Origin of the sequence: Planobispora longispora (assembly GCF_016863135.1) — a bacterium.
Taxonomy (GTDB): Bacteria; Actinomycetota; Actinomycetes; order Streptosporangiales; family Streptosporangiaceae; genus Planobispora; species Planobispora longispora.
Map to the genome: position 1 here is coordinate 1 of NZ_BOOH01000075.1, position 44,531 is coordinate 44,531.

Below are 44,531 nucleotides of genomic sequence, written 5' to 3' on the forward strand. Positions count from 1 at the left end.
CCGGGGTGCGCGCCGTACCGGCGCCAACCGCGCCGTACCGCCACGCGCCGTAGGCGCACCCCGCGCTGTCACCACGAGTCGACGAACAGGCCCTCGGGCCGGAGGGGCGGCACGGGTGAGGCGCGCAGGGCGCGGCCCAGCCACTCCCGCGTCTCCGCGGGGTCGATCACCGCGTCGATCTCCAGGTGCGCCGCCACGTTGACGGCCCGGCCCTGCTCGTAGGCGAGGGCGACCATGTCCTGGAACAGTTTCTCCCGCTCTCCGGGGTCGGCGACGGCCTCCAGCTCGCGCCGCATCGACAGCCGGACGGCGCCCTCCAGCCCCATCCCGCCGAACTCGCCGGTGGGCCAGGCCACGTTCAGCGCCGGGGAGTGGAAGGCGCCGCCCGTCATGGCCTGGGCGCCCAGGCCGTACCCCTTGCGCAGCGTCACGCTGAACAGCGGGACGGTCAGCTTCGCCGCCCGCAGGAACAGCCGGCAGACGTGCCGGACGGCCGCCTCCCGCTCGGAGGCGGGCCCGACCATGAATCCGGGCGTGTCGACCAGGGAGAGCACCGGCAGCCGGTGCGCCTCGCACAGGTTGAGGAAGCGGGCCGCCTTGTCGGCGTTCGCCGCGGTGATCGCCCCGCCGAGGACGGCGGGGTCGTTGGCCAGCACGCCGAACGGCCGGCCCTCGAAACGCGCCAGGGCGGTGATCATGCCGGGGGCGAAGGCCGCCCGCAGTTCGAGCACCGAGCCGGTGTCGGCGAGCGTGTCCAGCACCCGGCGGACGTCGTACACGCGCTGGCGGTCCTCGGGCAGCAGGAACCGCAGCTCGCGCTGGTCGGCGCAGGACCAGCCGGCGAGGTCGCCCTGGAAGTAGGCCAGGTACCGCCGGGCCGTCGCCGCGGCCTCCTCCTCGTCCTCCACCACGATGTCGCAGACGCCGTTGGGCGCCTGCACGCTCACCGGGCCGATCTCCTCGGGGGTGTGGACGCCCAGGCCGCCTCCCTCGATCATGGCGGGGCCGCCCATCCCGATCGTGCTGTCGCGGGTGGCGATGATGACGTCGCAGCAGCCCAGCAGCGCCGCGTTCCCGGCGAAGCAGCGGCCGTTGACGACGCCGACGAGCGGCACGCGACCGCTCAGCTCCGCGAAGCGCACGAACGAGGTGGTGTCCAGGGCCGAGACCCAGGGGGCGTCGGTGTCGCCGGGCCGTCCCCCGCCTCCCTCGGCGAACAGCACCAGCGGCCACCTCCACCGCCCGGCCAGCTCGACGAGGCGGTCCAGCTTGCGGTGGTTGTTGTAGCCCTGCGTGCCCGCGAGGACGGTGTAGTCGTAGGCGGCCACGGCGCAGGCCGCGCCGGGGCCGAACAGGTCGGCGTTGACCGTGCCGACCCCGGTGATCAGGCCGTCCGCCGGGGTCCGCCGGAGCAGCTCCTCCTCGCCCCGGCGGCGGCGCTGGGCCGCGACGGCGAAGGCGCCGTACTCGTTGAGGCTGTCCGGGTCCAGCAGGGCGGCCACGTTCTCACGGGCGGTGCGGTGGCCGAGGGCGTGACGCCGGGCCACCGGCTCCGGCCGCGCGGGGTCGCGCGTCAGCTCCCACCGCTCCCGCACCTCGCGCAGGGCGGGGCGGACGTGGTCCAGGTCCTGCGGCGCCGGGGCGGCCGTGTCCCGCGCGTCCTCCTGCCCGCCGTACGGCTCCAGGAACAGCACGGGACGGCCGTCGGCGACCGTGTCGCCGATCCGGACGGCGAGCCCGTGGACCCGCCCGCCCACCGGCGCCTCAACTGGGAAGCGCATCTTCATGGCCTCCAGGACGGCCAGCGTCTGACCGGCGCGTACGGCGGCGCCCGGCCCGGCCTCGACGGCGATCACGGTTCCGGACGTGGGCGCGGCGACCGCCACGGTCCCCGGCGGCACGGCGGCCTCGGACGCGTCCGGGACGCCGGACGGACCGTCCGCTCCCCCGGCGGTGTTCTCCGCGGGGTCCGGGAGGAAACGTCCCCTCGGCAGCGCCTCCGCGGCGGCGAGCAGCTCCGGCAGGCGCGTCTCCAGCCAGGCCGTCGTCACCTGCGCGTCGCGGAGTGCGGGCTGATCGAGTACGGCGCGCAGCAGCCCGATGTTGGTCGCCACCCCCTCGATCCGGAACTCGCTCAGCGCCCGCGCCGCCCGGCGCAGCAGCGCCGGGAGGTCGGAGCCGGAGCGGGAGACGACCAGCTTGGCCAGCAGGGTGTCGAAGCCCAGCCCGGGAGAGAACCCGGCGCGGGCGAAGGCGTCCACCCGCAGGCCGGGGCCGCCGGGCGGCTCGAAGGCGCGCAGCGTGCCGCCCGACACGCTCACCCGCCCGTCGGGCGACAGGCTCTCCATGGTGACGCGCAGCTGTACGGCGGAGGCCGCCGGGGGCGGGAGGGAGGGGTCGAGATGCCCTTCCAGTCCCAGGTCGCGCAGGCGGGCGCCCGCCGCGATCCGGAGCTGGGCGGCCACGAGATCGACCCCGGTCAGTTCCTCGGTGACGGTGTGCTCGACCTGGAGGCGCGGGTTGACCTCGATGAAGAAGAACGCGCCGTCGGGCCCGACGAGGAACTCGACGGTGCCCAGCCCCTCGTACCGGACCTCGCCGGCCAGCCGGAGGGCCGCCTCGATCAGCCGCGCCCGCAGGGCGGGATCCAGCGCCGGGGCGGGCGCGAACTCCATGAGCTTCTGGTGGCGGCGCTGGACGCTGCAGTCGCGCTCCCACAGGTGGGCCACCCGGTGGCCGTCGCCGACGATCTGGACCTCGACGTGGCGCGCGTCCTCGACGAACGCCTCCACGTACAGGCCGCCGGCGCCGGACGCCGCCAGGGCCTCGGCTCCGGCCTCGGCGTGGGCCGCCGCCAGGGCGGCCCTGTCCCGGACGACCCGGATGCCGCGCCCGCCCCCGCCGGCCAGCGCCTTGAGCACCACGGCGCGGCCGTCCAGCGCGTCCATGAACGCCCCGGCCAGCTCCGGCGTGGCGGCCTCCGGGGTGCCCGGGACGACGGGCACCCCCGCCCGGCCGGCCAGGGCGCGGGCGGCGGCCTTGTCGCCGAACGCCTCCAGCGTCGCCGCCGCGGGCCCGACGAAGACGATGCCCGCCTCACCGCAGCGCCGGGCGAACTCGGCGCTCTCGCTCAGGAAGCCGTACCCCGGGTGCAGGTGCGTCGCCCCGGCCTCGACGGCCACGCCCAGGATCTTCTCCATGTCCAGGTACGCCGCGGCGCCCCGGCCGGGCAGCGGCCGCGTCTCGTCGGCGTGGAGCACGTGCGGCGATCGCGCGTCGTCCTCGGAGTGGACCGCGACCGAGTGCCAGCCCAGGTCCGCGGCGGCCCGCGCGACGCGCACCGCCACCTCTCCCCGGTTGGCGATGAACAGCGTCGGGCTGCCGTGCATCGGGCTCCTCACTGCGCGGGCGTCGCCGTACGCCATGGGACAGCGGACCTGCCGGTCGACCGGACATACCGATCGGTCGGTATGTCCGCCGAACATACCACCGTCCCCCGCGCCCCCGGCAGCCGCCGCCGGGGCGGCCCCGGACGGGAGACCCGCACGCCAAGATGGCCGCGGAGATCCTGGACCCGTTCCCGCCCTCCCGGTTGGATGGGTCTTCTACGGCCGAACCCGACGGGCCGTCCGCGGACGGCGAACGGGAGGAGACCATGGCGACCCCCATCCCCGGCCCCGCGCCGGCCACGCTCGCCGGGCTCGACCTGACCCCGCGCGAGCAGGTCCGGCCGAGCCCGGTCACCTGGCGGGACCAGATCCTGTACTTCCTGCTGCCCGATCGCTTCAGCGACGGCGGTGAGGCGGGACGCCCCCGGTTCGACCGGGCCCGCCCGGAGGAGTTCCGGGTCTCCGACCACCGGGCGTGGGAGGAGGCGGGCACGCGCTTCCAGGGCGGGACGCTGAAGGGGATCACCGGCAGGCTCGGCTACCTGCGCGGGCTCGGCGTCACCACGCTGTGGATCGGGCCGGTCTGGCGGCAGCGGCCGGACCTGCAGACCTACCACGGCTACGGCATCCAGGACTTCCTGGACGTCGATCCGCGCTTCGGCACCCGCCAGGACCTGCGGGACCTGGTCGACGCGGCGCACGGCCTCGGGATGTACGTCCTGCTGGACGTGATCTACAACCACACCGGGGACAACTGGTTCTACGACCGCGACGGCGAGGCCGTCAGCGATCTCCCCTACCGGTTCCGGCCGCCCCACCCCGTCCACGGCTGGCGCTCGGCGACGGGCAGGAGCGTACGGGAGATCGGGTCGCGGGACGACGGCGTCTGGCCGGTCGAGTTCCAGCGCGCCGACTGGTACACCCGCGCCGGGCGGATCGGCCGCTGGGACCCCGAGCCCTGGGAGCATCCGCTCCACCCCGACAACGAGTTCCGGCGCGGCGACTTCTTCACGCTCAAGGACCTCGCCCTGGACCGCGACGACGCCCTCTCGGCCGTCATCGACGTCTACAAGTACTGGATCGCGCTCAGCGACTGCGACGGCTTCCGCATCGACACCGTCAAGCACGTCTCCTGGGAGGCCTCGCGCAACTTCTGCGGCGCGATCCGCGAGTACGCCGAGTCCATCGGGAAGGAGAACTTCCTGCTGCTCGGCGAGGTGACCGGGGGCGGCGCCATGGCCCGCCACTACCTGGACGTCTTCGGCCGCAACGTCGACGCCGTGCTCGACATCGGCGAGCCCGCCCGGCTCCTGGCCGACCTGGTCAAGGGATCCGCCGCGCCCGCGGAGTTCTTCGGCCAGTTCCGCGGGCACGACATCCTCGGCGGCCACCGCGAGACCGGCCGCTACCACGTGTCGATACTGGACGACCACGACATGGTCGGCCGCGCCAAGCGGCGGTTCTGCGCGGGCGGCGGCGCTCCGGAACGGGTCGCGCACGCGGTCGGCGTCCAGCTCACCACGCTCGGCATCCCCTGCGTCTACTACGGCACCGAGCAGGCCTTCGACGGCGCGGCCCCCGGCGGCGACGGCGACGACCGCTACCTCCGGGAGAGCATGTTCGGCGGCTCCTTCGGCGCCTTCCGGACCTCCGGCTGCCACTTCTTCGACCCCGGCCACCCCGCCTACCTGCGCATCGCGGCGATCGCCGCGCTGCGCAACCGGGCCGACCGCGTCGGGCTCACGCTGCGGCGGGGCCGCATGTACCTCCGCGAGACGGACGAGGGAGGCGGTTTCCGGTTCCCTCAGGCCGGTGAGCTGACCGCCTGGTCACGGCTGCTCCACGACCAGGAGGTGCTCATCGCCCTCAACACCGACGGCGCGCGCCCCCGGCGGGCGGAGATCACGGTCCACGCGCCCTTCCACCGCGACGGATCGGCCATGACGGTGCTCTACCGCGGGGACTGGAAGGACGAGCAGCTGCGTGATCCGCCGGCGGGCGAGGTCGTGCCGGTCGTCTTCCGGGACGGGCGCGGCGCCGTACGGCTCGAGCTGCCCCCGGCGGGGATGATGATCCTGGCGTGACGCCGCGCTCGGGCGCAACCCTCAGGTCCGGGCCCGGCGTTCCGATGGCAGGGGTATGAGGTCCGTCACAACGCCTGCCGGGACGCCCGCCGCGACGTCCGGAGGACGGGCATTCTCGCGGCTGTTCACGCTGTTCGCCGTGGCGAGTCTCGTGCAGGTGACCCTGCTCGGCGTCATGCTGGTCCGCGGGTACTCCGAGGACGCGGTTGCGGAGGGCCTGCAGCGCGGGCGCGCCCAGGCCAAGCTCATCCAGGAGATGGTGATCTCACCGGCCGTCACCACCGACGACCTCGTCCTCGCCCCGGACGAGCTGCGCCGGGTGCGCACGGCCATCCGGGCGGCCATCTTCCACGGATCGGTGGTCCGGCTCCTGCTGCGCGACCGGAGCGGGCGGGTGGTGGTCTCCGACGACGAGACGGAGCGCACGGTGGAGCCCGCCGACGCGGAGGGGCTGGCCGCCGCCGCGCGGGGCCACACGCGCGTGTCCGTCCTGGACGACCCCGTGCCCGAGGCCGGCACGCCCGGCGTCATCTGGGTGGCGCAGCCCGTGCGTTCCATCGCCGACGGCAGGGTGATCGGGACGCTGGAGCTGTACCTGCCCTACGACGCCGTCGTCGCGCAGGCCCAGGAGCGGCTGGAGCGGGCGTGCTGGCGGCTGGGCCCCGGCCTGGCCGGGCTGTACGTGGTGCTGGTCGCCATCGCCTGGTCGGCCACCCGCAGGCTGCGCCGCCACGCCGAGCGGCACGAGCACGCCTCCCTGCACGACCCGCTGACCGGTCTGGGCAACCGCAAGCTGTTCCGGCAGCGGGCGGGGCAGGCGGGCAAGCGGGCGGCGGCGGGCGAGCGCGGAGCGGTCGTCCTGGTGGACCTGGACTACTTCAAGCAGGTCAACGACACCCTCGGCCACCACGTCGGCGACGGCCTGCTCCAGGTGGTCGCCGAACGCCTGACGGCGGGGCTGCGCGGCAGCGACACGGTGGCCCGGCTCGGCGGCGACGAGTTCGGGCTGATCCTGCCCGGCGTCGCCGACGCCGAGGTGGCGGTGCGGCTGCTGGAGCGCATCCGCGACCGGCTCACGCAGCAGGCGCAGGTCGAGTCCCACACGCTGCCCGTGCACGCCAGCTTCGGCATCGCGCTCTATCCGGACCACGGCGACGGCGTCGACGACTGGCTGCGCTGCGCCGACGCGGCGATGTACCGGGCCAAGCGGGGCGGCATCGTGGTCTACGACTCCGCCGGCCCCGCGGAGGAGAACGCCGACGGGAACGCGGACGGAGAGGGTGGCGCCCGCCGTCCGGCCGGTCCGGCGGCCGCGGACCGGCCGGAGGTGTCGGCGTGATGCGACGTTTCCTGGGGACGGTGGCGCTGGTGTGCGTGCTGCTGGGCGCGACCACGGCGGTCCTGGCCGAGTCCTCGTCCCGGGAGGACGAACGCCCGCTGGTCCGCATCGGCCTGCACTCCTGGGTCGGTTACCGGGCCAACGCCGAGGTCGTGAGACACCTGCTCGAGAACCGGCTCGGCTACCGCGTGGAACTGGTGCCGGTGGACGAGGAGCACGGCTGGAAGGCGCTGGCGGCGGGAACCCTCGACGCGCTCGTGGAGAACTGGGGGCACGAGGACCTGGCCGCCGTCCACGTCCACGAGCGCGCGACGGTGGTCGACGGGGGCCCGACCGGGAACACCGGCACCATCGGCTGGTACGTGCCCGAATACCTGGTCGAGCAGTACCCGGGGATCACCGACTGGCGCAACCTCAACCGGTACGCCCATCTGTTCGCCACCCCGCAGAGCGCCGGGCGCGGGCGGCTCCTGGCCGCCTCCCCGTCGTACGTCACCCGCGATCAGGCATTGATCTCGAACCTCGGGCTGAACTACGTCCTGGAGTTCGCGGGCTCGGAGGACGCCGAGATCGACCAGGTCCGCAAGCTGTACGCCCAGCGCAAGCCGGTGCTGTTCTACTTCTACGAACCCCAGTGGCTGACCTGGCGCCTTCGGTTCCGGAAGATCGAACTTCCCGCCCACCGTCCCGGCTGCGACGCCGACGAGGCGACCGTCGCCTGCGACTACCCCGTGTACCGGCTCAACAAGCTGTTCAGCCGCGCCTTCGCCGACGGGGACAGTCCCGCCTACCGGATGCTGCGGAACTTCCGCTGGACCGACGCCGACCAGGCCACGGTCGCGGCCTGGATGGCCGGCGACCGCATGTCGCCGGAGAAGGCGGCCCGGCGGTGGGTCCAGGCCCACCAGGACGTGTGGCGGGAATGGATGTCCGGCGTGCACCGTCCGTGAGGGCTTCCCCCGTGTCCGGAGGGAGAGTTCTCCCCGCGTCCGGGTGAGAGTTCTCTCCGGGGCCGGGTGGGGGCTCTCCCCCCGGGGCCCGAGCAGGTGCGGACGTCATGCACCATGGACAGGTGGCTCACGTGGTGAACGAGGGTTCCGGTGGCATGGCCGGCGCATCGCCCGGCCGTCCGGGCGTGCTCGCCGACCCCCCGCTGCGGGCGATGGCCGATCTCGTCGCGGACGGCGAGGTGGTGGTCCTGAGCGGGGCCGGCATCTCCACCGAGTCCGGCATCCCGGACTACCGCGGGGAGAGCGGCCGCAGGCGGCGGGCCGAGCCGATGACGTACCAGGCGTTCGTCGGCAGCGCCGCGGCCCGCCGGCGCTACTGGGCCCGCAGCCACCTGGGCTGGCGGCACATCGCCCGCGCCGTCCCCAACACCGGCCACCGCGCGGTCACCGAGCTCCAGGAGCGCGGGCTGATCGCCGGGGTCATCACCCAGAACGTCGACGGCCTGCACCAGGCCTCCGGCACGCGGGGGGTGATCGAGCTGCACGGCGGTCTCGACCGCGTGCGCTGCCTCGGCTGCGGTGAACGCACCTCCCGCGCCCTGCTCGACCAGCGCCTGCGCGTCGCCAACCACGGCTGGCGGGCCGAGGCCGCCACGGTCAACCCGGACGGCGACGCCGTCCTGGCCGACGACCTGATCGACTCCTTCGCCGTCGTGGACTGCCTCGGCTGCGGCGGCCTGCTCAAGCCCGACGTGGTGTTCTTCGGCGAGAACGTGCCGCGCGAACGGGTCCAGGAATGCTACGCGCTGACCGAACGCGCCGGCATGCTGCTCGTCCTCGGATCCTCGCTGACCGTGATGTCCGGATACCGGTTCGTCCGCCACGCCGCCGGGCGCGCCATCCCCGTCGCGATCATCAACCAGGGTCCGACGCGGGGCGACGCCCACGCCTTCCAGCTCCTGGACGCCCCGCTCGGCCCCGCCCTCACCGCGCTCCTGTCGGAGCTCGGCCCGGCGCGGTGACGGGATCCGCGCTCACCCCTCCCCGGGCCGCCCCTCCGATTCCGCGTTCACCCCTCCCCAGCCCGCTCCTCCGAGTCCGGGCTCACTCCTTCCCGGGCCGCTCGTCCGGGTCCGCGCTGCCTGGCTCGGTCATCCGGCGGGTCATCTTCGCCTGCGCGGTCTCGGGCATGACCTTGCCGGCGACAGTCTGCAGCACGTTCTTCTTCGACCCGGCCACGACGTGGTCGTCCCCCGCCATCAGCGCCTCGAAGCCCTGGCGCGCCACCTCCGCGGGGTCGTCCTTCTTACCGGCGCCCACCTTGGTGTCCTCCATGTCCGCGCGGCGGAAGAAGTCGGTGTCGGTGGGACCGGGCAGCAGGGCGGTGACCGTGACGCCGGTGTCCTTGAGCTCCTCCCGGATCGACTCGGAGAAGGAGTAGAGGAACGCCTTGGAGCCGGCGTACACCGCGTGGAACGGCCCGGGCATCGTCCCGGCGATGGAGGAGGTGAACAGCAGCCTGCCGCGGCCGCGCCGGACCATGTCCGGCAGCACCCGCTTGGCCAGGTGGACCGCGGAGACGACGTTCAGCTTGAGGAGCTTCAGCTCCGCGTTCAGGTCGGTGTCGCGGGCGAAATCTCCGCTGACGCCGATGCCCGCGTTGATCGCGACGGCGTCCACCGGGCGGCCGGACGAGGTGACGCGGGTGTAGAACTCCTCGACGCCGTCATGGTGGGCCAGGTCGACGCGCACGCTGGAGACCGTCGCGCCGAGATCCTCCAGGGCGCGGGCGGCCCGGACGATGTCCTCGTCCTCGGCCGCGATGACGAGATCGAAGCCATTCTTGGCGAACTGCACGGCGAGCTCGTAGCCGATCCCGCTGGACGCGCCGGTCACGACGGCCAGCGGCCTGCTCTCGGGAACGCTCATCGTTTTCTCCTTCGCTTTCCATGCACCGGTTCACCGTCCGTGCACCGGGAACGGTCCTTCCGTTCCCACGATCGGCCGCCTGACGCGTCAGAGGACCCGACAAAGGGCTGTCATGTCAGGTTCAGTCCGCGGCGGAGGGGTAGGGCAGCGAGACATGCCCGACCGACCGACGAGGAGCGCAGGCATGACCTTCAACCCGCTGCAGGAACGCGGCATCCCCCTGGACCGCCAGCTGCGCAACTGGCGCGAACTGAACGTCGCCCCGATCGATCCCGATCACGCCGACCCCTACACCCGCTGCCGGATCATCGCCCTCAACGGCATCGAAGTCGAGGCGATCCTGTTCAGCCACCAGTTCGCCCGCAACTGCCCGGACCTGGCCGTCAAGCAGCAGCTGGCCCAGGTCCGCTACATCGAGGCCCAGCAGCAGAAGGTGGTCAACTGGCTGCTGCCCGGCCTGGCCTCGGTGCTGGAGACCACGATCGCCTACGAGCAGGTCGCGGTCGACCTGACCGCCTGGGTGGCGCGCATGGAGCCCGACCCGTACCTGAAGCAGGCCTACCAGTTCGGCGTGCTGGAGGACTTCGACCACCTGTACCGCTACGCCAACCTGTTCGAGATGATCGAACACCGCAGGGCCGAGAAGCTCGTGGACGACCTGACCGAGGTCATGCCGGGCCGGCCCACCTACCTGCACCACCGTCACCCGATCGACAACGTGCGGGAGCCGTACGACAAGGAGACCACCGACCCGATCTCCAAGTTGCACGCGCTGACGATCATGTCCGCCGAGCAGCAGACCATGAACTTCTACATGAACGTCGGCCCCACCTACATGGAGCCGATCGCCCGCCAGCTGTACCAGGAGATCGGGCTGATCGAGGAAGAGCACGTCACCCACTACGAGTCGCTGGTCGACCCGGGCCAGACCTGGTGGGAGCAGCTGCTGGTGCACGAGTACAACGAGTGCTACCTGTACCACTCGTTCATGCAGACCGAGTCCGACCCGAAGGTCAAGGCGATCTGGGAGCTGCACCTGAACATGGAGCTGGAGCACCTGCGCCTGGCCGCCGAGCTGTTCAAGCGGCACGACGGGCGCGACCCGGAGCAGGTGGTGGCCTCCGCGCTGCCGGCTCCGGTGACCTTCGAGCCGAACAAGGCCTATGTGCGCGAGCTGCTGGCCACCCAGATCGACTACACCACGATCGGCACCGGCTACGTGCAGGACGCCCACGAGCGCTTCGAGCAGCTGCAGCAGGCCATCCACGGCGGCGACGCGGCCCAGGCCCCCAGCGAGATCGTCATCAACGACAACCGCGACAAGTCCGGCCGCGAGTACCGGCACGAGACCGAGGGGGCGCACCCGGTACCCAGCCTGCGCGCCGGCCGCTGACACCGGTCCGGCCGGGGAGCCGGCTCCTCCGGCGGCCCGCGCCCGCTCCCCTCGCCCCGCGCCGGCGCCGGCCCGCCAGCACCGGCTCTCCTCCGGCCGCGCACCGTACGGCCCGCGTCCCCTCCCCGGGGATGCGGGCCGTTTCCCATGCCGCCCCACCCTCGCGCATGCCCTCGTTCGTGCCCCCTCGGGCTGTCGGGAACGGGCTGCGGGCTGATCGCAAGCGAGAAATCTCATCTTTTTAAGCCAAAACCCGATCTCTTCCGAACCACTTGGGTGCCGTGAGTGTCGAAATCCCTGGAGCGGTCCGCTGAAGGGTCTCTGGAACGGTCCATGACGACTGAGCCCACCGGACACGGTGAATGAGGAGGGTTTGACGATGAGCACTGCGGGGTCGCGCCGGTCGGTGGGATCGAAGACGAAGCGGGCGGCGGCGGTGACGCTCGCCGCGGCGGGTCTGGTGACGGTGGCGGCGTGCGGCGCCGGCAGGGGTGACACCGGCGGGGTGACCACCGGTTCCGCCGGGACCGGGAGCGAGACGCCCACGGTCCAGACCGTGCTGCTCGCCGCCGCCGTGCACGCGGCCGGTGAGCACACCTCCGGCAAGTCGGTCAACTGCCGCAAGGTCAAGTGCGTGGCCCTCACCTTCGACGACGGTCCCGGAGAGCACACCGACGAGTTGCTGAACCACCTCGCGAAGTACAACGCCCGCGCCACTTTCTACGTCGTGGGACAGAACGTCGCCGCCAGCCCCGACATCGTCCGGCGGACCGCGGAGGCGGGGCACGAGATCGGCAGCCACAGCTGGTCCCACCGCGACCTGACCACGCTGTCGGCCGCCGACCTCCGGGCCGACCTGGACCGCACCGAGAAGGCCATCGAGGACGCGACGGGCGTCGCGCCGAAGACCATGCGGCCGCCGTACGGAGCCTTCAACGAAACCGTCCGCAAGACCTCGCCGCTCCCCGTCGTCCTGTGGAGCGTGGACACGGAGGACTGGCGGTACCGCGACAGCGCCCGCGTGGTGCGCAAGGCCAAGAGCGTGAGCCCCGGGGGCATCGTCCTGTTCCACGACATCCACCCGACGACGGTGAACGCGATCCCGCAGGTGCTGGAGTCCCTCTCCAAGCGCGGCTACCACTTCGTCACCGTCAGCCAGCTGTTCGGCGGGAAGCCGCCGAAGGTCGTCTACAGCGGCGCCCCCGAGGCCGCCACGGCTCTCTGACCCGAGCCTTCGCCCTTCTCCTCCGCGGAAAGCCCGTACCCGCCCGGGAGAGCCGGGAAAGGGTCCGGAGGAGAGGCGGCGCGCCGCACCGATTCCCGCGTGTGACGATGAGGAGGTGACGGAGACGATGACCGCCTGGGTGGTCCGCCGGCCCGGTCCGATGGCCACCCGCCCGCTGGAGCGAGTACGGCTCCCCGTGCCGGAGCCCGCCCCCGGCGAGGTGCTCGTCCGGGTCGAGGTGTGCGCCGTCTGCCGTACCGACCTGCATCTGGCCGAGGGCGACCTGGCCCCGCGGCGGCCCGGCACGGCGCCCGGGCACGAGGTGGTCGGGTACGTCGAGGCCCGCGGCCCCGGAGCCGGCCGGTTCGCCGTCGGAGCCCGGGTGGGGGTGGCGTGGCTCCGCGCCGCCTGCGGCACGTGCCGCCACTGCGTCCGGGGCTCCGAGAACCTCTGCCCGCACTCGCGCTACACCGGCTGGGACGCCGACGGCGGCTACGCCGAGTATCTGACCGTGCCGCAGGACTTCGCCCATCCCCTGCCCGCCGACCGGCCCGCCGAGAAGCTGGCCCCGCTGCTGTGCGCGGGCATCATCGGCTACCGGGCGCTGCTCCGCTCCGACCTGCCGCCCGGCGGGCGCCTGGGGGTGTACGGCTTCGGCGCCTCGGCCCACCTCACCGCCCAGGTCGCCCTCGCCCAGGGTGCCACGGTGCACGTGCTGACCCGCTCCGCGGCCGCCCGCCGACTCGCCCTGGAGCTGGGCGCCGCCTCGGCGGGCGACGCCTACGACGCTCCCCCCGAACCGCTGGACGCCGCCGTCCTGTTCGCCCCGGTCGGCGACCTGGTCCCGGTGGCGCTGGCGGCCCTGGACCGGGGCGGCACCCTGGCCGTGGCCGGGATCCACCTCACCGACATCCCTCCCCTGGTCTACCAGGACCACCTGTTCCAGGAACGCACCCTGCGCAGCGTCACCGCCAACACCCGCGCCGACGGGCGAGCCCTGCTGGAGCACGCCGCCCGCCACCCCCTGCACGTCGCCACCACCCCCTACCCCTTCGAGCGGGCCGACCGAGCCCTGGAAGACCTGGCCGCAGGCCGCATCACCGGCGCCGCCGTCCTCCACATCGGCGACTGACCGCCCCACCCGCCCCGCATCACCCCCGGCCCCACCAATAGGCCAGGCAAGACTGGTGCGACCGAGCCCATCACTCGTGAGCTCCGGCGCGCCTGGTCAGAGCGAATGGACCGGCTGGAGACCCATCCCGCCCGCCTGCAGGAGGGTGAGGAGCAGTGAACGGCGACGAACTCATCCACCGGCGGGTCTTGCGCGCGCCGCGCGGACGCCGCCCCGCGGCTGACACGCCGCAGCCGACATCACCGCCCCCACCCGGGGCAGGGACAGGACGTCTGCGCTGTCCGCACCTCGTGCCAGAGTGATCGGCATGTTCGCAATCACCGTACGGACCGAGGACGATCAACGGCACGTCCGGGCGAGCGCCGGGAAACTCGCCGAACTGGTCAACCGGCTGGGCGGTCAGCACAACAGGTTCCTGATCGTCCAGCGGATTCCCGACCTCCCCGAAGTCTTCATCCAGGTATGGCACGAGGATGAGGGCGACTACGCGCTGGAACATCGCGACGGGGCGCCCGACCGGCACTTCCAGGCGGCACTCGACGGGCCCGAGCAGGTGATCTCGGCCATGACCCGCTGGGCCCGCCAGGAGGACGACTGGGACTCCGGACTGGATTGGACCCCGCTGGATCTGGGTCCCCCTGAGGTCCCGCCTCCGCTCGAACTCGCCGAGGAGGAGCGCGAGCAGCTCGAGGCGCGCATCCGCGAAGTGATCGTGGGCGGTTACGCGACGCGGGCGCAACTGGCCGAGATCGCGCAGGACTATCTCGTGTCAGGGGACCGCCGGCCGGTCTCTCCCGGACAGGCACGCCGGCTGGTCGACCGGATGTGGCTGGAGCGTGTCGAGGAGCAGGCCCTCTGGGACGGGGAGACAGACCCGGAACGGCTCAGCCGGGCTTTCACCTCCCTGGAAGCCGCGGGCATCACGGCGAGGGAGAACTTCACCTGCTGCCGCGCGTGCGGCCAGGCGGAGATCGGAGCGGCGGGCGCCCCGGATGCCCGTGGCTACGTCTACTTCCACAGCCAGTGCACGGACTCGGCCGCGGCCGGACGCGGGCTGACGCTCCTGTACGGCGGCTTCGACGGTTCACCGGACACCACGGCATCCATCGGACGAGAGGTCGTGGCCGCACTCGGAGAGGCCGGGCTCTCGGTGGAGTGGAACGGCGATCCCCGGCACGCCGTCACCGTCACCCCCCTCGACTGGCGCAAACGCCTCATCGGCTGAGGAGGCGCCCGCCGGCTTTCCTGCCCGCTCATACCGGCTCCTCCTCCTCGGCGGTGCGCGCCGGCGCGATGCGGCGGCGCAGGGCCCGGCGGGCGTAGGCGCGGACGTCGGCGTCGGAGTCGGACAGGGCGGTGCGCAGCGCGGCGGCGACCTCCGGCCGGGCCGCCCACGGGCCCAGTGCGAGCACGACCGCCTTGCGCACGTCGAGGTTGCCGTCGTCCAGCGTCGCGATGAGCGGTCCGGCCGCGTCCGCCGGATCGCCCGCCCCCAGGCACCGGGCCGCGCCGACCCGTACCTGCCAGGCGGGATCCCGCAGGGCCCGTACGGCCTGGGCGAGCAGGGGTGAGCCGGTGGCGCCGGAGGATTCCAGGGCGGCGGCCCGGACGAGCGGGTCGGGGTCGTCGGCGAGCCCGGCCAGCGCCGCGGACGGCTTGCCGATCGTGCCCAGGCCCGTGGCGACCCGGACGCGGACCTCGCGGGAGGCGTCGCCCGCCGCGGCGGCGACCAGATCGCTCTCGTCCAGGGAGACCAGGCCCCGGATCGCCTCGATGCGGACCCGGTGGTCGGCGTCCCGCGTCCCTTCGGCGAAGATCTCCGGTGTTCCCAGGCGCAGCGCCCGCAGCATGTCCAGGACGGTGCTCCGGACCGCGGGGTCGGGGCTGTCCGCTCGCGCGGCGAGGTCCGCACCGAGCGCGGGGGTGGCGGGCAGCACCTCGACCAGCTCGCGCAGGCCGCCGGCCGCGGCCCGCCGTACCGTGCCGTGGTCGTCGGCGAGCGCGGCGGCCAGCGCCCCGCCCACGCCCTCCGGGACGGTCTCGGTGAGCGCCGCGATCGCCGCCCGGCGCACCTTGGGGTCGGGGTCGGCGAGGTAGGGGGCGAGCCGGTCCAGGGAGGGCTGCTCCTCGGCGAGGCGGTGCAGCTCCAGGATCCGGGGGGAGCGTCCGACGGCGGCGTGGCCGGTGCGGGCCGCCGCGGTACGGCGCACCGCGGTGCTCGTGTGGGCGCCGACGAGCACGGGCTCCGCCCGGACCGGCTGGAACTCCTCGACCGGCACCAGGTACGGCTCGACGGGCCGCTTGAGGAACTCCATCGCGCCGTCGGGCCGCCTGCGCAGGTTCAGGTGGAACAGCCAGGAGGCGTCGTCGCGGACGGGCAGGTCGGCCCGCTCGTGGTAGAGGCCCCAGCGGCTCTCGGTCCGCACCAGCGAGGAGCGGGCGGCCATCTCCGCGCAGTCGCGGATGAAGTCCACCTCCACGCAGCGCATCAGCTCGTGCGGGGTGCGCGCGCCCATCGTCGCGATCTCCTCGCGCATGCGCTCGAAGGACTCCAGGGCGATCTCCAGCTTGGCGCCGGTCTTGGGCGGGGCGACGTAGTCGTTGACGAAGCGGCGCAGCTTGTACTCGACCTGCGGCTGCGGCGGCCCGTCGGGGTTGCGCAGCGGGCGGTAGACGAGCTCGTGGGCCGCGGCGATCTGGTCTCCGGGGAGCGTCTCCGGGACGGCGTGGCGCGCGGCGGCGTGGGCCCCGGCGAGGTCGCCGAAGACGAACGCCCCGATCATGTAGTTGTGCGGCACGCAGGCCAGGTCGCCGGCCGCGTACAGGCCGGGGACGGTCGTGGCGCCGTTCTCGTCCACCCACACGCCCGAGGCCGAGTGGCCCCCGCACAGGCCGATCTCGGAGATGTGCATCTCCACGTCGTGGGTGCGGTAGTCGTGGCCGCGCCCGGCGTGGAAGGTGCCGCGGGTGGGCCGCTCGGTGGAGTGCAGGATGTTCTCCACCGCGGTGACCGTCTCGTCGGGCAGGTGGGAGAGTTTGAGGTAGATCGGGCCGCGGGCGGAGGCGATCTCGGCGGCGACCTCGGCCATCATCTGACCCGACCAGTAGTCGGAGTCGACGAACCGCTCCCCCCGGTTGTTGACCTGGTAGCCGCCGAACGGGTTGGCGACGTAGGCGCAGGCCGGGCCGTTGTAGTCCTTGATCAGCGGGTTGATCTGGAAGCACTCGATGCCGCTGAGCTCGGCGCCGGCGTGGTAGGCCATGGCGTAGCCGTCCCCGGCGTTGGCCGGGTTCTCGTAGGTCCCGTAGAGGTAGCCGCTGGCCGGCAGGCCGAGCCGCCCGCAGGCGCCGGTGGCCAGGACGACCGCCCCGGCCCGCACGGTGACGAACCCCCCTCCGCGCGTGTCGAACCCGGCGACGCCCACCGCCCGGCCGCCCTCGGTCAGGACCCGGACCGGCATGACCCGGTTCTCGATCCGGACCCGGTCCCGGATGTCGCGGCGGCGCAGCACCCGGTAGAGGACCTTCTTGACGTCCTTGCCCTCGGGCATGGGCAGCACGTAGCTGCCGGAGCGGTGCACGCGGCGCACGGCGTACTCGCCGTAGTCGTCCTTCTCGAACTTGACTCCGTAGCCTTCGAGCCTGCGGACCATGTCGTGGCCGCGGGTCGCGGTCTGGTGGATCGTCTTCTGGTTGACGATCCCGTCGTTGGCCCGGGTGATCTCGGCGACGTAGTCCTCGGGGGTGGCCTTGCCGGGGATGACGGCGTTGTTGACGCCGTCCATGCCCATGGCCAGGGCCCCGCTGTGCCGTACGTGGGCCTTCTCCAGCAGCAGCACCCGCGCGCCGCGCTCGGCCGCGGTGATCGCGGCCATCGTGCCGGCGGTCCCGCCGCCGACGACGAGCACCTCGCACTCGAGTTCGAGGCGGTCCTCGATCGGGGGGATCTCCGTCACAGCTCCTCCAGGATGCGTTCACGCAGGTTCGTACGGGCGTCGTCGCCGTCGGGCACGTCCAGGACGGCCCGCACCCCGGTACGGCCCAGCACCGCGACGCGGTCGCCCAGCAGCAGCGCCTCGTCCACGTCGTGGGTGACGAACACGACCGTCGCCGAGGTGTCGCGCAGCACGTCCAGCAGCAGGCGCTGCATGCCGACGCGGGTCTGCGCGTCCAGCGCGCCGAACGGCTCGTCCATCAGCACCGCGCGCGGCGCGCCGACCAGGGCCCGGGCCAGCTGCACCCTTTGGCGCATGCCGCCGGACAGCTCGCGGGGCAGGTGCCCGGCGAACCCGTCCAGCCCGACCTTCTCGATCCACTCCCGCGCGGCCCGCCCGCGCTCGCCCCGGGACACGCCCCGGATGCGCAGCGGCAGCTCGACGTTGCGCCGGACCGAGCGCCACGGCAGCAGCCCGTCGTCCTGGAAGACCATGGCGCGGTCCGCCGAGGGACCGGTGACCTCCCGTCCGCCGGCGAGGATCCGGCCCTCGCGCGGCGGGAGCAGCCCGGCCAGGGCGCGCAGCAGCGTGGACTTCCCGGAGCCGGAGGCGCCCACGACGACCAGGACCTCGCCCGGCGCCACATCCAGCTCGACGTCCCGCAGCACGGCGTCCCGGCCGTAGCCGAGGCCCGCCCGTTCCAGCCGGAAGGCGAGACCCGCGCCGCCCGCCGCCGTGCTCCCGGCTTCCGCCCGTCCGGTGGCGCTCTCCGCGACCGACGTCATCGCCTGCTCCCTTCCGCTCGGGGCAGCCAGCGGGTGGCCCGCCGCCCGATCAGTTCGATGGCGGCCGAGGTCAGCCAGCCGAGGACGCCGATAGTGATCATTCCGACGATCACCCCCGGGTAGTCGACGACCGTGTAGGCGTGCCAGGTCCGGTAGCCCACCCCGAACTCGCCGGAGATCATCTCGGCGGAGATCACGCAGATCCACGCCACGCCCATGCCGACCGAGAGCCCGCCGAACACGCCCGGCAGGATGCCGGGCAGGACGACGTTCCACAGCACGTGGCGGCGGGTCCCGCCGAGGGTCCTGACCGCCTCCTCCCAGATCGTCGGCAGTGCCCGTACGGCGTGCCGCGTGCTGACCGTGACGGGGAAGAAGGCCGCGGTGAAGGTGATGAAGACGATGCCCTGCTCGTCGGTGGGGAAGAGCAGGATCGCGATCGGCACCAGGGCGATGGCCGGGATCGGCCGGACCGCCTCCAGCAGCGGCAGCAGCACGTCGCCCGCGCGCCGGGAGCGGGCCACGAGGATGCCCGCGGTGATCCCGGCGACCGCGGCGAGGCCGAAGCCGGTGAGGATGCGGATGAGGCTCTGCAGCAGGTCGAGGTAGTACAGCGGGGTCGTCAGCTGCCCGGCGAACCGCTCGGCGATCTCACCGAGCGTGGGGAGGCGGTCGAAGCGCAGCCACAGGCGCGCGTCGGCGGCCGTGAGCGCCTGCCACAGGCCGGCCGCCGCCAGCAGGGAGGCCGCCCGGATCCCCCACCGGAGCGCGGCCCGGCCGCCCGCCGTCCCCCGGGAACCGGCCGGACCTGCGGCCGCGGCCGTACCGGACGACGAGGAGCGGGTGAGCGTCTGAGGGCCGGCTATCATGCGCCGTCCTCGCCCGCGGCGGCCTTCAGGGCGTCGTCGTAGGAGATGGTCTCGGCTCCGCCGTGGGCGTCGAGGTAGGCCCTGGCCCCGTCCTCGGTGGTGAAGGGCAGGAAGCGGGCGTTCTCCTCCGCGTCCGGGTCCTCGACCCAGAAGGCCCGGTCGGCGAACCAGCGGGTGCCGGTCGCGGCGTCGGGCACGTAGGCGGCGCGGACGTCCGCCGCCCCGTCCGCCTTCGCCTTCGCGATCCCGCGCAGCAGGCAGGCGGGGGTCGCCGCGGGGCGGGTGGTCTTCTCGCCGGCGAGCCAGAGCTCGGAGGCGGTGGCGGGGTCCTTCACCGGGATTCCGCAGACCGGGTCGTCCCCGGTGATCGCGGCGGGGTTGGCGGTGGAGGCGGTGTCGGCGTCGTAGGCCGGGCCGTACGCCTCGCGCAGGTGGGAGTCGTTGACGAAGCGGGTCAGGTCCACCCCGGAGAAGCCGTCGCCGATGCGCTTGAGGTAGGGCACGTCGTGCTCGTGGGCGGCCTTGAGCTGCGGCTTGAGGGTGACGTCGAAGGTGGAGATGCCGCCGGGGCCGTTGTAGAGGTAGACGACCTCGGCCGGGAGCCCGGTCTCCTCCGCGACCGACTCGGCCGCCTCCAGCGGGTGCTCGTGCAGGTAGCGGGTGGCGTCGATCTGCGCCTTGAGGAAGGCGTCGACGACCTCGGGGTGCTCCTCGGCGTAGGCCGCGCGCACCACGGTGCCGTGGAAGGTCGGCACGTCCAGGGCGGCGCCGTCGTAGAGCAGCCGGGCCTTGTCCTGGAAGACCAGCAGGCCGGGCCAGGCGACGAACTGGGCGTACCCCTGGACGGTCCCGGCCTCCAGCGCGGAGGCGCCGACCGGCGGCTGCTGGTTGACGGTCTCGACGTCGCTCACCGGGTCGATCCCGGCCTTCTCCAGCGCCTGGACCAGGGTGCCGTGCCCGGCGGAGCCGACGCTGGCGGAGATCTTCTTCCCCCTGAGGTCGGCCAGGGTCCTGGCCTCGGAGTCCTTCGCGACGACGACCATGTTGAGCGCGCCGCGCAGGTTGTAGCCGGTGACGGCGACCAGCTCGGTGCGGGCCGCCTCGACGCCCTGCGTGCGGGAGGCGTTGATCAGCAGCGGATAGTCGCCCATCGAGCCGATGTCGACCTTCCCGGCCACCATCTTCGCGGTGATCGGCGCGCCGGTGTCGTGGTCCTGCCATTCGACGGTGTACCGGTCTCCGAGCCGCTTCTCCAGGTAGCCGAGCGAGCGCAGCAGCGTGCCCGCGGTCACCGTGTTGATCGTCTTGGACTGGTAGCCGATGACGACCCGGATCTTCCCGGCGTCGTCACCGCCGTCGCCGCCCGCGGCGCCGGCGACCGAGCAGCCCGCGACGGCCAGCAGCAGGGCGGCCGCGGCCGCCGCACGGAGGGGGTTCATCTTCGCAGGGTCCTTCATCGCAGCAGGTAGGGGATGTTGATGGTGACCGCGTCCACGGGGCAGCGGGCGGCGCACGGGCCGCAGTACCAGCACTCGTCGACGTACATGTAGGCCTTTCCGGTCTCGTCGCTGATGGCGAGCGAGTCGAGCGGGCACGCCTCCACGCAGAGCGTGCAGCCGTCGATGCACAACGCCTCGTCGATGGTCACCGGGACCTCGACGCGCTGGGTGATCAGGGGCATGTGTTCTCCTCGGGGTCCTCGGCGCGCTTCACGTCCTCGGCGCGCTCCACGTGCTCCACGTGCTCCGCGTCCTCGACGTCCTCGACGTCACGGTGCAGGTGACCGCGCATGGCCAGGCGGTCCCCGCGGAAGCGGACGAACTCCAGGTCGACGGGGCGCCCGTCCGCCAGGTGGGTGAGCCGCTCGATCATGAGGAGCGCGGCCCCCCGCGGGGCGTCGAGCACGGCGGCGGTGTGGGCGTCGGCGTTGACGGCCTCCACGGTCAGCTCCGCCGTGCCGAGCGGCTGCCCGGTGATCCGCTCCAGCAGCACGAAGATGTCGTTGCGTTCGAGATCGGCGTCGAACAGCGGCTCGCCGGCGTCGCGGACGAGGTAGGTCAGGTCGAGCGAGAGCGGCAGGCCGTTCAGGCGGCGCAGCCGTTCCAGGTAGACGACCTGCTCTCCGGCAGCCAGCCCGAGGCGGCGCCCGACCGCGGCGGGCGGCTCGACGAGGCTCATGGTGCGGACCTCGTTGCTCACCTCACCGTGCTCGTGGAGCGTCTCGGCCAGGCCGAGCAGCCGGTGCAGGCCGTGCGGGTACTTCTCGGCGGCGACCGTGGTGCCCACACCGGGGCAGCGTTCCACGAGACCCTCGCCGCGCAGCAGGTCCAGCGCCTCACGCACGGTGTTGCGGGAGGTCCCGAACTCGCGGGCGAGCGCGGCCTCCAGCGGCAGCCGCCCCCGGCCGTACCCGCCGTGCACGATCTCCCGGCGGAGCAGGTCGGCCACCTGCCTGGCCCGGTCGGCCCTGCTGCGCCGCGCGCCGCCCACGGTGGATGCGCCCGCATTCCCCATGCCCGCCTCCCGGCGTCCCTCGACGTGATGACGGACATAACCCTACTCAACCAGTAGGAATACTGGTGTAACGAGGAGATTGCGCCACCCGCAGGGCCGCCCCCACCCCCTCCACCTCGTCTTTCTCCGCCCAGAGCCGGAGAACCGCCATCGGTTCCGCCGTGAGGCGATCGATCCGGAGCGGATCCAATTTCATGTATTCCCTATTGACTTATAGGGGAATTTGACGCAAAGTCGTGGCTGTGAGCAGCGAGCTTCCGACCTCGCACCGCCACGTCGATCTCCGGCGACATCACGTCAGAACCCATGGAGGCCGTCTCATGTCAGCAACCGTCACCACCCTCGCGGTCCGGCGCGTCGCCGGGCACATCGGCGCGGAGATCACCGGCGTCGACCTCTCCCATCCGCTCGACCCCACCACGGTCGCCGAGATCCGCCAGGCCCTGCTCGCGTACAAGGTCGTGTTCTTCCGCGGCCAGACCCTGGACCACTCCTCACAGATCGCCTTCGCCCGCCAGTTCGGCGAGCTCACCCACGCCCACCCGCACGAGGACGCGCCGCCGGAGGAGTTCCCGCAGATCCTCACCATCGATCCGCTCCGCTACGAGGAGCGTTACGGGGCGAAGTACCGCGAGCTCTACCGCAAGCGGCAGTACTCCTACTACTCCGGCTGGCACACCGACGTCACCGCCGCGGTCAACCCGCCCGCCGCCTCCATCCTGCGCGCGGAGACCGTCCCGGAGTACGGCGGCGACACCCAGTGGACCAACCTGGTGGCCGCCTACGAAGGCCTGTCCGAGCCGCTGCGCCGCTTCGTCGACGGCCTGCGCGCCGAGCACCGCTTCCTCGCCGGCTACCAGACCACCGACGAGGACGGCAGGCTGCTCAAGCGGATCAACGACAACCTGCTGGTCTCCGTCCACCCCGTGGTCCGGGTCCACCCGGAGACCGGGGAGCGGGCCCTGTTCGTCAACCCCGGCTTCACCGACCGCATCGTCGGCGTCTCCTCCCAGGAGAGCCGGCGCATCCTGGAACTGCTCTACGAGCAGATCACCCGCCCCGAGTACACCGTCCGCTTCCGCTGGGCTCCGGGCAGCGTCGCTTTCTGGGATAATCGCGCCACCGCCCACCTGGCCCCCACCGACCTCGACCACCTCGACGTACGGCGCACGCTGCACCGCGTCACCCTGATCGGCGACCGGCCCGTCGGCCCCGACGGGTTCGTCTCGGAGATCGTCGCCGGCCGCGAGTTCACCGCGGAGTCCCTGGTCGTCGCCTGACGGCCCGGATCACCGCCGGTGTCCGGCGATCCACCCCATGAGCGCGGGCGGGGGCCCTGGGGGGTGTCCCCCGCCCGTTCCCCACGGCGGCCCGAGCGGCCGCGGAAAGGCACTCCTGTGAGTGACATGCCCGTGGCTTCACCGTTGCCGGCTGGCCCCGCGGTGGCGACGGGAATCGCCGGAGCAGACGAGGCGGAGCCACCCGGCACCGTCCGCCTCGGACGGACCAGGCTGTTCATCCTGCTCGGCGCGCTGACCTCGATAGGCCCGCTCGCCATCGACCTCTACCTGCCGGCGCTCCCCCGGCTCGCCGCCGACCTGGACGCGAGCGCCTCCGCGGCCCAGCTCTCCCTCACCACCTTCATGGTGGGGCTCGGAACGGGTCAGGTGATCGTCGGCCCGCTCAGCGACGCCTTCGGCCGCAAGCGCCCGCTGCTGATCGGATTCGCCGCCTTCTGCGTGGCGTCCGCGCTGTGCGCGCTGTCCCCGTCGATCGAACTCCTCGTCGCGTTCCGCCTCCTGCAGGGGCTGACCGCCGCCACCGGCGTCGCCCTGACCAAAGCCGTGGTCCGCGACCTGCACGGGGGGATCGAGGCGGCCCGGTTCTTCAGCATGCTGATGCTGGTGACCGGCCTGGTCCCGCTCCTGGCGCCGCTCCTGGGGGCGCAGTTGCTCCGGGTGGTCGGGTGGCAGGGGCTGTTCGGGGTCATCACCGCGGCGGGGGGACTGCTCTGGCTCATCGCCCTGCTGGTGCTCCCGGAGACGCACCCGCCGCGCCTGCGGACCGGCGCGGGGCCCGGCGCGGTCCTGCGGTCGCTCGCCACGGTGATCCGGAACCGGACCTTCGCCGCCCTCGCCCTCACCGCGGCCTTCGCGAGCGGCGCGATGTTCTGCTACATCTCCGGCGCCTCCTTCGTCCTGCAGGAGGTGTACGGGCTCTCCCCGCAGGGCTTCAGCCTGCTGTTCGGCGTCAACTCGGCCGGCATGATCATCACCGGGCAGCTGGCCGGCCGGCTCGCCGGGCGCGTCCCGATGCGCCGCCTGCTCACGGTCGGCCTCGCCCTGGCGGGCGTCGCCGGGGTGCTGCTGCTGGTGGCGGCCCTCGCCGGCCTCGGCCTGCCCTGGGTGATGTCCGCCCTGTTCCTGGTGAGCTCGGGGCAGGGCCTGATCTACCCCATGACGCTGACCCTCGCCATGTCCAGCCAGCCCACGTTCCGCGCCGGGAGCGCCTCGGCCCTCTTCGGGCTGGTGCAGTGGGTCGCCGGCGGGCTCACCGGGCCGATCTCGGGCGCCTTCGGCACGCACACCGCGGTGCCTCTCGCCGTGACCGTCGCGCTCCTCAGCCTGGCCGCGTGCCTGTCGGGGAATGTGCTCCTGCGCGGGGTCCGCTGAGGTCGCGGCCGCCCGTCACGGGAGGCGGACGGGCGAACGGGTTCTGTCGCCCTCCGCTGTTATAGATGTCGCCATCACATTCCCGACGAAAAGGGGCTTTTGATGGCGTCGGTGATATTCCGCGATGAGACCATGACGGGCCGGGCGCTGGAGGAGTTCTCCCTGCCCGACCTGCCGGAGCGGATCTCGGCCCGGGAGCTGGTACGGCTCCGCGTCCGAGAGGAGGTCGCCCGCCACAACGCCGCCCCGTCCCACCACTTCCGCGGCCTGGTCAAGCCCACCGACGCCGAGGCCGAGTTGAACGGCTACCGGCTGCGCACCGCCCGCAGGCTCGACTGGGAGAGGCAGGCCGATGCCGCCGAGGCGGCCTTCGCCCGCAACGGCTTCCTGCTGCTGGTCGGCGACCGGCAGATCGAGGACCTGGACGCCGGGATCGACCTCACCGTCGACCCGGTCGTGTCGTTCGTGAAGCTCGTCCCGCTGGTCGGGGGCTGAGATGGGCGTCATCGACGGGCTGCCCGCCGAACTCCGCGAGTGGCTGGACGAGTTCGACCAGGCGACCCTGACGATGTTCCGCCGCCTCGACACCACCCTTCACCCCCGGGACACCCACCGTTTCGTCGACGACACGCGCCTGAAGGAACTCTTCGCCGGGTGGGCCGAGGCCGAATGGCGGGCGACGGCGTTGTGGGCCCAGTTGATCACCCGGACCACCGATGGCAGCATCGCCGGCCAGACACCCCTCACCAGGCTGGCGCAGCGCAAGCTGCACTGGACCCCGCAGGAGCGGGAGCTGCTGTGGCGGACCACGCTCGGCCTTCCTGAGCCGCCACGGACCGACTACCTCTACCGCATCCCGATCGCCGCGATCAAACACCTCACAGCCGCCGAATGCGAGCCCCTCCTGCCCTATCTTCGCCAGGCCCAGCGGGAGATCGGCCAGTGTCCCCATTCGGCCGGATGGATGGCCAGACGCCGATTGGAAGACCTGCTGTCCGATTGGAAGACCTGCTGTCCGAGCACCCGACCGACGCCCCGGCCGACGCCGCGCGTTCCCTGCTGCCCGGCGGGCTGACCGCCTCCTGGGACTTCCATCTGGACGAGGACTCCTACGAACGCGACAGCGGCGTTCTGTCGGGGACGTCCGGCAAGATCCCCCCATGCTGTCTTCCTCCCCAGCCTCCTCCCCGGTTTCCTCTCCGGTCGCGGCATCCGACGGATCCCCGATGACCGGTGCCGCGGAGAGCTCCGCTCCGCGGCCCGACGCCGCGCGGCAGCGCGCGTTCGAGCTCGGCGCGCTGCTGCCTGCGGCCTACCGGAGCCAGTACATCGTGAAGTTCCACACGGCCGTGATGGAACAGGCCGGGAGAGAGCAGTCGCTGTTCACCCCGGAGACGTGCACGGAACTGTTCGACGTGATGGTGGAGGTGGCGGCGAGCCGGAAAACGGTGAACCCGTGCATCGCGACGGGCGCGCTGGCCCGCTGCCCCGCGGGGGCGCCGCTGGAGCGGCTGGCCGGTCCCGCCCGTGTCCTGGTGGAGTTCCTGCTGCGCGAGGAACGGCTGAGCCACCCCTTCGCGACGCTGGCGCTGGCCGGGCTCGCGGGACTGGACGCCGAGGTGGCCGAGCGGATCACCCGGGAGCTCGGGCCGATCGCGGTCGCCGAGGTGGAGCTGCTGCTCGGCTGGGGTGCGGAGCATCGGGCGCTGTTCGCCGATCCCATGCAGGACTCGACGTTCCGTCCGCTGGCACCCCTGCCCGACCTTCGGGGGCGACTCAGCGGCCTGCCCGGCTACCCGGCCTTCGCCCGGACCGCCGTCGAGGCCGCCGGGGCCCGCGTCGCCGCGATCCACGCCGGGGAGATCCCCTACCGGGCGGAGAAGGCGTTCGAGTCCTCTGAGAAAAAAACCATCGGGCGGGCCGTACGGCTGGCGCTCTTCCGGGACGAAGCCTGGCTGCCCGGACCGCTCGACCGGCTGGTGCGCGGGGTGGCGGTGGCGCCCACCTCGGCCAAGACGCTGCCCTCGCAGGGAGTGCTGTTCGAGGTCGCCCACGCGGCGGAGTCGCACCCGACCCCGGAGGCGGTCTCGGCGCTGCGCACCGCCCGGCGGATCACCCGGCACGCGGGCGTGACCAAGCAGCTGGACCGCATGCTCAAGCGGATCGAGCCGGTGCTGGCGGATCGCCTGGAGGTGGCCTTCCGGCTGCCCGACGGACGGGTGCGGCAGACGGTGGGCGAGCACACGGCGGTGATCTCGATCGAGGACGGGGTCGAGCTGTCGTGGTGGCACGGGGACAAGAAGCTCAAAACGGTCCCGGCGGCGGTCAGGCGGGAGCATCCGGACGAGGTCAAGCGGCTACGCGAGCAGGTCAAGCAGGTACGACAGCAACAGGCGACCCTGGCCAGGGCGCTGGAGACCGGATACGCGAGCGAGGACGGGCCGCCCTACCGGCAGCTGGAAGGCCGGCCGATCACCGACCGGCTGATCTGGGAGTTCGAGGTCTCCCCCGGCGTGTGGCGGAGCGAGCTGGGGATGAACGTGCCGGACGTGCCGGTGCGGCTGTGGCATCCGGCGCGCGTGCCGCCGGAGGAAGTGCGCGCCTGGCGGGAGGCGGTGCAGGACGAGGAGCTGCGCCAGCCGTTCAAGCAGGCCTTCCGCGAGGTCTACCTGCTCACCCCCGCCGAGGAGGAGACGCGGGACCACTCGAACCGGTTCGCCGGACACGTGGTCGGCTATCACAAGCTGTACGCGCTGTTCAAGCAGCGCGGCTGGGCGGCCGGCTACCTCGGGCCGTGGGACGGCGGCTGCAACGGGGAGGCCCGGCGGCTGCTGGCCGGAGGGCGGTGGCGGGCGACGTTCTTCCACGACCTGTACGACGAGGAACACGCGACCACCGGCCAGGTCCGGTTCCACCGGCCGACCGACGGCGGCTGGCTCCTGACGCCCCTGGCCGAGGTGCCGGCGCTGGTGTTCAGCGAGGCGATGCGGGACGTGGACCTGTTCATCGCGGTCACCTCGATCGGGGCCGACCCGGAGTGGCTCGACCGGGGGCCGGACGGGCTGCGGGACCACTGGCGGGCCGATTCGTTCGGGCCGCTCCGGTCCTCCGCCGAAGTGCGCCGCGACGCGCTGGCCCGGCTGCTGCCCCGCCTGGCCGTCGCCGACCGCTGCACCCTCACCGACCGCTTCCTCGTCGTCCGGGGCGACCTGCGCACCTACAAGATCCACCTGGGGTCGGGCAACATCCTGATGGAGCCCAACGACGCCTACCTGTGCGTCGTCCCCGGACGCGGCGGATCCGACCGGATCTTCCTGCCCTTCGAGGAAGACGGCGGCCTGCTGTCGGTCATCGTCTCCAAGGCCTTCCTGCTGGCCGCCGACACCGCCGTCACCGACCCCACCATCACCCGCCAGATCCATGGATGACCGGCCCGCCGGGGCGGGGAGCGGCGGGCGAGGGTTAAGTGTTCCCCAGGAATCCACCTTCCGGCAAGAAGGGGACCGGCCGTACGGGTAAGCGAACCGGTATGCGCTATCACGCTCTGGCCTGCGACTACGACGGGACGCTGGCCGCCGACGGCCGGATCGACGACGCCACCATGGCCGCCCTCGAACGCCTCGTGCGGTCGGGGCGGCGGCTGATCATGGTGACCGGCCGGGACATGGACGAGCTCACCTCGGTCTTCGACCGGCTCGACCTGTTCGAACGGATCGTCATCGAGAACGGGGCCGTCCTGTACGACCCGGTCCGGCAGGAGACCACCCCGCTGGCCGAGGCCCCGCCCGCGGAGTTCGCCGACAGCCTGCGGCGGGCCGGCGTGCGGCCGCTCACCGTCGGCGAGGTGATCGTCGCCACCCGGGAGCCGCACGACGGGACCGTCCTGGACACGATCCGCGACCTCGGCCTCGAACTCCAAGTGATCTTCAACAAGGGGGCGGTGATGGTCCTGCCGTCCGGCGTGAACAAAGCCACCGGCCTGGCCGCCGCCCTCGACGAGCTCGGCCTGTCACCGCACAACACCGTCGGCGTCGGCGACGCCGAGAACGACCACGCGTTCCTGTCCGCCTGCGAGTGCTCGGTGGCCGTCGCCAACGCCCTGCCCGCGGTCAAGGAGCGCTGCGACGTGGTGACCGGCCGGGCACGCGGGGCGGGCGTCACCGAGCTCATCGACCGGATCGTCGGCGACGACCTCGCCGGCGTCGATCCCGGCCGCCACCATCTCCCGCTCGGCACCGTGGAGGACGGGCGGCAGGTGCGGATCGCGCCGTACGGCACCCGCATGATGATCGCCGGTCCCTCCAACAGCGGCAAGTCCACCGCCGCCGCCGCCCTGCTGGAACGCGTCTCCAAGGCCGGGTACCAGTTCTGTCTGATCGACCCCGAGGGGGACTACACCGACGGGGTCGAGGACGCCATCGTGCTGGGCGACGCCCGGCGCGCGCCCACCGAGGAGGAGATCCTCCAGGTGCTCGAGAACCCGGCGCAGAGCGTCGTGGTCAACCTGCTGGGCGTGCCGTTGGACGACCGGCCGGGATTCTTCGAGGCGTTCCTGCCGCGCCTGTCGGCGGTGCGCGCCCGGCAGGGCCATCCCCACTGGCTGATCGTCGACGAGGCCCACCACATGCTGCCCCAGGGGTTCGGGACGGAGTCGGTGGAACTGCTGGGCCAGGTCGGGGGCCTGCTGCTGGTCACCGTCCATCCGTCCCTGGTCAGCGAACCGGTCCTGCGGGTCCTGAACACGGTCGTCGCGGTGGGGGAGAATCCCGCCGACGTCATGGAGACCTTCTCCGCCGCCGTCGGCCGGGACGAGGCCGTCTCGGACCTCCCCGGCGACCTGCCCACGGGAGAGTTCCTCCTGTGGCGGCTGTCCGGCCGGCCGGTCCGTGCCCGGCTGATACCGCCGGAGGGCGAACGCCAGCGGCACCGCCGCAAGTACGCGGCCGGCGAGCTGGGAGAAGAGAAGAGCTTCTACTTCCGCGGCCCCCACGAGGCGCTGAACCTGCGGGCCGGCAACCTGACGGCGTTCTGTCACATAGCGGACGGGGTCGACGACGACACCTGGGAGCACCACCTGCACCGGGGCGACTACTCGCGCTGGCTGGCCAGAGACGTCAAGGACGAGGAGCTGGCGGCCGAGGTGGCCGAGGTCGAGCGGGGAGACGGCGCGTCGGCCGCCGAGACCAGGCGCCGGGTGCGCGAGCTCATCGAGAACCGCTACACCGCCTCCGCCGAGCCGGGCGGCGGGCTGTGAGCCACGAGGCTCGAGCGCTCAGAGATAGCGCCACTGCGCGCAGATCTCCCTGAGCTCCTCGGGCACCTCCTCGGGTGAGGGCAGCGGTCGGCCCTGCACGACCGTGCCGCTGTGGATCTTCTCGCGCCAGTCGCCGATGCCCTTGACGAACCCGCCGTGGTCCTTGTCCCCGTATTCCAGCATTCCGGGCTCCCACTCGACGCCGAGGAACGCGCAGAGCCGCCGGAGCTCCGCCTCGGGGTCGGCGACCAGCGCCTCGTACCTGACGGTCGCGCCGCGCAGATGGGTGCGGGCCTCCTGCAGGTAGGTCATGTAGCTCAGCGTCCGCGGTACGGCCTCCTCCAGCGGGCGGTTCTCCGGGTCGCCCTCGTGCCACGACTGCATGATCGACGCCGGGTGCCGGAGCAGGAAGATGAAGCGGGCGTCTGGCCAGCAGGTCGAGACGCGCCGCCAGGCGAACACGTTGCTCGGCGTCTTCTCCACCAGGATCGGCTTGCCGCTGCGGGCCAGCTCGCGATGGAGCATGCGGTCCCACACGATGTGCTCGATGTCGCTGTGGGTGTGGCCGAGCAGTTCCATGGCCTGCCGCACCGGGTCGGTGGGCAGGCCGACGGTCATCCGCCGGAAGTGCGTCTCGATGGGCGAGTGGATCTGCGAGTGGCTGTTCAGCAGGACGCGCAGCAGCGTGGAGCCGGACCGGACGGACGACAGCAGGAAGACCGGCGCACGCAGCAGCCGGTCGTGCGCGGGGTCGACCGGCGGGCGCACCACGTCGCCGGGGAGCCGTACCGTCTCCGGCGGAGGAGGGGGCGGGACGGGACGGGGCGTCCGCGTGGCCCGCGTCAAGGTGTATCCCGTCAGTCCTCCGAGGGTGGCGTTGGCCCGGTACTTCCAGCTCATAGACGGCAAACGTAGAGAGGGCCGGTGAACCTGGAGTTAACCCAGGCTGGAAGGATCACCCGTCGACTGCGGGCGGCCGGGCGATCAGCGCATAGCGCTCATCGCTCACCAGAGCGGCCGTGACGTCCGCGAGCGTGCGCGAATACCGGGAATTCGAATCAAGCGTCGCCCGACCGGAAAACGCAATTCCGGAGTCGCGTCCGCGGATTCGATGGGCGCGCAAGAAAATCGCGCGGGCAGCGCCTCACCTCCTGCTCGACGGGGTGCAAGCACCACATGTTACCTACCGGTAACGAGAATTTCACCGTCTTCTAATTCTCAGTACCGGTTCGTACGCTGCCGCCACTGAAGCGCTGCGGCCCATGCCGTGCTCCGGACAGAGCGTCGACGGGCCGTCGTCACGCATGCCGCCGCCGCGCGTCACACCCCCCACCCGGACTCGCCCGAGGAGTGCGCATGGCGCGACGCCGCTCGACCCTGCCCATCCGCCTGTTGTCGGCCGTGACCGCCACGGTCCTGACCGGCGCGGCGGCGGTCACCCCCGCCGCCGCGGACTCCGCCGCCGTCCGGACCGCCGGCGCGCCCGTGGCCACGACCGGATTCCGGTTCGTCGACGTCCCCGGCGCCGATGTGACCCTCAAGGCCAACGTCATCGCCCCGTCCGCCGCAGGGCGGTACCCGGCCGTCATCCTCCCGTCCAGCTGGGGACTGAACGACCTGGAATACCTGGCCCAGGCCAAGGCCCTGGCCGCACGCGGCTACGTCGTCGTCTCGTACACGCCGCGCGGATGGTGGGCCTCCGGGGGCGAGATCGACACCGCCGGCCCCCGGGACATGGCCGACCTGTCCAGGATCATCGACTGGACGATCGCCAACACCGCCGCCGATCCCGCCCGCATCGGCGCGGCCGGCATCTCGTACGGGGCCGGCCTCAGTGTGCTCGGCTCGGCGTTCGACCCGCGCATCCGGGCCGTCGCCATGATGAGCGGCTGGACCGATCTGACCTACTCCCTCTACGGCGACTCCACCCGCCACCAGCAGTCGGCCGGGCTGCTCAAGCTCGCCGCCGACCTGCTGGGCAACGCCGGTCCGGAGCTGACCGGCAAGCTGGGCGACTTCGCCGCCAACCGCGACATCGCCGAAGTCAGCGCGTGGGCGAACGTCCGCTCCCCGGCCACCTACATCGACGCCATCAACGCCAACCGGCCCGCGGTGCTGATCGCGAACGCCTGGGGCGACTCGTTCTTCCCGCCCAACCAACTCCTGGACTTCTACGGCCGGCTGACGACCCCGAAGCGCCTGGAACTGCGGCCGGGCGATCACGCGATCGCCGAGTTCACCGGCGTGCTGGGGCTGGAGAACGACGTCTGGACCAGCATGTACCGCTGGTTCGACCAGCACCTGGCCGGCATCGACACCGGCGTCACCCGCGAGCCTCCGGTCCAGGTGAAGCCGCACAACGCCGCCATGGAGGGGTACGCGGACCAGGCGGCGCTCAGCTCCACCACCCGCCGCCACGGCCTGGGGCACATCCGCCGGCTGGACCGCACCGGCCTGCTCGGCGGGGATCCGAACTCCGGCTGGAGCAAGACCCTCCCGACCGACCTCGACACCAGGGCCAACGGCGGTCAGGTGCTCATCACCAACGGCGTCGCCGCGTTCACCGGCGAGCGGCCGAAGATCTGGCTGCCCACCGTGAACCGCGACCGCGCCGGAGTGTGGGCCTCGGAGCGGCCGTCCACGACGCAGCGGATCCGCGGCGTCCCGAAGCTCCACCTGAAGCTGACCGGCGCCGCGCCGCAGGGCACCGTCGTGGCCTACCTCTACGACCTCGACCCGCTCGGCAACGCCCGGCTGATCACCCACGCCCCCGCCAGCTGGCTGGACGGCGGAGGTGACCGCACCCTCGACCTCAACCTCTCGGCGACCGCCTACGACCTGCCCGCCGGCCACTCCCTGACCCTCGTCGTCGACACCGTCGACCCGCTGTACTACGACGAGAACGCGCCGGACGGCTCGATAACGATCAGCGGCGGGTCCTACCTGGACATCCCGCTGAAGTAGGCGTTCACCCCAGCCGCCGTACGGCCCCCCGGCCTCCCCGGGGAGCCGTGCGGCGTGCCGGGCCCCGGCGACCTAGGCGGTCACCCCGCCGACCGCCCCGCGGACATCCGCGCCGGGCGCGGGCACCCCGCAGCGGAACAGGCCGTCCAGCACCAGCTCGATCGACCGGCAGGCGGCCTCCTGGGCGGCGACGAGGTCCTCGCCGCCCTGCAGGATGCCCTCCACCATGCCGAACAGCAGCTCCAGGTCGCGCGCGTGAAAGTCGCCGCGCACCTCGCGACGCTCCTGGGCGCGCCGCAACGGCCCGGCCAGCGCGGTGACGATCCTGCGCTTGTGCCGTTCCCGCGTCCCGGCGTCCAGGCGGTGCGTGAGCGCCACCAGTGAGCGCATCGTCACCTGCGCGCGCAGCACCTCCCGGAGCAGGTCCCGGAAGGCCACCGGATGGTCGGGATCGCCGGCGCAGGCTTCCAGCCGTGATATCTCGTACGCGATCACCGCGTCGGCGAGCGCGTTGCGGTCCGGGAAATGGCGGTACAGCGTGGCCTGACCGACGCCTGCCCGGCGGGCGATCTCCGGCATCACACCCAGCGACCGCGGATCGGACATCATGCTCACCGCGGCCTGGATGATCGCCAACCGATTCCGCTGAGCGTCCTGGCGACGCGGCCCCTGCCCACCGTAAGGCATTGCCTAGCTCCTTACCCGCCGATGTTACCGACAGGTAGCGATGATCTCACCGGCGCCGGAGCCTGGCTAGCGTCCGCCCTTCCCGGCGGTACGGCTCGCGGCCGGGGCGAGCCCGGCTCCCGGGAGATCCGGCCGCTCAGAAGAGGGTCAGCGGCTCGACCGGCATCGGCTCGGGGAGCGGCTCGACCCCGGGCAGCCCGGCCCGCACCTCGTCGTGGAAACGGCGGGCGAGCACGAGCGCCTCGGCGTTGTCGGGGGTGTGGATGAACACGGTCGGCGAACGGCCCTCACGCAGCCACTCGGTGACCGTGCCGATCCAGTGCCGCCAGCCCTCGACCGTGCGCGTCGCGTCGTCCCGGCCGATGTAGCGGATGATCGGGCGATCGGTGAGGGCGGGCGCCCGGCGGGGAAGGCGCGGTTTCTTCGTCCACGCCTCCCGTTCGGCGTCCGTGACCGGAGGGCTCTGGAAGAGGGCGACGGTGTCGAACGGGACCCATTCGGCGCCGACCCCGGCGAGGACCCTCTCGAGGAGCTGCGCCGATCGCGGGTCGTCGAAGAAGGCGCGGTGACGGACCTCGACGGCGTACCGGTAGGAGCCGGGGAGCCGGCGCAGGAAGGCCGCCAGGACCCCCAGGTCGGCCGGGGAGAACGATCCCGGCAGCTGCGCCCAGAGGGCGTGGACCCGCGGGCCGAGCGGCTCGACGGCCTCCAGGAACGACCGCACCTGCTCGTCGACGCCGGTGAGACGGCCCTCGTGGGTGACCGACCTGGGCAGCTTGAGCACGAACCGGAAATCGGGGCCGGTCTGCCGCGCCCACGACTCCACGGTGTCCCTCGCCGGTGTCGCGTAGAACGTCGTGTTCCCCTCGACCGCGTTGCACCAGGTCGCGTAGGAGCGCAGGCGCTCCCCGGGAGGGAGCGGATGGGGCAGGAAGCGGCCCTGCCACGGCTTGTGCGTCCACATCGCGCATCCCACATGAAGTCGCATGGACTCGACGCTAGCGGAGAGAAAGCCGTGATCTCCCCCGCGCTCCTCCCGCGGCGCCCGTCCGGCGGCAGGCCGACGCCGTCGTCCCGCACGACCAGCGACAGCTGCCCGCCGGCGGCCGGGACCCGGCGCGGTCATGCGAAGGCCGGGCCGTGGTCCCCCTCCAGCAGCGGGGCCAGCGCCCCGCGCAGATCCGCGACCTCGCGGTAGAGCACACCGGTCATGCCGAGCGCGCGGGCCGCCTCGACGTTCTCCCGGCGATCGTCGACGAACAGGCACCGTACGGCGTCCGCCCCCGCCCGCCCGGCCGCGATCTCGTAGATCCGCCGCTCCGGCTTGGCCGCCCCGACCCGGGCGCTGCTCACGACCTCGTCGAAGAAGTGGGCCAGCCCCAGTGCCTGGAGATCGTCTTCGAGCTGGACCGTCGCGTTGGTCACCAGCACCACCGGCACCCGCGCCCGAGCCCGCCGCAGCAGGGCCAGGACCTCCTTGTCCAGCAAGGCGCGGGCCTCGGCGAACGCCCTCCCCAGGGTCCGGGCCCGCTCGGTCTCCCCGAGCAGGTGCTCCAGCTCGGCGACGATCGAGGCCACCCACTCGCGAGTCGTGATCTGCCCGCGAGCCACGGGAACCAGCCGTTCGGGCGCCATCGCGATCTTCATCGTCGTTCCCTCGGCCAGGCCCCAGGCGCGTTCGAGGCCGATCATCTCGCCGGGGTCGTGGTGACGGATCACGCCGTCGAAGTCGCACAGCACCGCGTCGTAGGGCAGACGCCCGTCACCGCTCATACTCGTCGCTCCCGTGGGCGGGTCCGGCGGTCAGCCGGATGATGTGGGGCCGGGCCGCCGGATGGGGCGACATCCCACCGGCCACGCGTCGGCAGCGTATCGCCCATGATCTCGACGCCGCCACACGGACCCGTTCGCCCGCCCGACCCCGCCCGCCTGACACCGCCCGATCGACGCCACCCGCCCGGCCGGTGTCACGCGCCCGGTCAGCGCCCGAGGCCGGGGAGCGGGACGGGCAGCTGGGGAAGCAGCGCCATCGGCTCGCGGTTCAGCGCGGGGTCGCCGAAGTTGAGGACGGAGTGGGCGGGCGGGGCCTTGACCCTGACCCGGGCGCCCCAGCCGCTGAACCTCGTGGTGCTGGTGAAGACCGTGTGCAACCGCTCCCAGCCGGGTATGCCGGGCGCGTCCCATGTGTCGGCGTACGACACCACGAGCTTGCGCGTGTTCCGCTCGGCGTCCTGCCACAGCCTCCACCCGATGACCATCCTGCCCTCCGGGCCGCGCGGCCTCTCCCCCCGCGTCATGCGGTAGGTCCGCGAGATCCCGTACAGCCGGCGGGCCGTGATGGTGCCCCGGTAGAGGGTGGTGGGGACGCCGCCCACCGTCCCGCCCGGCCGCTCCCGCCGCGTGGTGGCCAGCAGTCCCCTGAGCGTGGCGGGCTCCAGAACGTTGACCATCTGGAGGGAGAGCACACCGGGGTTCTCCATCTGGAACCACGCCGTACGGCGGGGCCGGGAGAGCAGCAGGCCCTTCATGCCGATGTACATCACCCTGCGCAACATGATGAACTTCACCGGCCTGTTCACCTCCCGGATCTCCGCGGGAAGGGTCCGAGGATCGATCCTGTAGGTCATCCGGGAGGCTTTCACACCCGAGCGGCCGAACCGGTAGGCGCCGATCAGGCGGTACCTGTCCGTTTCGAACCTCCGGCCGTCGAAGAAGGACCGGACGGCGACCCTCTCCCTGAATCTGACGCCGTGACCGGCGACGAACCGGTCTTTGAGCGCGGCCACCGGTCCGGACGGGTCAGGACGTGCCTGCGCGAGAGCGGCCGGCGCGGACATGGACGCAGGCACGGAAACAGCTGGCGGCGCGGAAACGGGTGCCGGCACGGAGGCGTGAGTCGGCGCGGGGGCGAGCCCCGTCGCGGCGGCCGTGGCGGTCGCGGTGGCGATCCACCGCTTCATGAACGTTCTCCCATGGGGTCCCTCTTCCCCATGGAGATCAAACCGACTGGCCGCATCGGTTCTGGAACCCGCAAACATGGGCCGGGGCTCCGCCGCATCCGCGCGGATTCTCCCCTTCCGGGTGCTCTGCGAACCGGTCCGAGGAGAAACCGAATCGGTCTGGATCTACGGATTTGTTAGGGTGCCCGGATGCCTTCTCAGCGCACCCTGCTGCCGCGCTCCGCACCGGCCGCCTCGGGGATGTCGTCCCGTTCGATCACCGCGCTGCTGGACCGGCTCGACGCACGATCCGTCGAGTGCCACTCGATCATGATCGTACGCCGCGGTCACGTCGTCGCCGAGGGCTGGTGGGCGCCGTACTCGGCCGAACGCCCGCACCTCCTCTACTCGCTGACCAAGTCGTTCACCTCGGTCGCCGTGGGGCTCGCGATCGCCGACGGGCTGCTCTCGCTGGACGATCGGGTGGTGGAGGTGCTGCCCGACCACGTTCCGGCCGGCGTCTCGGAGCAGGGACGCCGCCTCACCGTTCACCACCTGCTGTCCATGACGGCCGGACACCGCACGGACAGCCTCGCCGAGGCCTGGCGGCTGGAACCGGGCGACCTGGTGAAGGGCTTCCTGCGCGTACCGTTCGCCCAGGCCGAGGGAACCCGGCACACCTACGACAACTCGACCACCTTCGTCCTGGCCCGGATGGTGGAACGGGTCACCGGCCGCGGCCTCCCGGAGCTGCTCGACGAGCGCCTCTTCAAGCCGATGGGCGTCGACCACGCCGAATGGGACCGGGTGGCGAGCGGTGCCGCCTTCGGATTCCACGGGCTGCACCTCACGACCGAGGCCGTCGCCGCCTTCGGCGAACTGCTGCTGCGCGGCGGCCTCTGGGGCGACCGGCGGCTCGTCCCGCGCGAATGGGTGGAGCTCGCCACCAGACGGCACGTCGACACCCTGCCGTCCGAGGACGGATCGGGGGACGCCGACTACCTCTGCGGGTACGGCTACCAGTTCTGGATGTCGCGTCACGGTTACCACGGTGACGGCTCCTTCGGCCAGCAATGCGTGGTCCTCCCCTCGCACGATCTCGTGGTCGCCGTGACCGGCGCCCATACGCAGGCGCAGACGGTGCTGGACGCGATATGGGAGTGCCTGCTGCCCGGCCTGGACCACGCGGGAAGCGCCCGGGACGACGAGATCCTCGCCGAGCGGCTGCGGCGGCTGTCATTCGCGCCGGTGCCGGGTTCGGCCGGCCCGGAGCGTTCCGTCAAGGCGAGACTCGACGCCTCCGCCGAGGATTCGGCTCTCCCCGACGGGACCACGGTGATCGTCGATCCCGTGGACGGCGGGTGGCTCCTGCGATTCGGGTCGTTCCCCGACGTCGAGGCCGGCCACGGCGAATGGCGGGAGAGCTCGCCGCTCGGCCGTCCCGTCGTCGCGGCCGGCGCCTGGCGGGGCGGCACGTTCGTCGCCGAGCTCTACCTCATCACCACCCCGCACCGGGTCCGGCTGGTGGTCGACGCCGAGGCGGGGACGGCGGTGGCGACGTGGAACACCGTGCCCCTGACCGGCCCCGGTCTGGCGTCGCATCTGCGGTCGCCGCTGATGACACGGCCCGACGTCGCGTAGGCGGCGGTGATCCACCCGTTCACCGGGCCGCAGCCCATGTCCCTATGCCCGAAGGCCGTCGATACTGAAGACACGGATGTCGTCCGTGGATCATCGCGCCCGCCGCCGGCGTGGTCCCCGTAGCGATGGGCCGGCCGGGCGCGGTGGTCTCCCCCGACACCCGGGCCTGGCCTTCCGCCCCCTGGCGGAGGGCTGCCACCCGTCAGCGGAACAGGGCATCCACAAGGAGGTACCCGTGATGGAAGCCAAGGCGTGGAACGTGGAGATCTCCATCGCCGAGGACGACGACGACACTGTCACCACGGCCAGGGCCGTTCTGTCCACACCGAACGGCAGGCGGCACGAGAGTGTCGGGCGCGCCCGGCGCAACCCCGGCGACCGGCCGGTCCCGGAGATCGGCGACGAGCTGGCCGCCGGGCGGGCGCTGGCCGATCTGGCGTCCAAGCTGCTCGGCGACGGCGCCAACGACATCGCCCAGTTCACCGGCCCGGCCTCCGGACGCGCCGGCGTCTGAGCCGGAGGCCGCGCCCCGAGCCGCGTCGGCGGCGGATCTCCGCCGTCCGGGCGGCCTTCGCGGAGCGATCACTCCGTGAAGGCCGCCCGGTCCCGGCCGGTGCGCCGCCCGCGGTCGTCTCAGCGGCCGGGCCGTACGACCGTCACCGGGCAGTGCGCGCGGTTCGGCATCTCCCGGGCGACCGAACCCGGCGGCAGGCCGGTGGATCCGCCGAGTCCGTGACTGCCGAGCACGATCCGCGCGGCCGTCTCCGTCTCCCTGCGCAACGCCTCCATGACGTCGCCGGAGAGCAGTCCGGTGTCCACCTCGACGTCCGCGCGGCGCTCGCGGGCGAGTTCGGCGGCCCGCCTCAGCAGCAGCCCGCCGAACTCGCGGGCCCGCTCGGCGTCCGGGACGCCGTCCGGATCACGAGGGCGCAGCACGACTCCGGAGCGGGGCAGCTCCACCACGTGGACGATGCGCAACGGGCGGCCGTGGCGGGCGGCGGCGTCGACCGCCCACTCCACCGCGGCCAGCGCCGCCCGGGATCCGTCCACCCCCACCACGATCGGTCCGGACATGCCGTTCCTCCCATCGGATTCCGGTGGCCCGCTCCCCCGGCCGCCCGCCCCGCCGCTCACTCCGCGAGCAGGCGGCGGAGGGACGCCTTCACGGCCGCGACGAAGTCCTCGCGCGTCCCGGAAGGCAGCAGGTCCAGGGAGAGATAGGGATTGAGGTCCTCCAGCTCGACCAGGAGCAGCTCGCCGCCGGGCGCGCGGCAGGCGTCGACGCGCTGGATGCCGTACTCGATGGTGTTCCAGTCGACGAAGCGCCGCGCGAAGGCCAGGTCGGCCGCTGTCGGCTCGTACGGTTCCAGGACCCAGCGCCGGTCGGGCCGGGGCGCGTACAGGGCGTACTGGAAGGCGTGGTCGACGAAGTAGAACGAGACCTCGTACCGGAAGTCGACGCGCGGCTGGACGAGCACGTCGTCGAAGGTCACGTGCTCCAGCCCGTCCCGGGGGACGACCGTCAGGCCGATGGAGTCGGCGCCGAGCATGGGCTTGACGACGTATTCGTCCGTTTCCGGAAGGCGGCCGAGGTCCTCGCGGCGGCCGACGGTCGGGATCACCGGGTAGCCGGCGGCGCTCAGGTCGAGGAGGTACCGTTTGCCCGCCATGTCGCCCTTGCCGGTCAGCTGGTTGTAGACGCGCACGCCGTCCTTGAGCGCCCGGGCGCGGAAGTCGTCGTATCCGGCCCGATAGTGCAGGACCGGGCCGCTGTTGCGCACCACGACCGCCTCGAAGGCGTCCATCAGCCCGGCCGCCTCCAGCGGGTGGCACAGGGCGAGGTCGAAGTCCTCCCGGAGGCGGGAGGTCAGGAAGATGTCCTCGTCGCAGTAACGGCGCCCCCGGGCCTCGTAGGCCAGGTCGGTGACGAACAGGACGCGGGGCCGGGCGGATGACATGTCGCTCCTGGTGGGTCGGGCTCAGCGCAAACTACCCTCCCACCCGGCGCTGCGCGACGGCACCGCCGAAGGCGGGGGCGGTGAACCGGCGGCGCCCGGCGGGAGCGCCGTCCGCTCCGCGGACCGTGCTCACGGACCGACGAGAAGCCGCCGCCCGATCTCCGGGGGCACCGGATAGACCCGTTCCGGAGGCAGCAGCCGCTGGGCCTTCGCCGCCTGCCCGCCCTGCGCCAGGCTCGCGATCTTCCGGACCCGGGGAGTGAGGTCGGCCAGGTCGGCGATCCACTCATCCGCGAACGTGCGGATGAGCCCGCGGCCGATGCCCACCTGGATGCTGTAGTGGTTGAGCGCCGCCCCGCGCAGCGAGCGCTCGGGGTCCCACTGGACGTGCACCGCCGCGCGGCCGACCGTCGAAGGGTCGGCGGTCGTCAGCACCGCCCGGGAAAGGGCCTCGTGCCATCCCTCCCGGGTGATCCGCACCATCAGGATGCGTTCCTGCCCGGCCTTCTGTCCCCAGTTGCTGCGGTGCATGAGCCACAGGAACGAGGGCTTGATCCACGTCATCCGGTTGAACGAGAAGGGCGGCACGAACCGCTTGGCGCGCAGGGCCGGATCGGCCACGGAGGCCGGATACGCCTGGTAGACCACGATCGTCTCAGCGTCGTAGTCGGCACGGACCTGGTACTGGGATGACACTCCGAGCACCCTGCCACCCGCCCGTTCCCCGCCGCAAAGCCTTTTCCCGCCGGGGTGGGACGGGGCGCGCGTGGAGCCCCGGCCCGATGTGAGCCGGCGGACCTCGGACCTTCCCACAGGATGCATACTCGCATCATCCAGATGTTGATATCATCTGGATGATGTCATCCTTGGAAAGACGCGGCGGAGGAAGGGGCAGTGATGGCCAGGTTGACCCGGGCGCAGCAGCAGGAGCGCACCCGAGCGGCTGTCCTGGCCGCCGCGCGGGAAGAGTTCGCCGAGCACGGATACGCCGACGCCAAGGTCGACCGGATCGCGGAGCGCGCCGAGCTGACCAGGGGCGCGGTCTACTCGAACTTCCCGGGTAAGCGGGCGCTCTACCTGGCGGTCCTGGTCGACTCGGTCGAGCACGCGGACGCGGCCGGGACGCCGTCGTCACCCGGCCCGGCCGAGGCGCCCCCGCCGTCCGGCCTGGCCGAGGCGATGGGCGCGTTCGCCCGCGTCTGGCTGGAGCGGCTGCCGTTGACCGGCGACACACCCGCCGGCGGGAGGCTGCAGTCGCGCTCACTGACCGGATTGTTCGACGACGAGCCGGGCCGTACCGCGCTGGCGCAGGTCACCGCGCTGGAGGGATTGCTGCTGGCCCTGGCGCTGGAGTCGCACGCGCCGTACGGCGCGGGGCGGACGCGGCTGGTGCGCCTGGCCGAGCTGGCCCTCACGCTACTGGCCGGGGCCGGTCATCTGGCCGACGCGGCGCCGGGGTTCGGCGATCCCTTCGACGTGGCGCGCGCCTGCCGGCACCTGGCCGATCTCGACCTCGCCGACGCGTGGGACCCTCCGTACCTGCCCTACGTCACCGCCGCGCACCTCGTCCGGGAGCCCTGGGAGCCGCCCCCGGGACTGCCGGACCTGATCACCGGCCGCCGGGCCGGGTTCGAGGCCGACGGAGTGATCGCGATCCTCGGGACCGGCCGGCTGGAGGCCGCGGAGGAGGCCGTCCGCGCCGCCCGACCGGGTGACCGGGTCACCGTGGCCGTGGTGACGGGCGACCCGGCCGAGATCGGACGCCTCCTGCGGCTGCGGATCGGCGACCTCGCCGGATGCCTGCGACGCGCGTTCGCCCCGGAGGCCCGGCCGCGCCTGCGCCTCGTCCTCGACGACGGCGCCGCCGTGGCGTCGGCCGCCGGAATCCCGGATCCGGGCGACGCCACCGAGGCCGCGGTGCGCATCCGGGCGGGCACGATCCTCTCCCGGGCCCGCGGACGGGGAGCCGCCCACGCCGCGGCGACCGCGGACGACTCGCCGGCGGACGGTCCGGCCACGGACGGCTCACCCACGGGCGGCTCACCCGCCACGTGGCCCGGCGGGGCCGGTGAATGACCCGCGTCGCCCGGCCCGCCCCGGCATCGAGACAAGACCCGTGAACGGGTGGAAAGGCCTGCCGACATGGTGAGATCACCCCATTCGACGAGCGACGACCTGCTGGTGCTCCACACCCTCCGCAGCATCGGATACGCCGACCTCGCCCGCGTGTCCGCAGCGGCGGGGCTCACCGAGTCCGACACGGAATCCGCGCTGATCGATCTCGCGGTGGCCGGCCTCGTCAGGCGTGATCCCGGCGGCTTCGGCGCGTGGGGGCTGACCGGGGCCGGCCGCGCCGCGGACGCCGAGCGGATCCGCGACGAGCTCGACACGGCCGCCGCCCGGCCCGCGGTGACCAGGGCGTACGAGGAGTTCCTCGTGCTCAACCCGGAGATGCTCGATCTCTGTACGGCATGGCAGCTGCGAGCCGGCGACGGCGTCATGACGCCGAACGACCACACCGATCCCGCCTACGACTCCCGGGTCCTGGAGCGGCTCGCGGATTTCCACCGGCGTGCCGACGCCGTCTGCGCGGACCTGTCCGCGGCGCTGCTCCGGTTCCGGAGATACCGGGTCCGGCTCGCCGACGCGCTCGCCCGGGCCCGGGCCGGTGAGACGGAGTACGTGACGGACGATCTCGACTCCTACCACATCGTGTGGTTCCAGCTCCACGAAGACCTGCTGGCCACCCTCGGCATCCCGCGACACTGAGCCGCCGCCATGACCTGGATCCACCCTCTCTCGGCGGAGACCGAGGAGACGCCGGGCGTCCTCGGCGGCAAGGGGCACGGCCTCGTCGTGCTGCGACGCCTCGGACTGCCGGTTCCTCCCGGGTTCGTCATCGGCACCGGGGCCTGCCGCGCCTTCCTGCGTGACGGGCGCTTCCCCGACGGCCTCGACGCCGAGCTGACGGCGGCCGTCTCCGCCCTGGAAGCCGCCACGGGGCGGCGTTTCGGCGGGCGCGAGCGGCCGCTGGCGCTGGCCGTCCGCTCGGGCGGCAGCGTGTCGATGCCCGGCATGATGAACACGATCCTCAACCTCGGCCTGACCGCCGAGGCCGCGGCGGGGCTGGCGGCCGAGACGGGCGACGCGCGGTTCGCGCTCGACTCGCGCCTGCGGTTCCTGTCCGGCTTCGCCTCCGCGGTCGCCGGGGAACCGGTCCCGGACGACGCGATGCGACAGCTCGAGCTGGCCGTCGGGGCCGTGTTCTCCTCGTGGGACACGCCGCGCGCCACGACCTACCGCGAGCTGCACGGCATCCCGCACGAGCTCGGCACGGCCGTCACCGTGCAGGCCATGGTGTTCGGCAACCGCGACGACCGCAGCGGCGCCGGCGTCGCGTTCAGCCGCGACCCCAACACCGGTGAGCGCGTCCCGTTCGGCGACGTCCTGTTCGGCCGCCAGGGTGAGGACGTCGTCTCCGGCGGGTCGGCGACGCGGCCCCTGGCCGAGCTGGCCGGGCGGGAACCCGCGGTGTGGGCCGGTCTCCTGGAGGCGATGGACCGGATCGAGGGGCACTGCCGCGACGCGTGCCAGGTGGAGTTCACCTTCGAGGCGGGCGCGCTGTGGCTCCTGCAGGTACGGCCCGGCGGCCTCGTCGGACGCGCCGCCGTCCGCGTCGCCGTCGACCTGGCCGACGAGGACCTCATCAGCCGCCGCGAGGCACTGCTCCGGGTCTCCCCGCGTCATCTCCGGCACGCCAGCACGCCCAGGATAGAGATCACCGGCACGCTCGACGTCCTCACCCGGGGACTGGGGGCCTGTCCGGGGGTCGCGGCCGGCAGGGTGGCGACCACCGCCGAGCGGGCGGCCCGGATGGCGGCCGACGGCCCGGTCATCCTGGTGCGCCCGCAGACCTCGCCGCTCGACATGCACGGCCTGGCCGCCGCGGCGGGAGTCGTCACCGCCCTCGGCGGTCCGGCCAGTCACGCCGCCGTCGTCGCACGGGCGATGGGGAAACCCGCCGTCGTGGGCGCCGCGGGCCTCGTCGTCGACGTGGCCGCCGCCACCGTGCGAGCCGGAGGACGCACCGTCCCGGAGGGCACGTTCCTGACCATCGACGGGACCGGCGGAGAGATCGTCGTCGGCAGTCCCCGCGTCGTCACGGCGCCGGCCGACGTCCACCTGCACCGCCTGCTCGAATGGGCCGACGAGGTCACGGGCGGCGGTGACGGCGCGGGACACGACGACGCGGAACGCCTCGCGGCGGCCCGCGCCGTCCTGCTGAACGCCTAGCCGGACAGATCCGGCGTCCTCGATCGGGACGGTGGAGCGGACCGGCTCATCGGCGGAGCCGCCCGGCGGGGCGTGACGGCCTGCGGCTGCCGTCCGCACGGCGGTCAGGCGACGTGTCCCAGCACCAGGGCCGCGATCACCGGGCCCATGTACAGCAGGGGGAAGACGACGGTCGAGTACGAGCGCGCCCGGAGCACGGTGATGACGGCTCCGGCGAAGTACAGGATCAGGCAGATCCCTGCCAGAACGCCGATGGCCGGCACGAGCAGACCGACGAGCAGGCCTGCGGCCCCCGCCGCCTTGGCCGCGCCGAGCCAGGTCCACCACGATCGGGGAACCCCGTAGTCCGTCAGCGGCTTCACCACCCACTCGGCGCGGCGGAGGAGGGAGAAGGCCGAGAAACCCACCCAGAGGGCGGCCAGGACGGTGACGACTGTGGCGGTGGTGGACATGGGGACGCTCCCTAGCTCTTGCTTCCTTGTGCCACCGATCCTGCGAGTCGTGGTTGATATCTCCGCGATGCGCTCGCTATGCGCGGCCTTACCGATCTCGCCATATCCACCCGCCGGTTCGAGGCGG

The 44,531-nt window shown here is 72.8% G+C and carries 37 protein-coding genes; 20 read left to right on the forward strand and 17 right to left on the reverse strand.

Annotation, left to right across the window (positions count from 1 at the left end):
- Positions 1–68 precede the first annotated feature (68 nt).
- Entirely contained in the window at positions 69–3,389 is a 3,321-nt protein-coding gene (locus tag Plo01_RS38545; protein WP_203895751.1) for an acetyl-CoA carboxylase family protein, read from the reverse strand.
- A gap of 266 nt (positions 3,390–3,655) precedes the next feature.
- On the opposite strand from Plo01_RS38545, the gene Plo01_RS38550 reads away from it, so the two are divergent.
- From Plo01_RS38550 to Plo01_RS38565, 4 genes are all read left to right on the forward strand, one after another.
- Complete coding sequence (locus tag Plo01_RS38550) at positions 3,656–5,473, forward strand: alpha-amylase family glycosyl hydrolase (RefSeq protein ID WP_203895752.1); 1,818 nt, start codon at positions 3,656–3,658, stop codon at positions 5,471–5,473.
- Positions 5,474–5,612: 139 nt separating this feature from the next.
- Entirely contained in the window at positions 5,613–6,812 is a 1,200-nt protein-coding gene (locus tag Plo01_RS38555; protein ID WP_203895753.1) for a GGDEF domain-containing protein, read from the forward strand.
- Positions 6,812–7,762, forward strand: coding sequence for an ABC transporter substrate-binding protein (locus Plo01_RS38560; protein ID WP_203895754.1), 951 nt, complete (start codon positions 6,812–6,814; stop codon positions 7,760–7,762). The genes Plo01_RS38555 and Plo01_RS38560 overlap by 1 nt, the downstream gene beginning before the upstream one ends.
- A 212-nt stretch (positions 7,763–7,974) precedes the next feature.
- A complete protein-coding gene (locus Plo01_RS38565; RefSeq protein WP_373871766.1) occupies positions 7,975–8,784 on the forward strand; it encodes an NAD-dependent protein deacetylase in 810 nt (269 codons plus the stop codon).
- Positions 8,785–8,866: 82 nt separating this feature from the next.
- Here the strand turns inward: Plo01_RS38565 and Plo01_RS38570 are convergent, their stop codons facing one another.
- The gene (locus Plo01_RS38570) at positions 8,867–9,691 is read right to left on the reverse strand and encodes an SDR family NAD(P)-dependent oxidoreductase (RefSeq protein WP_203895755.1); all 825 of its coding nucleotides are present in this window, start codon (positions 9,689–9,691) and stop codon (positions 8,867–8,869) included.
- 184 nt (positions 9,692–9,875) lie between these two features.
- On the opposite strand from Plo01_RS38570, the gene Plo01_RS38575 reads away from it, so the two are divergent.
- The 4 genes from Plo01_RS38575 to Plo01_RS38590 all read left to right on the forward strand — a co-directional run bounded on the left by Plo01_RS38575 (position 9,876) and on the right by Plo01_RS38590 (position 14,666).
- On the forward strand, positions 9,876–11,084 hold the full coding sequence (locus tag Plo01_RS38575) for a hypothetical protein (RefSeq protein ID WP_203895756.1): 1,209 nt from the start codon (positions 9,876–9,878) through the stop codon (positions 11,082–11,084).
- Positions 11,085–11,463: 379 nt separating this feature from the next.
- The gene (locus Plo01_RS38580) at positions 11,464–12,309 is read left to right on the forward strand and encodes a polysaccharide deacetylase family protein (protein ID WP_203895757.1); all 846 of its coding nucleotides are present in this window, start codon (positions 11,464–11,466) and stop codon (positions 12,307–12,309) included.
- A gap of 115 nt (positions 12,310–12,424) precedes the next feature.
- Positions 12,425–13,441 (forward strand): zinc-binding alcohol dehydrogenase family protein, encoded by a 1,017-nt coding sequence (locus Plo01_RS38585; protein ID WP_373871765.1) that lies wholly within the window; start codon positions 12,425–12,427, stop codon positions 13,439–13,441.
- Between the two features lie 307 nt (positions 13,442–13,748).
- Positions 13,749–14,666 (forward strand): DUF6891 domain-containing protein, encoded by a 918-nt coding sequence (locus tag Plo01_RS38590; protein ID WP_203895758.1) that lies wholly within the window; start codon positions 13,749–13,751, stop codon positions 14,664–14,666.
- Between the two features lie 28 nt (positions 14,667–14,694).
- Here the strand turns inward: Plo01_RS38590 and Plo01_RS38595 are convergent, their stop codons facing one another.
- The 6 genes from Plo01_RS38595 to Plo01_RS38620 are packed head-to-tail and all read right to left on the reverse strand — an operon-like array spanning position 14,695 to position 21,544.
- Positions 14,695–17,397: a fumarate reductase/succinate dehydrogenase flavoprotein subunit gene (locus Plo01_RS38595; RefSeq protein ID WP_203895759.1), complete on the reverse strand. Its 2,703-nt coding sequence runs from the start codon at positions 17,395–17,397 to the stop codon at positions 14,695–14,697.
- A complete protein-coding gene (locus Plo01_RS38600; protein ID WP_203895760.1) occupies positions 17,394–18,161 on the reverse strand; it encodes an ABC transporter ATP-binding protein in 768 nt (255 codons plus the stop codon). Before Plo01_RS38600 ends, Plo01_RS38595 begins: the two co-directional genes overlap by 4 nt.
- Positions 18,158–19,030 carry an ABC transporter permease gene (locus Plo01_RS38605; RefSeq protein ID WP_203895761.1) on the reverse strand — a complete coding sequence of 291 codons (873 nt, stop codon included), beginning with the start codon at positions 19,028–19,030 and terminating at the stop codon, positions 18,158–18,160. Before Plo01_RS38605 ends, Plo01_RS38600 begins: the two co-directional genes overlap by 4 nt.
- Positions 19,027–20,469, reverse strand: a complete 1,443-nt coding sequence (locus Plo01_RS38610; RefSeq protein ID WP_203895762.1) for an ABC transporter substrate-binding protein — start codon at positions 20,467–20,469, stop codon at positions 19,027–19,029. Before Plo01_RS38610 ends, Plo01_RS38605 begins: the two co-directional genes overlap by 4 nt.
- A 14-nt stretch (positions 20,470–20,483) precedes the next feature.
- Positions 20,484–20,711 carry a 4Fe-4S dicluster domain-containing protein gene (locus tag Plo01_RS38615; protein WP_068923275.1) on the reverse strand — a complete coding sequence of 76 codons (228 nt, stop codon included), beginning with the start codon at positions 20,709–20,711 and terminating at the stop codon, positions 20,484–20,486.
- Positions 20,702–21,544 (reverse strand): GntR family transcriptional regulator, encoded by an 843-nt coding sequence (locus tag Plo01_RS38620; protein WP_203895763.1) that lies wholly within the window; start codon positions 21,542–21,544, stop codon positions 20,702–20,704. The genes Plo01_RS38615 and Plo01_RS38620 overlap by 10 nt, the downstream gene beginning before the upstream one ends.
- Before the next feature lie 320 nt (positions 21,545–21,864).
- On the opposite strand from Plo01_RS38620, the gene Plo01_RS38625 reads away from it, so the two are divergent.
- The 6 genes from Plo01_RS38625 to Plo01_RS38650 all read left to right on the forward strand — a co-directional run bounded on the left by Plo01_RS38625 (position 21,865) and on the right by Plo01_RS38650 (position 29,470).
- Positions 21,865–22,824 (forward strand): TauD/TfdA dioxygenase family protein, encoded by a 960-nt coding sequence (locus tag Plo01_RS38625; protein WP_203895764.1) that lies wholly within the window; start codon positions 21,865–21,867, stop codon positions 22,822–22,824.
- A 126-nt stretch (positions 22,825–22,950) separates the two neighbouring features.
- A complete protein-coding gene (locus tag Plo01_RS38630; protein ID WP_203895765.1) occupies positions 22,951–24,216 on the forward strand; it encodes a multidrug effflux MFS transporter in 1,266 nt (421 codons plus the stop codon).
- Positions 24,217–24,318: 102 nt separating this feature from the next.
- Positions 24,319–24,711: a hypothetical protein gene (locus Plo01_RS38635; RefSeq protein ID WP_203895766.1), complete on the forward strand. Its 393-nt coding sequence runs from the start codon at positions 24,319–24,321 to the stop codon at positions 24,709–24,711.
- Between the two features lies 1 nt (position 24,712).
- Entirely contained in the window at positions 24,713–25,291 is a 579-nt protein-coding gene (locus Plo01_RS38640) for a hypothetical protein (protein WP_203895767.1), read from the forward strand.
- Positions 25,292–25,442: 151 nt separating this feature from the next.
- Positions 25,443–27,644 (forward strand): DUF4132 domain-containing protein, encoded by a 2,202-nt coding sequence (locus Plo01_RS38645; protein ID WP_203895768.1) that lies wholly within the window; start codon positions 25,443–25,445, stop codon positions 27,642–27,644.
- A 101-nt stretch (positions 27,645–27,745) separates the two neighbouring features.
- Entirely contained in the window at positions 27,746–29,470 is a 1,725-nt protein-coding gene (locus tag Plo01_RS38650; RefSeq protein ID WP_203895769.1) for an HAD-IIB family hydrolase, read from the forward strand.
- Between the two features lie 18 nt (positions 29,471–29,488).
- Here Plo01_RS38650 and Plo01_RS38655 read toward each other — a convergent pair whose 3' ends face one another.
- Complete coding sequence (locus tag Plo01_RS38655) at positions 29,489–30,370, reverse strand: sulfotransferase family protein (protein ID WP_203895770.1); 882 nt, start codon at positions 30,368–30,370, stop codon at positions 29,489–29,491.
- Between the two features lie 456 nt (positions 30,371–30,826).
- Here Plo01_RS38655 and Plo01_RS38660 point away from each other — a divergent pair, with 456 nt between their 5' ends.
- Positions 30,827–32,434, forward strand: a complete 1,608-nt coding sequence (locus Plo01_RS38660; RefSeq protein WP_203895771.1) for a CocE/NonD family hydrolase — start codon at positions 30,827–30,829, stop codon at positions 32,432–32,434.
- 72 nt (positions 32,435–32,506) lie between these two features.
- Here the strand turns inward: Plo01_RS38660 and Plo01_RS38665 are convergent, their stop codons facing one another.
- From Plo01_RS38665 to Plo01_RS38680, 4 genes are all read right to left on the reverse strand, one after another.
- A complete protein-coding gene (locus tag Plo01_RS38665; protein WP_203895772.1) occupies positions 32,507–33,070 on the reverse strand; it encodes a TetR/AcrR family transcriptional regulator in 564 nt (187 codons plus the stop codon).
- 187 nt (positions 33,071–33,257) lie between these two features.
- Positions 33,258–34,109 (reverse strand): DUF72 domain-containing protein, encoded by an 852-nt coding sequence (locus Plo01_RS38670; protein WP_239317895.1) that lies wholly within the window; start codon positions 34,107–34,109, stop codon positions 33,258–33,260.
- A 134-nt stretch (positions 34,110–34,243) separates the two neighbouring features.
- Positions 34,244–34,894, reverse strand: coding sequence for an HAD family hydrolase (locus Plo01_RS38675; RefSeq protein WP_203895773.1), 651 nt, complete (start codon positions 34,892–34,894; stop codon positions 34,244–34,246).
- A 206-nt stretch (positions 34,895–35,100) separates the two neighbouring features.
- The gene (locus Plo01_RS38680) at positions 35,101–35,688 is read right to left on the reverse strand and encodes a hypothetical protein (protein WP_203895774.1); all 588 of its coding nucleotides are present in this window, start codon (positions 35,686–35,688) and stop codon (positions 35,101–35,103) included.
- A 582-nt stretch (positions 35,689–36,270) separates the two neighbouring features.
- On the opposite strand from Plo01_RS38680, the gene Plo01_RS38685 reads away from it, so the two are divergent.
- Positions 36,271–37,701 carry a serine hydrolase domain-containing protein gene (locus Plo01_RS38685; protein WP_203895775.1) on the forward strand — a complete coding sequence of 477 codons (1,431 nt, stop codon included), beginning with the start codon at positions 36,271–36,273 and terminating at the stop codon, positions 37,699–37,701.
- Between the two features lie 238 nt (positions 37,702–37,939).
- Complete coding sequence (locus Plo01_RS38690) at positions 37,940–38,215, forward strand: DUF1876 domain-containing protein (protein WP_203895786.1); 276 nt, start codon at positions 37,940–37,942, stop codon at positions 38,213–38,215.
- 119 nt (positions 38,216–38,334) lie between these two features.
- On the opposite strand, the gene Plo01_RS38695 is transcribed toward Plo01_RS38690, so the two are convergent.
- From Plo01_RS38695 to Plo01_RS38705, 3 genes are all read right to left on the reverse strand, one after another.
- Positions 38,335–38,775 carry a universal stress protein gene (locus tag Plo01_RS38695; protein WP_203895776.1) on the reverse strand — a complete coding sequence of 147 codons (441 nt, stop codon included), beginning with the start codon at positions 38,773–38,775 and terminating at the stop codon, positions 38,335–38,337.
- 56 nt (positions 38,776–38,831) lie between these two features.
- Complete coding sequence (locus Plo01_RS38700; protein ID WP_203895777.1) at positions 38,832–39,659, reverse strand: ATP-grasp domain-containing protein; 828 nt, start codon at positions 39,657–39,659, stop codon at positions 38,832–38,834.
- Between the two features lie 129 nt (positions 39,660–39,788).
- Positions 39,789–40,355, reverse strand: coding sequence for a DUF4291 domain-containing protein (locus Plo01_RS38705; protein ID WP_203895778.1), 567 nt, complete (start codon positions 40,353–40,355; stop codon positions 39,789–39,791).
- Positions 40,356–40,556: 201 nt separating this feature from the next.
- On the opposite strand from Plo01_RS38705, the gene Plo01_RS38710 reads away from it, so the two are divergent.
- From Plo01_RS38710 to Plo01_RS38720, 3 genes are all read left to right on the forward strand, one after another.
- Positions 40,557–41,735, forward strand: a complete 1,179-nt coding sequence (locus Plo01_RS38710; protein WP_203895779.1) for a TetR/AcrR family transcriptional regulator — start codon at positions 40,557–40,559, stop codon at positions 41,733–41,735.
- 66 nt (positions 41,736–41,801) lie between these two features.
- Entirely contained in the window at positions 41,802–42,428 is a 627-nt protein-coding gene (locus Plo01_RS38715) for a transcriptional regulator (RefSeq protein ID WP_203895780.1), read from the forward strand.
- A gap of 9 nt (positions 42,429–42,437) precedes the next feature.
- Positions 42,438–43,952, forward strand: a complete 1,515-nt coding sequence (locus Plo01_RS38720; protein ID WP_203895781.1) for a pyruvate, phosphate dikinase — start codon at positions 42,438–42,440, stop codon at positions 43,950–43,952.
- 104 nt (positions 43,953–44,056) lie between these two features.
- On the opposite strand, the gene Plo01_RS38725 is transcribed toward Plo01_RS38720, so the two are convergent.
- Positions 44,057–44,404 carry a DoxX family protein gene (locus Plo01_RS38725; protein WP_203895782.1) on the reverse strand — a complete coding sequence of 116 codons (348 nt, stop codon included), beginning with the start codon at positions 44,402–44,404 and terminating at the stop codon, positions 44,057–44,059.
- Positions 44,405–44,531: the final 127 nt, after the last annotated feature.

What these genes read in the sequence shown, in the direction of transcription:
- Plo01_RS38590 (WP_203895758.1), top strand. Translation starts at nt 13,749, where the DNA reads ATGTTCGCAATCACCGTACGGACCGAGGACGATCAACGGCACGTCCGG.
- Plo01_RS38685 (WP_203895775.1), top strand. Translation starts at nt 36,271, where the DNA reads ATGCCTTCTCAGCGCACCCTGCTGCCGCGCTCCGCACCGGCCGCCTCG.
- Plo01_RS38575 (WP_203895756.1), top strand. Translation starts at nt 9,876, where the DNA reads ATGACCTTCAACCCGCTGCAGGAACGCGGCATCCCCCTGGACCGCCAG.
- Plo01_RS38600 (WP_203895760.1), bottom strand. Translation starts at nt 18,161, where the DNA reads ATGACGTCGGTCGCGGAGAGCGCCACCGGACGGGCGGAAGCCGGGAGC.
- Plo01_RS38690 (WP_203895786.1), top strand. Translation starts at nt 37,940, where the DNA reads ATGGAAGCCAAGGCGTGGAACGTGGAGATCTCCATCGCCGAGGACGAC.
- Plo01_RS38710 (WP_203895779.1), top strand. Translation starts at nt 40,557, where the DNA reads ATGGCCAGGTTGACCCGGGCGCAGCAGCAGGAGCGCACCCGAGCGGCT.
- Plo01_RS38630 (WP_203895765.1), top strand. Translation starts at nt 22,951, where the DNA reads ATGCCCGTGGCTTCACCGTTGCCGGCTGGCCCCGCGGTGGCGACGGGA.
- Plo01_RS38725 (WP_203895782.1), bottom strand. Translation starts at nt 44,404, where the DNA reads ATGTCCACCACCGCCACAGTCGTCACCGTCCTGGCCGCCCTCTGGGTG.
- Plo01_RS38625 (WP_203895764.1), top strand. Translation starts at nt 21,865, where the DNA reads ATGTCAGCAACCGTCACCACCCTCGCGGTCCGGCGCGTCGCCGGGCAC.
- Plo01_RS38580 (WP_203895757.1), top strand. Translation starts at nt 11,464, where the DNA reads ATGAGCACTGCGGGGTCGCGCCGGTCGGTGGGATCGAAGACGAAGCGG.
- Plo01_RS38620 (WP_203895763.1), bottom strand. Translation starts at nt 21,544, where the DNA reads ATGGGGAATGCGGGCGCATCCACCGTGGGCGGCGCGCGGCGCAGCAGG.
- Plo01_RS38720 (WP_203895781.1), top strand. Translation starts at nt 42,438, where the DNA reads ATGACCTGGATCCACCCTCTCTCGGCGGAGACCGAGGAGACGCCGGGC.
- Plo01_RS38605 (WP_203895761.1), bottom strand. Translation starts at nt 19,030, where the DNA reads ATGATAGCCGGCCCTCAGACGCTCACCCGCTCCTCGTCGTCCGGTACG.
- Plo01_RS38695 (WP_203895776.1), bottom strand. Translation starts at nt 38,775, where the DNA reads ATGTCCGGACCGATCGTGGTGGGGGTGGACGGATCCCGGGCGGCGCTG.
- Plo01_RS38560 (WP_203895754.1), top strand. Translation starts at nt 6,812, where the DNA reads ATGCGACGTTTCCTGGGGACGGTGGCGCTGGTGTGCGTGCTGCTGGGC.
- Plo01_RS38700 (WP_203895777.1), bottom strand. Translation starts at nt 39,659, where the DNA reads ATGTCATCCGCCCGGCCCCGCGTCCTGTTCGTCACCGACCTGGCCTAC.
- Plo01_RS38635 (WP_203895766.1), top strand. Translation starts at nt 24,319, where the DNA reads ATGGCGTCGGTGATATTCCGCGATGAGACCATGACGGGCCGGGCGCTG.
- Plo01_RS38650 (WP_203895769.1), top strand. Translation starts at nt 27,746, where the DNA reads ATGCGCTATCACGCTCTGGCCTGCGACTACGACGGGACGCTGGCCGCC.
- Plo01_RS38645 (WP_203895768.1), top strand. Translation starts at nt 25,443, where the DNA reads ATGACCGGTGCCGCGGAGAGCTCCGCTCCGCGGCCCGACGCCGCGCGG.
- Plo01_RS38565 (WP_373871766.1), top strand. Translation starts at nt 7,975, where the DNA reads ATGGCCGATCTCGTCGCGGACGGCGAGGTGGTGGTCCTGAGCGGGGCC.
- Plo01_RS38570 (WP_203895755.1), bottom strand. Translation starts at nt 9,691, where the DNA reads ATGAGCGTTCCCGAGAGCAGGCCGCTGGCCGTCGTGACCGGCGCGTCC.
- Plo01_RS38640 (WP_203895767.1), top strand. Translation starts at nt 24,713, where the DNA reads ATGGGCGTCATCGACGGGCTGCCCGCCGAACTCCGCGAGTGGCTGGAC.
- Plo01_RS38550 (WP_203895752.1), top strand. Translation starts at nt 3,656, where the DNA reads ATGGCGACCCCCATCCCCGGCCCCGCGCCGGCCACGCTCGCCGGGCTC.
- Plo01_RS38715 (WP_203895780.1), top strand. Translation starts at nt 41,802, where the DNA reads ATGGTGAGATCACCCCATTCGACGAGCGACGACCTGCTGGTGCTCCAC.
- Plo01_RS38655 (WP_203895770.1), bottom strand. Translation starts at nt 30,370, where the DNA reads ATGAGCTGGAAGTACCGGGCCAACGCCACCCTCGGAGGACTGACGGGA.
- Plo01_RS38670 (WP_239317895.1), bottom strand. Translation starts at nt 34,109, where the DNA reads ATGCGACTTCATGTGGGATGCGCGATGTGGACGCACAAGCCGTGGCAG.
- Plo01_RS38610 (WP_203895762.1), bottom strand. Translation starts at nt 20,469, where the DNA reads ATGAACCCCCTCCGTGCGGCGGCCGCGGCCGCCCTGCTGCTGGCCGTC.
- Plo01_RS38615 (WP_068923275.1), bottom strand. Translation starts at nt 20,711, where the DNA reads ATGCCCCTGATCACCCAGCGCGTCGAGGTCCCGGTGACCATCGACGAG.
- Plo01_RS38675 (WP_203895773.1), bottom strand. Translation starts at nt 34,894, where the DNA reads ATGAGCGGTGACGGGCGTCTGCCCTACGACGCGGTGCTGTGCGACTTC.
- Plo01_RS38545 (WP_203895751.1), bottom strand. Translation starts at nt 3,389, where the DNA reads ATGCACGGCAGCCCGACGCTGTTCATCGCCAACCGGGGAGAGGTGGCG.
- Plo01_RS38660 (WP_203895771.1), top strand. Translation starts at nt 30,827, where the DNA reads ATGGCGCGACGCCGCTCGACCCTGCCCATCCGCCTGTTGTCGGCCGTG.